Source organism: Novosphingobium sp. FSW06-99 (assembly GCF_001519065.1).
GTDB lineage: Bacteria > Pseudomonadota > Alphaproteobacteria > Sphingomonadales > Sphingomonadaceae > Novosphingobium.
The window spans coordinates 1-55,786 of the sequence record NZ_KQ954256.1; the positions used below are offsets into that span (position 1 = coordinate 1).

At 65.2% G+C, this 55,786-nt stretch carries 53 protein-coding genes, 1 tRNA gene and 2 pseudogenes (1 of these 56 cut by a window edge); 23 read left to right on the forward strand and 33 right to left on the reverse strand.

The window, feature by feature from the left end:
• Positions 1–107: 107 nt before the first annotated feature.
• The 6 genes from rplA to AQZ49_RS10810 all read right to left on the reverse strand — a co-directional run bounded on the left by rplA (position 108) and on the right by AQZ49_RS10810 (position 4,561).
• Positions 108–809, reverse strand: a complete 702-nt coding sequence (gene rplA, locus AQZ49_RS10785; protein WP_067615462.1) for a 50S ribosomal protein L1 — start codon at positions 807–809, stop codon at positions 108–110.
• Positions 810–813: 4 nt separating this feature from the next.
• Entirely contained in the window at positions 814–1,245 is a 432-nt protein-coding gene (gene rplK / locus AQZ49_RS10790) for a 50S ribosomal protein L11 (RefSeq protein ID WP_067615465.1), read from the reverse strand.
• A 287-nt stretch (positions 1,246–1,532) separates the two neighbouring features.
• Entirely contained in the window at positions 1,533–2,069 is a 537-nt protein-coding gene (gene nusG / locus AQZ49_RS10795; RefSeq protein ID WP_067615468.1) for a transcription termination/antitermination protein NusG, read from the reverse strand.
• Positions 2,070–2,122: 53 nt separating this feature from the next.
• Positions 2,123–2,311: a preprotein translocase subunit SecE gene (gene secE, locus AQZ49_RS10800; RefSeq protein WP_067615470.1), complete on the reverse strand. Its 189-nt coding sequence runs from the start codon at positions 2,309–2,311 to the stop codon at positions 2,123–2,125.
• A gap of 161 nt (positions 2,312–2,472) precedes the next feature.
• Positions 2,473–4,275: a sensor domain-containing diguanylate cyclase gene (locus AQZ49_RS10805; RefSeq protein WP_067616034.1), complete on the reverse strand. Its 1,803-nt coding sequence runs from the start codon at positions 4,273–4,275 to the stop codon at positions 2,473–2,475.
• 210 nt (positions 4,276–4,485) lie between these two features.
• Positions 4,486–4,561: transfer RNA gene (locus AQZ49_RS10810), tRNA-Trp, on the reverse strand.
• Positions 4,562–4,653: 92 nt separating this feature from the next.
• Between AQZ49_RS10810 and aat the strand changes: the two genes are divergently transcribed.
• Complete coding sequence (gene aat / locus AQZ49_RS10815; RefSeq protein ID WP_197411013.1) at positions 4,654–5,448, forward strand: leucyl/phenylalanyl-tRNA--protein transferase; 795 nt, start codon at positions 4,654–4,656, stop codon at positions 5,446–5,448.
• Positions 5,449–5,483: 35 nt separating this feature from the next.
• Here the strand turns inward: aat and AQZ49_RS21835 are convergent.
• The 4 genes and pseudogenes from AQZ49_RS21835 to AQZ49_RS10830 form a co-directional block, all read right to left on the reverse strand.
• Positions 5,484–5,906: pseudogene (locus tag AQZ49_RS21835) on the reverse strand (DUF2155 domain-containing protein); the annotation flags it as partial.
• 26 nt (positions 5,907–5,932) lie between these two features.
• A complete protein-coding gene (locus tag AQZ49_RS10820; RefSeq protein ID WP_067615472.1) occupies positions 5,933–6,349 on the reverse strand; it encodes an NADH:ubiquinone oxidoreductase subunit NDUFA12 in 417 nt (138 codons plus the stop codon).
• A gap of 42 nt (positions 6,350–6,391) precedes the next feature.
• Entirely contained in the window at positions 6,392–6,904 is a 513-nt protein-coding gene (locus AQZ49_RS10825) for a DUF192 domain-containing protein (protein WP_067616038.1), read from the reverse strand.
• Positions 6,897–7,493 carry a regulatory protein RecX gene (locus tag AQZ49_RS10830; RefSeq protein ID WP_067615475.1) on the reverse strand — a complete coding sequence of 199 codons (597 nt, stop codon included), beginning with the start codon at positions 7,491–7,493 and terminating at the stop codon, positions 6,897–6,899. The genes AQZ49_RS10825 and AQZ49_RS10830 overlap by 8 nt, the downstream gene beginning before the upstream one ends.
• A 144-nt stretch (positions 7,494–7,637) precedes the next feature.
• On the opposite strand from AQZ49_RS10830, the gene AQZ49_RS10835 reads away from it, so the two are divergent.
• Positions 7,638–9,395, forward strand: a complete 1,758-nt coding sequence (locus tag AQZ49_RS10835; RefSeq protein ID WP_067615477.1) for a fatty acyl-AMP ligase — start codon at positions 7,638–7,640, stop codon at positions 9,393–9,395.
• On the opposite strand, the gene AQZ49_RS10840 is transcribed toward AQZ49_RS10835, so the two are convergent.
• Both AQZ49_RS10840 and bla read right to left on the reverse strand, forming a co-directional pair.
• Positions 9,392–10,099 (reverse strand): SDR family NAD(P)-dependent oxidoreductase, encoded by a 708-nt coding sequence (locus AQZ49_RS10840; RefSeq protein WP_067616040.1) that lies wholly within the window; start codon positions 10,097–10,099, stop codon positions 9,392–9,394. The genes AQZ49_RS10835 and AQZ49_RS10840 overlap by 4 nt on opposite strands.
• Entirely contained in the window at positions 10,099–11,016 is a 918-nt protein-coding gene (bla, locus tag AQZ49_RS10845) for a class A beta-lactamase (RefSeq protein WP_082701714.1), read from the reverse strand. The genes AQZ49_RS10840 and bla overlap by 1 nt, the downstream gene beginning before the upstream one ends.
• Before the next feature lie 275 nt (positions 11,017–11,291).
• Here bla and AQZ49_RS10850 point away from each other — a divergent pair, with 275 nt between their 5' ends.
• Genes AQZ49_RS10850 through AQZ49_RS10865 form a run of 4 tightly spaced genes read left to right on the forward strand, consistent with a single transcriptional unit; the run spans position 11,292 to position 14,220 of the window.
• A complete protein-coding gene (locus AQZ49_RS10850) occupies positions 11,292–12,497 on the forward strand; it encodes a toxic anion resistance protein (protein ID WP_067615481.1) in 1,206 nt (401 codons plus the stop codon).
• Between the two features lie 2 nt (positions 12,498–12,499).
• The gene (locus tag AQZ49_RS10855) at positions 12,500–13,255 is read left to right on the forward strand and encodes a hypothetical protein (RefSeq protein WP_067615483.1); all 756 of its coding nucleotides are present in this window, start codon (positions 12,500–12,502) and stop codon (positions 13,253–13,255) included.
• Positions 13,255–13,560 (forward strand): polyhydroxyalkanoic acid system family protein, encoded by a 306-nt coding sequence (locus AQZ49_RS10860; RefSeq protein ID WP_067615485.1) that lies wholly within the window; start codon positions 13,255–13,257, stop codon positions 13,558–13,560. Before AQZ49_RS10855 ends, AQZ49_RS10860 begins: the two co-directional genes overlap by 1 nt.
• A 51-nt stretch (positions 13,561–13,611) precedes the next feature.
• Entirely contained in the window at positions 13,612–14,220 is a 609-nt protein-coding gene (locus AQZ49_RS10865) for a hypothetical protein (RefSeq protein ID WP_156428256.1), read from the forward strand.
• Positions 14,221–14,319: 99 nt separating this feature from the next.
• On the opposite strand, the gene AQZ49_RS10870 is transcribed toward AQZ49_RS10865, so the two are convergent.
• The 11 genes from AQZ49_RS10870 to AQZ49_RS10920 all read right to left on the reverse strand — a co-directional run bounded on the left by AQZ49_RS10870 (position 14,320) and on the right by AQZ49_RS10920 (position 25,280).
• A complete protein-coding gene (locus AQZ49_RS10870) occupies positions 14,320–15,438 on the reverse strand; it encodes a DUF2827 family protein (protein WP_067615489.1) in 1,119 nt (372 codons plus the stop codon).
• Positions 15,435–16,529, reverse strand: a complete 1,095-nt coding sequence (locus tag AQZ49_RS10875; RefSeq protein ID WP_067615491.1) for a DUF2827 family protein — start codon at positions 16,527–16,529, stop codon at positions 15,435–15,437. The genes AQZ49_RS10870 and AQZ49_RS10875 overlap by 4 nt, the downstream gene beginning before the upstream one ends.
• A gap of 86 nt (positions 16,530–16,615) precedes the next feature.
• Complete coding sequence (locus tag AQZ49_RS10880) at positions 16,616–17,059, reverse strand: DUF2721 domain-containing protein (protein WP_067615493.1); 444 nt, start codon at positions 17,057–17,059, stop codon at positions 16,616–16,618.
• Positions 17,060–17,085: 26 nt separating this feature from the next.
• Positions 17,086–17,832, reverse strand: a complete 747-nt coding sequence (locus AQZ49_RS10885) for an energy transducer TonB (RefSeq protein WP_082701715.1) — start codon at positions 17,830–17,832, stop codon at positions 17,086–17,088.
• 13 nt (positions 17,833–17,845) lie between these two features.
• Positions 17,846–18,631, reverse strand: a complete 786-nt coding sequence (gene fdhD, locus AQZ49_RS10890; RefSeq protein WP_231739195.1) for a formate dehydrogenase accessory sulfurtransferase FdhD — start codon at positions 18,629–18,631, stop codon at positions 17,846–17,848.
• Positions 18,621–18,902 (reverse strand): formate dehydrogenase subunit delta, encoded by a 282-nt coding sequence (locus tag AQZ49_RS10895; protein WP_067615497.1) that lies wholly within the window; start codon positions 18,900–18,902, stop codon positions 18,621–18,623. The genes fdhD and AQZ49_RS10895 overlap by 11 nt, the downstream gene beginning before the upstream one ends.
• On the reverse strand, positions 18,899–21,742 hold the full coding sequence (fdhF, locus tag AQZ49_RS10900; protein ID WP_067615499.1) for a formate dehydrogenase subunit alpha: 2,844 nt from the start codon (positions 21,740–21,742) through the stop codon (positions 18,899–18,901). The genes AQZ49_RS10895 and fdhF overlap by 4 nt, the downstream gene beginning before the upstream one ends.
• On the reverse strand, positions 21,732–22,268 hold the full coding sequence (locus AQZ49_RS10905) for a molybdenum cofactor guanylyltransferase (RefSeq protein ID WP_067616046.1): 537 nt from the start codon (positions 22,266–22,268) through the stop codon (positions 21,732–21,734). Before AQZ49_RS10905 ends, fdhF begins: the two co-directional genes overlap by 11 nt.
• Positions 22,268–23,812 carry an NADH-ubiquinone oxidoreductase-F iron-sulfur binding region domain-containing protein gene (locus tag AQZ49_RS10910; protein WP_067615501.1) on the reverse strand — a complete coding sequence of 515 codons (1,545 nt, stop codon included), beginning with the start codon at positions 23,810–23,812 and terminating at the stop codon, positions 22,268–22,270. The genes AQZ49_RS10905 and AQZ49_RS10910 overlap by 1 nt, the downstream gene beginning before the upstream one ends.
• On the reverse strand, positions 23,809–24,246 hold the full coding sequence (locus tag AQZ49_RS10915) for an NAD(P)H-dependent oxidoreductase subunit E (RefSeq protein WP_067616044.1): 438 nt from the start codon (positions 24,244–24,246) through the stop codon (positions 23,809–23,811). Before AQZ49_RS10915 ends, AQZ49_RS10910 begins: the two co-directional genes overlap by 4 nt.
• A gap of 50 nt (positions 24,247–24,296) precedes the next feature.
• Positions 24,297–25,280 (reverse strand): LysR family transcriptional regulator, encoded by a 984-nt coding sequence (locus AQZ49_RS10920; RefSeq protein WP_369819113.1) that lies wholly within the window; start codon positions 25,278–25,280, stop codon positions 24,297–24,299.
• 172 nt (positions 25,281–25,452) lie between these two features.
• Here AQZ49_RS10920 and AQZ49_RS10925 point away from each other — a divergent pair, with 172 nt between their 5' ends.
• The 5 genes and pseudogenes from AQZ49_RS10925 to AQZ49_RS21840 all read left to right on the forward strand — a co-directional run.
• Complete coding sequence (locus tag AQZ49_RS10925; RefSeq protein WP_231739196.1) at positions 25,453–26,553, forward strand: KpsF/GutQ family sugar-phosphate isomerase; 1,101 nt, start codon at positions 25,453–25,455, stop codon at positions 26,551–26,553.
• Complete coding sequence (locus tag AQZ49_RS10930) at positions 26,550–27,368, forward strand: 3-deoxy-manno-octulosonate cytidylyltransferase (RefSeq protein WP_067615503.1); 819 nt, start codon at positions 26,550–26,552, stop codon at positions 27,366–27,368. Before AQZ49_RS10925 ends, AQZ49_RS10930 begins: the two co-directional genes overlap by 4 nt.
• The gene (kdsA, locus tag AQZ49_RS10935) at positions 27,368–28,195 is read left to right on the forward strand and encodes a 3-deoxy-8-phosphooctulonate synthase (RefSeq protein ID WP_067615505.1); all 828 of its coding nucleotides are present in this window, start codon (positions 27,368–27,370) and stop codon (positions 28,193–28,195) included. Before AQZ49_RS10930 ends, kdsA begins: the two co-directional genes overlap by 1 nt.
• Before the next feature lie 101 nt (positions 28,196–28,296).
• Positions 28,297–29,166 (forward strand): glycosyltransferase, encoded by an 870-nt coding sequence (locus tag AQZ49_RS10940; RefSeq protein ID WP_156428257.1) that lies wholly within the window; start codon positions 28,297–28,299, stop codon positions 29,164–29,166.
• A 275-nt stretch (positions 29,167–29,441) separates the two neighbouring features.
• Positions 29,442–29,663, forward strand: a pseudogene (locus AQZ49_RS21840) (transposase); the annotation flags it as partial.
• Between the two features lie 203 nt (positions 29,664–29,866).
• On the opposite strand, the gene AQZ49_RS22300 reads toward AQZ49_RS21840, so the two are convergent.
• Complete coding sequence (locus tag AQZ49_RS22300; protein WP_156428258.1) at positions 29,867–30,346, reverse strand: hypothetical protein; 480 nt, start codon at positions 30,344–30,346, stop codon at positions 29,867–29,869.
• A 273-nt stretch (positions 30,347–30,619) separates the two neighbouring features.
• Complete coding sequence (locus AQZ49_RS10945; protein ID WP_067615509.1) at positions 30,620–31,324, reverse strand: helix-turn-helix transcriptional regulator; 705 nt, start codon at positions 31,322–31,324, stop codon at positions 30,620–30,622.
• An 87-nt stretch (positions 31,325–31,411) separates the two neighbouring features.
• Between AQZ49_RS10945 and AQZ49_RS10950 the strand changes: the two genes are divergently transcribed.
• A complete protein-coding gene (locus AQZ49_RS10950; RefSeq protein ID WP_067615511.1) occupies positions 31,412–32,023 on the forward strand; it encodes a glutathione S-transferase family protein in 612 nt (203 codons plus the stop codon).
• A gap of 442 nt (positions 32,024–32,465) precedes the next feature.
• On the opposite strand, the gene AQZ49_RS10955 is transcribed toward AQZ49_RS10950, so the two are convergent.
• A complete protein-coding gene (locus AQZ49_RS10955; protein ID WP_067615513.1) occupies positions 32,466–33,632 on the reverse strand; it encodes a polysaccharide biosynthesis/export family protein in 1,167 nt (388 codons plus the stop codon).
• A gap of 324 nt (positions 33,633–33,956) precedes the next feature.
• Here AQZ49_RS10955 and AQZ49_RS10965 point away from each other — a divergent pair, with 324 nt between their 5' ends.
• The 8 genes from AQZ49_RS10965 (at position 33,957) to AQZ49_RS11000 (ending at position 42,524) form a co-directional block, all read left to right on the forward strand.
• Positions 33,957–35,084: a KpsE/RkpR family capsule polysaccharide export protein gene (locus AQZ49_RS10965; RefSeq protein WP_082701716.1), complete on the forward strand. Its 1,128-nt coding sequence runs from the start codon at positions 33,957–33,959 to the stop codon at positions 35,082–35,084.
• On the forward strand, positions 35,081–35,893 hold the full coding sequence (locus AQZ49_RS10970) for an ABC transporter permease (protein ID WP_067615516.1): 813 nt from the start codon (positions 35,081–35,083) through the stop codon (positions 35,891–35,893). The genes AQZ49_RS10965 and AQZ49_RS10970 overlap by 4 nt, the downstream gene beginning before the upstream one ends.
• Positions 35,894–35,899: 6 nt before the next feature.
• Positions 35,900–36,613 (forward strand): ABC transporter ATP-binding protein, encoded by a 714-nt coding sequence (locus tag AQZ49_RS10975; RefSeq protein WP_067615519.1) that lies wholly within the window; start codon positions 35,900–35,902, stop codon positions 36,611–36,613.
• Between the two features lie 113 nt (positions 36,614–36,726).
• Positions 36,727–38,397, forward strand: coding sequence for a tetratricopeptide repeat protein (locus AQZ49_RS10980; protein WP_197411014.1), 1,671 nt, complete (start codon positions 36,727–36,729; stop codon positions 38,395–38,397).
• Between the two features lie 118 nt (positions 38,398–38,515).
• Complete coding sequence (locus AQZ49_RS10985; RefSeq protein ID WP_197411015.1) at positions 38,516–39,829, forward strand: glycosyltransferase family 4 protein; 1,314 nt, start codon at positions 38,516–38,518, stop codon at positions 39,827–39,829.
• 11 nt (positions 39,830–39,840) lie between these two features.
• Positions 39,841–40,653 carry a sulfotransferase gene (locus AQZ49_RS10990; RefSeq protein ID WP_067615523.1) on the forward strand — a complete coding sequence of 271 codons (813 nt, stop codon included), beginning with the start codon at positions 39,841–39,843 and terminating at the stop codon, positions 40,651–40,653.
• 42 nt (positions 40,654–40,695) lie between these two features.
• Complete coding sequence (locus AQZ49_RS10995) at positions 40,696–41,805, forward strand: glycoside hydrolase family 5 protein (protein ID WP_067615526.1); 1,110 nt, start codon at positions 40,696–40,698, stop codon at positions 41,803–41,805.
• 8 nt (positions 41,806–41,813) lie between these two features.
• On the forward strand, positions 41,814–42,524 hold the full coding sequence (locus AQZ49_RS11000) for a Stf0 family sulfotransferase (protein WP_156428260.1): 711 nt from the start codon (positions 41,814–41,816) through the stop codon (positions 42,522–42,524).
• On the opposite strand, the gene AQZ49_RS11005 is transcribed toward AQZ49_RS11000, so the two are convergent.
• The 3 genes from AQZ49_RS11005 to AQZ49_RS11015 are packed head-to-tail and all read right to left on the reverse strand — an operon-like array spanning position 42,506 to position 45,916.
• A complete protein-coding gene (locus tag AQZ49_RS11005; protein ID WP_067615530.1) occupies positions 42,506–43,021 on the reverse strand; it encodes a hypothetical protein in 516 nt (171 codons plus the stop codon). The two genes, AQZ49_RS11000 and AQZ49_RS11005, sit on opposite strands and share 19 nt — an antisense overlap.
• Positions 43,018–45,258 carry a glycosyltransferase gene (locus AQZ49_RS11010; protein WP_067615532.1) on the reverse strand — a complete coding sequence of 747 codons (2,241 nt, stop codon included), beginning with the start codon at positions 45,256–45,258 and terminating at the stop codon, positions 43,018–43,020. The genes AQZ49_RS11005 and AQZ49_RS11010 overlap by 4 nt, the downstream gene beginning before the upstream one ends.
• A 1-nt stretch (position 45,259) precedes the next feature.
• On the reverse strand, positions 45,260–45,916 hold the full coding sequence (locus AQZ49_RS11015; protein WP_156428261.1) for a tetratricopeptide repeat protein: 657 nt from the start codon (positions 45,914–45,916) through the stop codon (positions 45,260–45,262).
• 232 nt (positions 45,917–46,148) lie between these two features.
• Between AQZ49_RS11015 and AQZ49_RS11020 the strand changes: the two genes are divergently transcribed.
• The 3 genes from AQZ49_RS11020 (at position 46,149) to AQZ49_RS11030 (ending at position 49,853) form a co-directional block, all read left to right on the forward strand.
• On the forward strand, positions 46,149–47,330 hold the full coding sequence (locus AQZ49_RS11020) for a glycosyltransferase (RefSeq protein ID WP_067616053.1): 1,182 nt from the start codon (positions 46,149–46,151) through the stop codon (positions 47,328–47,330).
• Positions 47,309–48,433 carry a capsular polysaccharide export protein, LipB/KpsS family gene (locus AQZ49_RS11025; protein ID WP_197411016.1) on the forward strand — a complete coding sequence of 375 codons (1,125 nt, stop codon included), beginning with the start codon at positions 47,309–47,311 and terminating at the stop codon, positions 48,431–48,433. The genes AQZ49_RS11020 and AQZ49_RS11025 overlap by 22 nt, the downstream gene beginning before the upstream one ends.
• A gap of 139 nt (positions 48,434–48,572) precedes the next feature.
• Complete coding sequence (locus tag AQZ49_RS11030; RefSeq protein WP_231739197.1) at positions 48,573–49,853, forward strand: capsule biosynthesis protein; 1,281 nt, start codon at positions 48,573–48,575, stop codon at positions 49,851–49,853.
• Here the strand turns inward: AQZ49_RS11030 and AQZ49_RS11035 are convergent.
• The 4 genes from AQZ49_RS11035 to AQZ49_RS11050 all read right to left on the reverse strand — a co-directional run.
• Entirely contained in the window at positions 49,795–51,078 is a 1,284-nt protein-coding gene (locus tag AQZ49_RS11035) for a nucleotide sugar dehydrogenase (RefSeq protein ID WP_067615536.1), read from the reverse strand. The genes AQZ49_RS11030 and AQZ49_RS11035 overlap by 59 nt on opposite strands.
• 110 nt (positions 51,079–51,188) lie before the next feature.
• Positions 51,189–52,097 (reverse strand): SPFH domain-containing protein, encoded by a 909-nt coding sequence (locus AQZ49_RS11040; protein WP_067616059.1) that lies wholly within the window; start codon positions 52,095–52,097, stop codon positions 51,189–51,191.
• Positions 52,098–52,197: 100 nt separating this feature from the next.
• Positions 52,198–53,934, reverse strand: coding sequence for a tannase/feruloyl esterase family alpha/beta hydrolase (locus tag AQZ49_RS11045; protein ID WP_067615539.1), 1,737 nt, complete (start codon positions 53,932–53,934; stop codon positions 52,198–52,200).
• A gap of 1 nt (position 53,935) precedes the next feature.
• Positions 53,936–55,786, reverse strand: partial view of a TonB-dependent receptor gene (locus AQZ49_RS11050; RefSeq protein ID WP_067615541.1) — the 3' portion only. 360 nt of this gene lie beyond the right edge of the window; only the last 1,851 of its 2,211 coding nucleotides appear in the window; the start codon falls outside the window, past its right edge — the gene reads right to left on this strand; it ends in the stop codon at positions 53,936–53,938.

Sequence of the window (55,786 nt, forward strand, 5' to 3'; positions counted from 1 at the left end):
CTGCGGAATTTGTCCACGCCACCTAGAGCCTGGCCGTGCGGCGTCGTCTGACACGAAAAAGCGGCCGGGATCGCTCCCGGCCGCTTTTTCGTGCAATCAGTCGGCGATCAGTGACCGTAGACTTGCGCCACGTCGACCTTCAGGCCGGGGCCCATCGAGCTCGACAGGCCGACCTTGCGGACATACTTGCCCTTGGCGCCGGCAGGCTTGGCCTTGACGATCGCATCAACAAACGCGTCAAAGTTGGCGCGCAGCGCTTCGTCCGAGAACGACAGCTTGCCGATGCCGCCATGGATGATCCCGGCCTTTTCGACGCGGAATTCGATCTGGCCAGCCTTGGCGGCCTTGACCGCGTCGGCCACGTTCGGCGTGACAGTGCCCAGCTTCGGGTTCGGCATCAGGCCCTTGGGGCCCAGGATCTTGCCCAGACGACCGACCAGACCCATCAGGTCCGGAGTGGCGATGATGCGGCCATAATCGACGTTGCCGGCCTGGATATCTTCCAGCAGGTCTTCGGCACCGACGCGGTCGGCACCGGCGGCGAGCGCGGCTTCGGCCTTGTCGCCACGTGCGAACACGGCAACCTTGACATCCTTGCCGGTGCCCGACGGCAGCGTGACCATGCCACGCACCATCTGGTCGGCGTGGCGCGGATCGACGCCGAGGTTCAGCGCGACTTCGAGCGATTCGTCGAACTTGGCGCTCTTGAGTTCCTTCAGCAGCGCAATGGCTTCATCGATGCCATAGAGCTTCTGGTTGTCGCCCAGCTTGGCGGCCAGCGCCTTGGTCTTCTTGGTCTGCTTTGCCATCGGATCAGCCCTCCACAACCTGGATGCCCATCGAACGGGCAGAACCTTCGATGATCTTCGACGCCTGTTCGATCGAATTGGCGTTGAGATCCTTCATCTTGGCGTTGGCGATTTCGTCCAGTTGCGAACGCTTGATCGTTCCGGCCGAAGTCTTGCCCGGCAGCTTCGAACCCGATTTCAGGTTCAGCGCCTGCTTGATGAAGAACGTCGCGGGCGGCGTCTTGGTGATGAACGAAAACGAGCGGTCCGAATAGACGGTGATCACCGTCGGCAGCGGCGTGCCCTTTTCCACTTCCTGGGTGGCGGCATTGAATTCCTTGCAGAAACCCATGATGTTGACGCCGCGCTGACCCAGCGCGGGCCCGATCGGCGGCGAAGGCTTGGCTTCGCCAGCCTTGATCTGCAACTTGATATAGCAGTCGATCTTCTTGGCCATGATGGCCTCCTTGTCGTCCTGTCGGGGTTGCCCCCTCAGATTTAGCGGTCAGACAGCGCCCATCAGGCGCCTCCCGCGGCGGAAATCACCCCGGCATGGCCGTGGCGAAGGCGCGCGCTTAGCAGCACACGCCGAAAATGCAAGGTCTGTGTGCCGTTGTCGGGCGCGGCACCGGCCCTCTCCCCCACCCGACCGCCCGACGACAGTACCCTGTGGGTGGTCGGGTGGGGGAGAGGGCCGGTGCCGCGCCCGGCCTTCGCCGATGGCGAAGGACCAGGGAAACCCTGTTACTTGACCAGTTCGACTTCTTCGAAGGCCAGTTCCACCGGGGTGGCGCGACCAAAGATCGACACCGACACCTTGACGCGATGCTTTTCGAAATCGAGTTCCTCGACCACACCGTTGAACGAGGCGAACGGCCCCGCGTTGACCTTGACCGAATCGCCGATTTCGTAATCGACCAGCACTTGCTTGCTGGGTTCGGCGGCGGCCGCCTCGCGCGCGCCGAAATAGCGTTGCGCTTCCTTTTCGGAAATCGGCTGCGGCTTGTTGTTGGTGCCCAGGAACCCGGTCACTTTGGCCGTGTTCTTGACCAGGTGATAGATATCGTCGTTGAGCGTCAGCTTGGCCAGCACATAGCCCGGCATGAACTTGCGTTCGACCTGGACTTTCTTGCCGCGTTTGACTTCGGTGATCGTTTCGGTCGGCACTTCGACCGCTTCGACGAGCTGGGCCAGGCCCTTGCGCTCGGCTTCGGAAATGATCGCCTCACGCACCTTGTTTTCAAAGCCGGAATAGGCGTGAATGATGTACCAACGGGCCATAAGTGTTCCTGAAATTCAAGTGCAGCCGCGCCCCGGGCGTCGGCCACGGCCATTCACGCAAGCGACAGCAGCATCCGCACCGCCGCGCCGAACAGACTGTCGATGCCCAGAAAGAACACCGACAGGATCAGCATCATCAACGCGACGAAGATCGCGGTGGTGGTGGTTTCCTGACGGGTCGGCCAGACAACCTTGCGGGCTTCGGCTTTGACCTGGTTGAAAAACTCGTTCGGGCTGGCCATGGCGCTTGTCTTGCCTTTGACGAAAGAAATGTACGTGCCTTCCGCCTAGGGGCCATCGCCGCCCCGGACAGGTCCGGGAGGGGCAGGTCGGCTCCATGATGCGGGAGAGATTCGTATCTAGGCCGCGTCACGCAAAAACGCAAGAGCAGCGCTGATACACGTCACGCCACCGCGCGCACGCCGTTGCGGCCCGATCGTTTCGCCTCGTACAGCGCGAAATCGGCGCTGTCGAACAGCGCCTCGCGGCTCATCCCCGGACGCAATTCAGCGATGCCGCACGACACCGACGACAGCACCACCACCGAGCCGACCACCACGATCGGGTCGGCCGAAATGGTGCGCACGATCCGTTCGCAGATCGCGCGCGCAGTGCCCATCCCGCACCGCAGCAGGATGGCAAATTCATCGCCGCTCAACCGTCCGACCACGTCTTCTTCGCGGGTGCCCGCCAGCAGTCGGCGGGCGATTTCCACCAGCGCGGCATCGCCCGCCGGATGGCCGTGGGTGTCGTTGATTGCCTTGAAATGATCGACATCGAACAGCGCCAGCGTCAGTGGACGCCCCGGATTGTCGGTGGCGAATTCGATCGCGCGCGCCAGGCGGCGGCGAAACCCGGCGCGGTTGAGCACGCCGGTCAGGTCGTCGGTTTCGATACGCCGCGAAATCGCCAGTTCACGCGCCTTGCGCACGGTAATGTCACGCAGCGTGATGACCGAGCCAACCGTCTGCCCCGGCACCGACGGGGCCATCCGCAACGAAGCTTCGAGTGTCAGATGCCCGCGCCCGACAGGGCGCAGTTCGACCGTGCGCAAGCCGCCTTCATCGCGCGCGCTGTCGCGCAGCAACTGCCCCAGATCGAGCCCGGCGAGCGCCACGATGGCATCGATCGGCAGCCCCACCAGGGCATCGGGCACTTGCCCGGTGTAATCGAGCAAGGGGCCATCGGCCCAGCGGCAGATGCCATCCCCATCCAGCCCGATGATCGCATCGGGCGAATGCGCCATGATCAGGCGCAACAGTTCCTCGCGCGCGCCCAGCAGATTGCGCGCTTCGGCCCGGCTGGCGACGATTGTCGCCACGGGCAGCGCGGTGCACATCAGCACCGCCAGGAACACCTGGAAACACAGCGCCTCGAACGCAGCGAGATCGGGCAGCACAGAGAACGGCCCGCCGTGCTGGATCAGCGCCATCGGCCCGGTGTGGTGCAACGCTGCCAGCGCGCCGATCACCGCGACCAGCATGACCCCGGCCTGCGTTGCCAGCCGCCCCAGCCCGAACGACAGCAACAGCAGCGTGGGGAACAACAGGAACAGCAGCGGCACTTTTGTCTGGCCGAACACCAGCAGCGTCACGCCGACGTGCAGCGCAAACAGTGCCGTCCCGCGCAGCATCCCGGCGCGGCTTTGCCCTTCGAGCGCGCGGGCATAGCTGCCATCGAACAGACTTTTGAAAAACGGCGTAAAAATCACGAAGCCCAGCGCATTGCTGGCATACCAGCGGATAAACGCCGCGCCGGGCGCCTGGCCATAAGTCAGGGCCGAAACCAGCGTCCCCACACCCGCGCCGATGGCCGGCATCAACAGCCCGCAGACCAGCAGAAACCGCGTGATCGTACGTCCGTTGGCCAGCACGCCCTGGCCTGACCGGGCCTTGCGCAGGCCCCAGGACGACCGCAGGATCTGCGCCGCGATCAGCGTCTGGCCCAGGTTGATCGCGCCAAACAGCACGATCCCCGGCACCCAGCCGCGTGTGATGCCGTTGGCCAGCAGATTGCCCAGCCATCCGGCCAGCACCAGCGCGGGCCAGTCGCGCCGCGCGCGCGACAACAGCAGCGCCAGAATCACCGCATCCGATGGCCACACCGTCGCCGGGTTGCGTCCGTCGCTGGTCAACGCGATCGTCGCGGTCGTCATGAAGAAATAGGTCGTCGCCGCGATCAGCGCCCATAGCGCACTATCGCGCATCGCCGTGGCGCTGCCCGTGCGGTTACTGTGCTCCGTTTGCGACCCCACCATACCGACACATTTGAGTAAGAAAGATCAACCAACCGTTTGCGTGAGTGGTTAACCGGCAGACTTTCACCCCGAAGCCCGGCGCGAGACGCCGGCGCCACTTACCGGCATTTGGGCGGCAAGTCACCAAAACGCACCGTGGTCCGACAAAAAGGGGGGAAATGGCAGGAGTGGAGGGATTCGAACCCCCGGCCCTCGGTTTTGGAGACCGATGCTCTACCAGCTGAGCTACACTCCTGCATCCGATGGCATTGCCTGCGGAAGAGCGTCGCCCATAGTGGGTTGACGAAGGTGATGCAACCGGGGAGATCGTGATATTTGACGTAGACCATGGCGCGCGAGGACCCACAGATCATTCCGCCCGAGCTTTTGCTGAGGGCCTATCGTGCCGGGATCTTTCCCATGGCCGACAGCCGCGACGATCCCGAAATCTATTGGGTAGAGCCGCGCATGCGGGCGATCCTGCCGCTCGACGGGTTTCATCTGTCGCGATCGCTGGCGCGCACTTTGCGCCGGGGACGCTTTCGCGTGACCTGCAACCAGGCGTTTGATGCGGTGATCGACCATTGCGCGGCGCCGCGCCCCGAAGCGGAAGAAAGCTGGATCAGCGGGCGCATCCGCGAAAGCTATCGCGAATTGCACCGGCTGGGCGCGGCGCATTCGATCGAAACCTGGATGACCGGCGCCGATGGCATCGAACGGCTGGTTGGCGGGCTGTACGGGGTGGGCTTTGCGCGGGTGTTCTGCGGCGAAAGCATGTTTGCGCGCGTGCCCGATGCCTCGAAAGTGGCGCTGGCCTGGCTGGTCGCGGCACTGCGCCGGGGCGGCGGCGAATTGCTCGATTGCCAGTTCACCACCGCGCATCTCGAATCGCTGGGCAGCCGCGAACTGCCCCAGGCCGACTATCTGGCACTGCTGGCGCATGCCGCGCGCCCGTGGGAACCGGGCGAGCGATCGCTCTATTGCGGCGGCGCGTCCTCGACCGGGGCGTCATCGTCGGCGGTGTCCGGGGCCGGTTCGCTGCTGGCCTTGGGCTTTGGTGCCCTGGCCCAGGATGCGGCGGCGGCGGGATCGTCCTCTTCGCCGGGGAACTTCATCGCGCAATCCTTGACCCAGACATCGTAGACCGGGTGTTCGACCACGTTGAGCGACGGCGCATTCTTGAACAGCCAGCCAGAAAACACTTTGTGCCAGGCCAGCTTGTCGCGGATGTTGGCGCGCTCTTCAACGAACACCTGGACAAACGCGCCGGTTTCCTGCGGATCTTCCCATGGCGCGGTGCGCTCGCACGTGGCCAGCTTGATGATCACATTGCCGATACGGCGTGATTCGCCAGGTTTGAGCACCACGTCCTGGGTGATGTTGTTGCGCTTGTTGATCAGGCCGATCGTCGCCACGCGGTCCTTGACCGGGGTACCGTGATCGCTTTCCACCACACCACTGGCGAGCGCCGAGGGCCCGGCCGCCTCGGTCGCTTCGGCAGGCGGCGGCGCGTCGGACTGGCGATTGCACGATGCCAGCAGCAGCGACAGCAGACATAGCCCACCGATCTGGCGGGATACCTGCAGGGCCGGGCGAATCATCGGTTCAGATCGCGGACTGGGTGCCGTCAGCCCTGATCGGGCGACCAGGCTTCATAATCGCCCGTCGCGGCGGCGCGATGGCCACCACGTTCCAACGCGCCTTGCGGGCGATAGGCGGCAGAGGTGCCGGTGGCATTGGGGGTGAAATCCACTTCCCACACGCGCGGCGGGGGCAGATTGCTTTCGGGCACGCCGTCGAAATTGCCGTGCAGCCAGCCGTGCCATTCGGCCGGCACGCGGCTGGCATCGTTGGCGCCGTTGTAGATCACCCAGCGCCGTTCGCGCCCGGCAAACGGATGCCCCTTAGGATAAGGTTGCTTCGCGCGGAAATAGACATTGCCCTGCGCATCCTCGCCCACGCGCACGCCGTGACGTGCGCTGTCAAGCATGGTGCCGAAGGTGGCGCCGTTCCACCAGGTGAAGATTTTGCCGAGGATGCTCATGGCCGTTGCGCTTAGCCCTTTCCGGGGGAGTGAAGCAAGATATTACCAGCGGACCGTATCGCCAGCTTTCAGTCCGATCTGCGCCGCGCGGCCCGCGTTGAGTTCCAGCACGCCCGCTGCTTCGCCAAACGAGGGCAACGGCGTTTCGTCATAGGGCACCGCGTTGGCGGCGATGTTCAGCACTTTGTGATCGGCGCCGATGAAGATGATGTCGAGCCCGATCACCGTGTTCTTCATCCAGAACGCCGCCGGGCGCGGCGGGTTCATCGGAAAGATCATGCCTTCATCGGCGCCCATCGCGTTGCGGAACATCAGCCCGCGTTCCTGTTCGCGCGGGGTGGCGGCGACTTCGACCTGGAACACGTGCGATCCCTTGGCGGTGTCCACGGTCAGCGGAATGACCGCCAGCCCCGATACGGGGTGGATACGCTGTTCGACCGCCGCCGTGCTGGCGCCTGCCTGCGCGCTGGCGGCAACCGGCGAACAGGCGCCCACACCCGCCAGCAGGCCGCACGCCGCCACCAGCACCGAAAGGTTCGTCAAAGTCTTACGCATCATCGGCTTCATCCACCCATTCCTGTGCCGCGCCTTCGTCGGCCGCATCGATCAATGCGCTGGCCGTGGCAAACGGATGCCCGGCGCGCACCATGGCCGCCACCTGCCGCGCGCGCAGCGCGGGATCAAGCCTGCCGTTGCGCGAATCAGCGGATTGCCCTGAACCGGAACCGAACGGACCCAGTCGCCGCCGCCGCGCAAATTGCAGCGCGGCCACGCGCCCCTCGTGCACCGTACCGCTGGCCTGCGCCACCAGCGGCGCATCGATCCCGTCGCGCGTCAGCGTCTGTGCGATCCGCCGCGCGCCATAACCGCGCCGCATCAGCCCGGCCCCGCGCGCCAGGGCAAACCCGGCGTCATCGACATAACCGCGCCCGACCATCGCCTCGACCAGCGCAGGGACATCGGGCGCGGCCACATCGTCCCACCCGCATTCCCTGATCTTGCGCGTCAGATAGGCGTTCAAACGCCCCGCGCTGGTGGCAAACCGCGCCACATAGGCCAGTGCCAGCTCGTTCAGTCGCGCCGAATCGAGCGGTTTTGTCGCCTTTTGTCGCCGACGTCCGCCGCGATCATCACCATTGTCCATCGTTGCGCCTTATTCGTGCCACAGTCCGGGATATACGAGAACTCTGGCCTGTTGTGCGAATTTGTGGCACCGGGCGCGCCAAATTTACGTAGCCGATCTTACGTTGATGCCGTTCAAACACGCGAAACAAACCCGGGGTAGCAGATGACCGTTTCCGAAGCCGTCCGCAATGCGGCGGCACTGGTTCCGACACCCAACGACGACGCGCATCCGCGCCGTTATGCCGATTTCGCCACATTCTGCGATGCGCTCGATTTTGCCGCAACAGGGGATCTCGGTTTCAACTTTCACGATGCGCGCGGCACGCTGACGCAGGTCTATCCTTATGCACAACTCCGCGCCGATGCGCTGATCGCGGCGCGACGGCTGATCGCGCTGGGCATTGCGCCGGGCGACCGGGTGGCCCTGATCGCCGAAACCGGCCCCGATTTTGCCGCGCTGTTCTGCGGTGCGATCTATGCCGGGGCCTGGCCGGTGCCCCTGCCCTTGCCGACCAGTTTCGGCGGCAAGGACAACTATATCGATCAGATCGCGGTGCAGCTTGCCAGTTCCGATCCCGCCGTGCTGCTCTATCCCGACGAGATCGGCGCGATGTGCGCCGCCGCCGCCGAGCGCCAGGGCTGCACCGGGCTGAGCTGGACCGCAGTGGCCGCCACCGAACCTGCCGCGACCGCACTGCCGCCCGCCGATCCCGATGCCATCTGCTATCTGCAATATTCCAGCGGATCGACGCGGTTTCCGCATGGCGTGGCGGTGACGCATCGCGCGCTGCTGGCCAACCTGGCCGGGCACGCGCATGGCATGCGTCTGCAACCGGGCGACCGCTGCATAAGCTGGCTGCCGTGGTATCACGACATGGGACTGGTCGGCTGTTTCCTGTCGCCGATCGCCAACCAGGTGTCGGTCGATTTCCTGCGCACCGAAGACTTTGCGCGCCGTCCGCTGGCTTGGCTCGACATGATCAGCCGCAACCCCGGCACCAGCGTGTCCTATTCGCCGACCTTCGGCTATGACATCTGCGCGCGCCGCATTTCCAGCCAGACCCACGTGTCCGAACGGTTCGATCTGTCGCGCTGGCGCGTGGCGGGCAATGGCGCCGACATGATTCGCCCCGATGTCATGCAGGGCTTTGTCGATGCCTTTGCCCCCGCTGGTTTCCGTGCCGGGGCGTTCCTGCCCAGCTATGGCCTGGCCGAAGCGACGCTGGCGGTCACGCTGATGCCGCCGGGCGAGGGCATCCGTGTCGAACTGGTCGAGGAAGAACGCCTGTCGGGTTCACCGCGCGACCTGTCACGCCCGGCGCGCTATCGTGCGATCGTCAATTGCGGGCTGCCAGTGCGCGGGATGGAAGTGGTCATCCGGGGCGAACATGGCGAGCCGGTGGCGCACCACCATATCGGCAAAGTGTGGTGCCGTGGATCATCGGTGATGCACTCGTATTTCCGCGATCCCGAATCGACCGAGGCGGCGATGGCCGATGGCTGGCTCGACACCGGCGACATGGGCTATCTCAATGCCGATGGCTATCTGTTCATTGTCGGCCGCGCCAAGGACATGATCATCATCAACGGCAAGAACCACTGGCCGCAGGATATCGAATGGGCGGTCGAACAATTGCCCGGATTTCACCAGGGCGACATTGCCGCCTTTTCGATCGAGACCGAAAACGGCGAGGAAGCGCCCGCCGTGCTGGTGCATTGCCGCGTGTCCGATCCCGCCGAACGCCAGCGCCTGCGCGACCAGATCCGCGACAAAGTGCGCGCGATCACCGGCATGAACTGTGTGGTCGAACTGGTACCGCCGCGCACCCTGCCGCGCACGAGTTCGGGCAAATTGAGCCGGGCAAAGGCGAAAAAGCTGTATCTGACCGGCGAAATCGAACCCTATCGCATCGCCGCCTAATAGGGGATCGGCGCCCCGTCCCATGCGAAAAACCCGCCGCTGTCGGCGGGTTGCAACCGATCGATCACATCGAGCAGCGCCGCCGCGCTGACATCGGGGGTGAACAACCGGTCGGGCGCCACCCCGCGCTGAAACGGTGCGGACAGGCCGGTGTCGACGGTGCCGGGATGCAGCGCGGCGACCACCGCCTGCGGGTGCGAGCGGGCCCATTCGATCGCGATCGTGCGGCACAGCATGTTGAGCGCGGCCTTTGACGCGCGATAGGCGTGCCAGCCGCCCAGCCGGTTGTCGCCGATCGACCCGACCCGCGCCGACAGCACCGCAAACACCGCGCGCCGATCGCGCGGCAACAGCTGCTGCACCGCGCGCGCGATCAGCGCGGGAACGATCGCATTGTCGGCAAACAATTCGTGCAAGCCCGCCGCGCTGACCTGACGCAGCGCCTTTTCCGGCCCGCTGCCATCGGCGCGCGTCAGCCGCCCGGTGGCGACCAGCACCAGATCGAGCGGTGTGCCAAGCGCTGCAACCGTATCGGCCAGACTGTCATCCATCGCTGCAAACCGGAACGGCGTGATCTTGGCGCCCGTCGGCACCGCACCGCGCCGCGATCCGGCAAAGACCACCGCGACATCGTCCCGCGCGGCCAATCGGCGCACCAGCGCGGCACCAATCCCGCCCGAGGCCCCGAACACCGCGCATCGCATCATCGTCGCTTCGCTTTCCATGCCACGGGATCGGTGGCGATCCGCATGACCGCCGCCAGCACCGCTTCGTCGGCCGGCCTCACGCTGTCGGGCGTCCCGGTCGGCTCGTAATAGGCGGTCACTGCCAGCGGCGCGTGAAATCGGCCATCGCCCACTGGGGCAAGCACCAGCGCCAGATCGACGACTTTGGCAATCGAGGCGCCGTCATTCCACGTCCCGGTCTTGTCGCCCGCCTGCCACCCCTCGGGCAATCCGGCGCGCAAACGGCCAAGCCCGGTGCTGCATGCCTTCATCCAGCCCCACAGCGTGGCCCGTGATCCGCCCGACAGCACCGGCCCGGTCAGCAATCGCCCGAGGGTCTGCGCCATCGCGGTGGGCGTGGTGGTGTCGTGCACCGCACCCGGTGCCACGCGGTTGAGATCGGGCTCGTGGTGATCGAGCCTGCTGACATCATCGCCCAGTGTGCGCCAGAACGCGGTGAGCGCCGCCGGGCCGCCAAAACGCGCCAGCAACAGGTTGGCGGCCAGATTGTCGCTGCGTTCCACCGCCGCCTCGGCCAGGGTCAGGATCGGCAGGCCTTCCTTGCCCGCCGCCGCCTCGGTAACCGGTGATGCGGGCAGGATGTCGAGCACCGAATAGGCCAGCACTTCATCGCCGCGGGCTTGGCCCGCATCGATCTGCGCCAGCACCATCGCCGCCAGCGACAGCTTGAACGAGGAACAATGCGCAAACCGTTCGTCCTGCCGCCAGCCAAAGCCGCGTCCGCTGGCGGTGTCGCGCACCGCGACCCCCAGACGCCCGCCCGCGCGGCGTTCGAGCGCGGCAAGCATGGTCCCGCCGGCAAGCGCAGGCTGGGCCAAGGCAGGAAGGGGGGCGAAAGTGGCGCCTAGCGCGCCAAGCAATGTGCGACGATCCATGCATGCCACGCTATCGCGAATTCCGACCAACCGCCATCACCCATCGACAACACGCCCTTGCCGCGCAGCCCGCATCGGGCCATCTTGGTATCAGAGTTTGAATCGAACCGCGCGAAAGGGCGCGTTTCGAAGTCGGCACCGGCCCGCTCCCGCACCCGGCCACCCACAGGGTACTGTCACAGGGTGGCCGGGTGGGGGAGCGGGCCGATGCCGACTTCCCGACACGACAGTGTCGGGACAGGCTCTCAGCACCGTGCCTCCAGCCGAGTAGAACCATGGCCACGAACGCCGACACCACCCCCGCCCTGACTTTGACCCCGCCCGATCCCGTGCCGGTCGTCGCGCCCCAACAGGCGGCCGGGCTCGTCCCGCTGGCTGACGAAGCCAAGTCGAAACTCGAACAGCGCGCCGACGCCTTTGTTGCCGACCTGATCGCGCAAGACGCCGCCAGCCCCGAATTCGGCAAGCGGGTCGATCAGTTGACCGCGATGGGGGGCAAGGAAATCGCCGCCGCCGCCGGGATGTCCAACCGCTTTCTCGATCGCCCGGTGCGCGCGATGGACAAGGACAGCGGCGTCGGGTCCGACCTGGCCGCGCTGCGCCGCACGGTCGAGGATCTCGATCCGGGCAAGAAAGGCGTGACCACCGGCGGGCGCAAGTTTCTGGGCGTGATCCCGTTCGGCAACAGCGTGAAGAAGTATTTCGACAGCTATGTCTCGGCGCAGGGCCATATCAAGGCGATCCTCGACCGGCTGGCGTCGGGCAAGGATGAATTGCTGAAGGACAATGCCGCGATCGATGTCGAACGCGCCAAGCTGTGGGAAGCGATGGGCAAGCTGGAGCAGATGATCCACATCGCCCGCACGCTCGATCAAAAGCTGGAAGATGCCGCCAACGATCTCGACCACACCGACCCTGCAAAGGCCAAGGCGGTGCGCGAAAGCGCGCTGTTCTATACCCGCCAGCGCACGCAGGATCTGCTGACCCAGATGGCGGTGACGGTGCAGGGCTATCTGGCGCTCGATCTGGTCAAGAAGAACAACGTCGAACTGGTCAAGGGCGTCGATCGCGCGGGCACCACCACGGTCGCCGCGCTGCGCACCGCCGTCACCGTGGCGATGGCGATGACCAACCAGCGGCTTGTGCTGCAACAGATCACCGCGCTCAACACCACCACCGCCAACATCATCGATGCCACCGGGCAGATGCTGAAAGACAACACCGCGCGCATCCACGAAATGGCGGCATCGAGCACGATCCCGCTCGAAACGCTGCAAAAGGCGTTCCAGAACATCTATGACACGATGGATTCGATCGACACGTTCAAGCTCAAGGCGCTCGATTCGATGAAGCAGACGATCGGCACGCTGACGAACGAAGTCGACAAGTCGCAGGCCTATATCGCCCGCGCCCAGGGCGTGGCGCCGACCGGTGTGCTGCCCGCGCAGCATCCCGCGCTGTCGCTCGACGGCGATATCTGACGATGGCAGGCGAAGCAGCCGATCACGCCGCGATCATGCGCGCGGCCAGCGCGACGCTGGCGTTTCAGCAACAGGGCGGGCGACGCACCGGCGGCTCGATCGGCAAGCGCTCGGCCGAACTGAAGCGCCAGCACGCCTTGCGCAAGCTGATCCGCGCCAGCCTGGCGGTGGGGGTGATCCTGCTGGCAGCGACGGTGACCGGGATCGTGATCGGCGGGATCGGCCTGGGCGGGTTCATGCTGACGTTGCTGGCGCTGGCGGCGGCGGTGGTGTTTCTGGGCGCGTTCCCCCGGCTCAAGGTGCCCGAACTTGGCGCACTCAACCGGGGCGATGTGCGCGCCACCGTGGGCCGCACGCAATTGTGGCTGGAATCGCAGCGGCCCGCGCTGCCACCGCCTGCCTCGCGCCTGCTCGACGGGATCGGGCTGCGGCTCGATGCGCTGGGCACGCAACTGGCGGGGATCGATCCGGGCGAACCGGCAGTGGGCGATGTGCGCCGCCTGATCGGCGAACATCTGCCCGGCATGGTGGCCAGCTATACGCGCATTCCGGCGCATCTGCGCGGCGAACAGCGCGGCGGCAAGACCGCCGACCAGCAATTGACCGAAGGCCTGTCGCGGATCACCGACGAGATCGACGCGCTGTCGCGCAAACTGGCCGAAGGCGACATCGATGCGCTGGCAACGGAAGCCCGCTATCTTGACTATCGCTACGGCAACGCGCTTGAGGAACCGGGTAAACTGACCGGACCTGTCTGATGCGCCTCGAAATACCCCACACGCTTGGCAAGGATGAAGTGCGCCGCCGCATCGCCGCACGGATCGACGGCGCCGAGGAAAAGGCCAGCGTGCTGGTTGGCGGCCCGCTCAGCCTGCACCTGACCTGGATCGACCGCGATCGTCTGTCGGTCGAGGCCTCGGCAATGGGCTATACGGTGCCCTCGACGCTTGAAATCGCCGAAACCGCGCTGCTGTTCGATGTAACCATCCCCGGCGGGTTGGGCTTTGCGCGCGGCATGATCGAAAACCTGATCCGCGAACGTGGCGAAAAACTGCTGGCCTGACCGGCGCGCGCTGCGATACCCCGCCATCGCCCCCCGCAGGAGACTTTTTGCATGCCCGTACCTGCCTTGCGCCTTTTGCCGATCGCGCTGATGCTTGCGGGCGCCAGCCCGGTGCGGGCGGCAACCGACTTTGACCCACCGGCCTATGCCGCCGCGGTGGCCCGCGCCGAAGCGGGAGATCAGGGCGTAGACTACACCTGGTTGCGCATCCAGACGGCGGCCCGGCTGCACTTTGCCGAAAAGCCCTGGGCAGATCTCGACCGCGCCAGCGGCCTGGTCGATGCCGATCCCGACCAGGCGCTGCAACTTGCCCGCACACGCATCGCCGAAGACTGGACCGATTTTACCGCGCATATCGTCGCGCAACTGGCGCTGAAACGGCTGCACCGCGATGCCGACGCCACGCGCGAGGGCGCGATTGCCGGTGCGATCACGCGGTCGATCGCCGGCGGGCACAAAGGCACGGTGATCGACGATGCGTTCAACGCGGTCAGCATCGCCGAAGAAGCCCGCGTGCTGTTCCTGCTGCATTTCCGCAGCGACCATCAGGCGCTGGTGATGCAGGGCGGCGAACGTTTTGACGTGTTCGACGTGTTCGACACCCGCACCGATGAACCGCGCAAAGTGTGGTTCAACATCGACGCGTTCTACGGCAAGTGAGCAAGAGCATCGTGCAAAAAAGTGCGTCCCGGTTTTTGCAAAAAAACGATGCAAAAACAAAAACCTATAGCGCGCGACCTGTGTTAAATTTAACGCCGCCTAGGCCGTAAAACACGCGGCGATGGCCGCGCTGTAGCAGGCGATATTGGCTTCGCCGCAGGGGTCGAGCGTCTGCAGAAAGGCGCGCGCGCTGGCGCGATAGGCATCCAGTTCCGCATCGTGGCGGGCGATCGCCGCAATCAGCGCCTGCGCCCCGCCCTCGCAATCGAAATCTGCATAGCGATAGCCGCAATCGCCCAGCATGTCGGAATTGTGGATCAGCGGATAGCCTCCGTGGATCGCCTCGTAATGGAGGTAGTTCTGCGCGTTGTCGACATGGTGCGAAACGATGCAATCGGCATCGTCATGCAGGATGCGGGTAACCTTGATGCGCGGGCGAAACCGCACCAGAGCGCGCCGCACGCAATCGAGACCGGCCGCAAACTGGCCGAAATTCTGCCCTTTGCGAAAATGGTCGGTGTTGAACACGTGGATCGCCGCCAGCGCATCGGGATGGCTGCGCACCACCTGTTCGCAGATCAGCAGCGGCACATGCGCGGTCTTTACCGAACAGCGGTTGGGCTCCATCACCGCGATGCGCCAGGCCGCGCGGCCGGGTCGGTATCCCCAGGTCAGGCCCCGCGCCGCCGCATCGCGTTCGATCAGCAGCGGGCTCCACAAATGCGGCATGGCGCGCACCGGCGCGCGCAACAGCGCCGCATAATAGGCCGCATTGGTGCGCACAAAGGCAGGCAGCGTCCAGATCTGGTCATACGTGATGCCATGCGCCACTTGCGCAGGCGGCAGCGCGTGGACCATGCTTTCGGTGTCGATCACATAGTCGTTGGCCACGCGCATGCCGATGATCCGCCCGCCGCGCGCGCGAAATTGCGCGGCCCAGGCGGGCGGCACATGCGCGCCCAGTTCGATCACCAGATCAAGGTCGCGCAGCGCCTCGTCCATGGTGATCACCGGGCACAGCAATTCGGTTTCGAACGCATCATCCCGCTGCCCGGCGGGCGATGCGCCGTTGACCACAAAGCAGCGCGCCACCACGGGCGAGCGCGTCAGCAGCATGGTCAAAAAATTGCAGTTCTGGCCAAGCCCGTTTTCCCACAGCGATTGCCCGCCGCCCCGGATGAACAGCGTCACCCCGACCTTCAGCCCGGTCACGGTCATGCCCCCACCGCCAGATGCACCGCCCGGCGATAAGCATCGACATTGGCGCGGTTCGCCACGTCAAAACGGGCCAGCCGGGCGCGCTGATCGGCCAGTCGGGCCGCGAACTGTGCCGGGTTGGCGCGCAACACCGTGCAAAGCCCCCGCACCGCCTGATCCAGATCGCAATCCGGATAAAAGTGCCCGCTATCGTACAGCGCGGGCAGATTGTGGACCAGGGGATAGCCGCCGAACAGCGTGTCGAGCAATTCATGGCGCAGCGTACCGTCAAGGCTGTGCGTCACCACCACATCCGCCTTGACCGGCAGAAAGGCATACAGATCCTGATCGGCCCAGATCGTCAACAACCCCTGGCGATGCACATCGAGCCCGCCGGCCAGATGTTCGAATGCCACATGCCCGACCAACGCGCGCCCGTGGCGAAATTCCACCCGCGCAACCGCGCCGCGCCGTTCGCGGTGGAACCGCTCGATCGCCAGCAGCGGCAAGACCCCCATCGCACGCGGCGAGGTGTTGGGCGCATCGATCACGCAGCGCAACATGCCCCCCGCACGCGGCGCATAGGGCAATGCAAACGCCGTGCCATGCACCCGGTCGTGCCAGCCGATCACCGAGGCGGACCAGACCGGCGGCACCAGCGCGACCGGGCAGCGATAGAGCGTGTGGAGCAGGCGGGCCTGATCGCCGAAGGTGTCACACGTCCACACCGCATCATGGCACTGCACCGGGCCAAACGGTGTTGCAGGCGCAAACAGCGCCTCGTCGACCCACCGCGCATAAGGATTTTCGGGCAGGAACAGCACATAGCGTCCGCCCCGCGCGCGCAAGGCGGCAATCGCCGCCAGCGGCATGTCGGTTTCCACCGCAATCACCAGATCGCACATCCGCGCGGCCATGGCGGGCAGCACCACGTCAAACCCAGCAATCTGCCCGGCACCGGCATCGGCATCGGCATGGGTGTCGACAAGCACCAGCCGCGCGTCCGCGATGCCATGACCAAGCACTTCGAGCAGATGCCACGCCGCACGGTTGGCGCGGGCCACGGTCAGGCCATCTGCCCCGCCCCATGCAAACGCCACTCCCACTTGCATGCCCCTGCGCGGCCCTTTTCCCGATCGATCGGGCCAAGGATAGGCCGGCGCCCCGCGCACGACATCAGGAGAAAGACCTATTCCGGTTACAAATCCTTGCGATGCAATTCGAGCAGTTCGGGCGGCAACCGCAAGGTCGATGCGACCAGCCGGGTTTCGAGCAGCAGATAGACCAGCGCGACCATCAAAAGGCTGATCGCCGCAAAAAAACTGACCTGGGTCGCGGTGCGCAGTTCCACGCCCAGCAATTCGCCCAGAAACAGCATGCCCACGGTAATCCCGATGCCGATCCCGCTGAGCACCAGCACCAGCAAGGCATTGCCGATCAGCGCGATGCGCCGGTCGACATAGCGCATCTCGATCACCACCACGTCGTGTTCGAGCCCCTTGGTCTTGGCATGGAGCACTTGCAGGCTGCGCGAACGATCGACAATCCGGCCAAGCCGGGTGGTCAGGATGTTCATGATATTGCCGATCGCGACCAGCACGAAAACCGGCGCGAGCGATAGCTGGATGGTCTGTGCGATCATGCGGCTGTCATGACAGACGCCACGCGCTACTTCCAGAAAAACGATTGCCGCCAACCATAGCTGGCCTCGATCGGATCGCCGTTCTGATCGAGCGCGGGGTGAAAGCGGAAGCGGGCGCGGGCCAGCGTGCAGGTTACCGCATCGGCATCGGGATCGCCGCTGGGCTGGTGCACGCGGCAGGCGGAAACATGGCCATCGGTGCCCACGGTCAGCACGACGATCACCGCCGTGCCAAGCCGTTTGGCGCGGCCCGCCACGGCATAGTCGCTCTCGGCCAGATCGCCCGCGATCTTGACCGGTTTGGTCGCCACATAGCGCCCGCCGCCGCCGTTGCCCGTGCCGCCACTGCCCGTGCCCGCGCCGCTGCTGGCGCCGCCGGTGCCTTCGCCGCCGGTGCTCGCGCCCGAACGCACATCGCTGCCGACCCCCGCGACCGGCGCGGCGGGCGGTTCCGCCATCGGCAGGCGCGCGGGCGGCGCCACGATCTGATCGGCCTGCGCGCGCAGCCCCGCTGTGCCGCTGGCGCCCTCGCGCTGATGGCTGTGGGTGGCCGGGGCGGGCGGTGGTGGCGGCGTCTTTTCGGGGGTCACCGTGGCCGTCAGCACCGGGAGCCGTTGCGCGTCGCCAACCAGCGCCTGCACCCCGCCAAAGGCCCGCACCAACGCGATGCCAAGCACCACATGCGCCAGCACGATCAGCACCAGCAGCGCCCCGCGCACCCGCCCTGGCAAGGCGGGCGCATCGGCAAACCGGGTGGGCAACGAACGGGCCATGGCCGCAGTACTATCAGGTTTCGAGCAGGCTGTCCTCGCGCGCCAGGCTCAACAGCGTCAGGCCGTGGGCGCGCGCCTGATCAACCGCCATCGTCGAAGCCGCCGAAATCGTCGCCAGCACCGGCACATTGGCGATCACCGCCTTTTGCACCAGTTCGAAACTGCAGCGCGCGGTCAGCACGACAAACCCGGTGGCCGGGTCAATCCCGGCACGGGCCAACGCCCCGATCAGCTTGTCGAACGCATTGTGTCGCCCGACATCTTCGCGCACCATGCGGATGGTGCCATCGGGATCGCAGAACGCCGCCGCATGCGCAGCGCGGGTGATGCGCCCCAGCGTCTGATGATCGCCCAGCGCCGCCACCGCGCGGAACACCGCCGCCTTGGCCACATCCAGCCGCGCCGACACCGGGACCAGCGGGCGCAGCACTTGTTCCAGGCTTTCGATCCCGCACAGACCGCAACTACCCTCGGCCAGCCGCAGGCGCGCGCGCTCGATCAGTGGCCCGGCAGCAGGCGCGTCGAGCGTAACCCGCAGCATCCAGCCGCCGTCGGGCACCGCAAAGGCATCGGCGGCAACAAATTCGCCGGCCCGCCCGATCAGTTGTTCGGACAGGCAGAACCCCAGCGCATAGTCGGTCAGATCGGCGGGGGTCGCCATCATCACGGCATAGCCGATGCCGTTTATCTCGATCGCCACCGGCGCTTCCTCGACCAGCGCGCGGGTCAGCGCGCGCGGATCGGCGCCATTGGCAAAATATTCGGTGACCGGGCTTTCGCGTGCGCCGTCAACCGGCATCGCAACCATTGTCCAGCACATCCGCAGCGCGGTTGCGATTGGGCGAAGATGCCCCCAGCGCCAGCCGTTCGAGCGCGGCGATCGCCACCGCATCGAGCCCGTCGGGCCCATGCGCCAGCAACTGTTCCTGCATGCGCATCGACCAGAACGCGTGGACATGGTCGGCCACCGCGGCGACCTGGTCCTTGTCATGAACCAGGTTGCGCGCGATCTGGTTGATCATCGTCACCAGCTTGGCGGTGGTGTCGACATGGTGGGCCACGCCGGTCATTCCGCCGCCTCGACAGCGATGCGCCGCGACAGACCGGCCTGCGCTTCATAGTCAAGCTGCCACTGGCTCGGCCCGTTCGAGGGGGTGATCTGCACCGCCGTCACTTTGTATTCGGGGCAATTGGTGGCCCAGTCGGAATTGTCGGTGGTGATCACGTTGGCCTGGGTGGTGGGGTGGTGGAACGTGGTATAGACCACGCCCGGCGCCACCCGGTCGGTCACCGTCGCGCGCAAGGTGGTCTCGCCCGCGCGGCTGGCCAGCCGCACCCAGTCGCCGCTGCGGATGCCCCGGTTGTCGGCATCCGACGGGTGGATTTCGAGCAAGTCTTCGGGATGCCATGCGGTGTTTTCGGTGCGCCGGGTCTGCGCGCCGACGTTGTATTGCGACAGGATGCGCCCGGTCGTCAGCAGCAGCGGGTATCGCGGCCCGGTGCGTTCGTCGGTCGGGATATATTCGGTCACCACGAATTTGCCCTTGCCGCGCACAAAGCCATCGACATGCATGATCGGCGCGCCATCGGGGAACGCGGCGTTGACCGGCCATTGCAGCGAGCCTTCCCGGTCCAGTCGGTCAAAACTGACGCCTGCAAACGTCGGCGTAAGCCGGGCGATTTCATCCATGATCTGCGACGGATGGGCATAGTTCCAGTCCAGCCCCAGCGCCCGCGCCAGCAACTGGGTGACTTCCCAGTCTTCGTATCCGTTCAGCGGTTCCATCACCTTGCGCACCGGCTGGATGCGGCGTTCGGCGTTGGTGAAGGTGCCGTTCTTTTCCAGGAACGTCGATCCGGGCAGGAAGATATGCGCATAGTTGGCGGTTTCGTTCAGGAAGATATCCTGCACGATCACGCATTCCATCGCTTCCAGCCCGGCCACGACATGTTTGGTGTCGGGGTCGGACTGCACGATGTCCTCGCCCTGGATATAGAGCCCCTTGAACAGGCCATCGACCGCCGCATCGAGCATGTTGGGAATGCGCAGACCCGGTTCGGGATCGATCCGCACGCCCCATTCGGCCTCGAACAGCGCGCGCGCGTCTGGGTCGGAGACGTGGCGATAGCCCGACAATTCATGCGGGAACGAGCCCATGTCGCAGGCGCCCTGCACATTGTTCTGCCCGCGCAGCGGGTTCACGCCCACGCCGCGCCGCCCGATATTGCCCGTCGCCATCGCCAGGTTGGCAATCGCCATCACTGTCGACGAACCCTGGCTGTGTTCGGTCACGCCCAGCCCGTAATAGATCGCGCCATTGCCGCCGGTGGCAAACAACCGCGCCGCGCCGCGCACCAGTTCGGCCTCCACGCCGATCACCGGCGCCAGGAATTCGGGGCTGTGTCGCGGGTCGGACACGAATTCCACCCAGTCGCCGAATTCATCCATGTCGCACCGTTCGCGCACGAACGCTTCATCGACCAGCCCTTCGGTCACGATCACATGCGCCATCGCGGTCAACACCGCGACATTGGTGCCGGGGCGCAACGGCAAGTGATAGTCGGCCTCGATATGCGGCGAACGCACGATATCGGTGCGGCGCGGATCGATCACGATCAGCTTTGCCCCCTGCCGCAGCCGCTTTTTCATGCGGCTGGCAAACACCGGGTGCCCGTCGGTGGGGTTGGCGCCGATCACCAGCATCACGTCGCTGTCTTCGACACTGTCGAAATCCTGCGTGCCGGCAGAGGTGCCAAAGGTGTTCTTCAGCCCATACCCGGTGGGCGAATGGCACACCCGCGCGCAGGTATCGACATTGTTGGTGCCAAACCCTGCGCGCACCAGTTTCTGCACGAGGAAACCTTCCTCGTTGGTGCAGCGGCTCGACACGATGCCGCCCAGCGCGTTGTTGCCGTATTTGGCGGCGATCCGCTTGAATTCGCTGGCCGCGTGGCCCAGCGCCTCTTCCCAGCTCACTTCGCGCCAGGGGTCGGTCACATGCGCGCGGATCATCGGTTTGGTCATGCGGTCCTGATGGCGCGCATAGCCCCAGGCGAACCGGCCCTTGACGCAACTGTGCCCGCGATTGGCCTTGCCGTCCTTCCACGGCACCATGCGCACCACCTGTTCGCCGCGCATTTCGGCGCGGAAGGTGCAGCCAACGCCGCAATAGGCGCACGTGGTCACCACCGACCGTTCGGGCTTGCCGATCTCCTTGACCGCCTTTTCGTTCAGCGTCGCGGTCGGGCAGGCCTGCACACAGGCGCCGCACGATACGCATTCGGAACTCATGAAATTGTCGCTGGCCACGCCCGCGCTGACTTTCGAGCCAAACCCGCGCCCCTCGATGGTCAGCGCAAAAGTCCCCTGCACTTCCTCGCAGGCGCGCACACAGCGCGAACAGGCAATGCATTTGGACGGGTCGAAATCGAAATAGGGGTTCGAGGTATCCGCCACCTCGCCCAGATGGTTGGCGCCGTCATAGCCATAGCGCACGTCGCGCAGGCCGACATTGGCGGCCATGTCCTGCAATTCGCAATCGTTGTTGGCGCTGCAGGTCAGGCAATCGAGCGGGTGGTCGGAAATATACAGTTCCATCACCCCCCGGCGCAGCTTTTGCAGCCGGGCGGTTTCGGTGTGCACCACCATGCCCTCATTCACCAGCGTGGTGCACGATGCGGGCGTGCCGCGCATGCCGTCGATCTCGACCAGACACAGGCGGCATGAACCGAACTGTTTGAGATTGTCGCTGGCGCACAATTTGGGGATCGCCCCGCCCGACAGCGCCGCCGCGCGCATGACGGTGGTGCCGGCCGGAACGCTGACCGCGCGCCCGTCGATCGACAAGCTGACGGTGGTATCGCTGTGAACTGCGGGGGTGCCGAAATCGGCCTGGGGTTCATAGCCCATGGGCATTGTCCTTCAGGGCGGCAAAATCCGCCGGAGTGTTGATATTGGCTGGCATGCGCGACAAAGTAACCGCGCGCGCGCCGATCTGTGCGGCAAAGGCGCGCACGGCATGAACCTCGTCCTGTGCCAGAAACGCATCGAGTGCATCGCGCACGGCGACAGGCCACAGCCCGATTACCGGCGCATCACCCGCAATGGCAGGCGCGGGCGACAGTTCGCCGATCAGGTCGGGCGGCAAGGCAAAGCCATCGACCGGGATCGACAGCACCGCGTCAAACCCGTGCGCGGCGGCATGGTGAAGCGCGCCGTTGAGCCCGCCGAGCGGGCCCAAAGCGGCCTGCGGACGATCCGCCACCACCGACGCCGGTGCCTCCGCGCGCCCTGCCACCACCACCGCCTCGCACTGGGCCGCCAATGTGGCCACCGCGCGATCGAGCAACGTGTGCCCGCCCAGTTCGGCCAGCGCCTTGTCGCTGCCGAACCGACGCGAGCGGCCACCGGCCAGCACAACGCCCAGCACGCGCATCACTCCGCCGCCTCTTGCGCAGGCGCGGGCAGGCCGAAATCCTCGGGAAAATTGCGCAAGGCCGACAGCACCGGATAAGGTGTGAACCCGCCCAGCGCGCACAGCGAGCCGAACTTCATCGTTTCGCACAAGTCTTCGAGCAGGCCGATGTCATCGGTCAGCGAGCGCGCCGCCTTGCGCGCATTGTGCATCTGCGGCAGCGTTTCGACCGCGTCGACCTGCCGCCCGCTGCGCGCGCGAATGCGGTCGAGCACTTCGACCCCACGCGTCGAACCGATCCGGCACGGGGTGCATTTGCCACAGCTTTCCGCCGCGCAGAACGACATCGCGAAACGCGCCAGCGCGCTCATGTCGGCGGTGTCGTCAAACACGCTCAGCCCGGCATGGCCGATCAACCCGTCGGCGGCGGCGAACGTTTCATAATCGAACGCCAGATGGAATTCTTCGGGCGTGTGATAGGCGCCCAGCGGCCCGCCCACCTGCACCGCGCGGACCGGGCGCCCGCTGGCGGTGCCGCCGCCGATATCCATCACCAGCTCGCCCAGGGTAATGCCAAAGCCCACCTCGAACAGCCCGCCATGGCGCACATTGCCCGCAATCTGGATCGGCATCGTGCCGCGCGACCGGCCAAACCCGACCGCGGCATAGCGCGATGCGCCATGCGCCAGAATCCACGGCACCGCCGCCAGCGTCAGCACATTGTTGACCACCGTCGGCTTGCCGAACAGCCCTTCGAGCGCGGGCAGCGGCGGTTTGGCGCGCACTTCGCCGCGCTTGCCCTCCAGGCTGTTGAGCAACGAGGTTTCCTCGCCGCAGACATAGGCCCCCGCACCCACGCGCACTTCAACGCTGAACGGTGCAATGATCGCCGCCGCCAGCCGCGCCGCCGCCTGCATCTTGGCGATCGCATGGGGATATTCGCTGCGGATATAGACATAACCCTGCTGCGCGCCGACTGCGAGCCCGGCGATCGCCATGCCTTCGATCAGCATGAAGGGATCGCCCTCCATCACCATGCGGTCGGCAAACGTCGCGCTGTCGCCTTCATCGGCATTGCACACGATATATTTGCGCGGGTCGGCGGCCTTGGCCACGGTGGTCCACTTGATCCCGGCGGGAAAGCCTGCCCCGCCGCGCCCGCGCAGGCCCGACTGGGTCACTTCGGCAATCGTCGCCTCGCCGCCCAGATCGCGCGCGCGGGCCAGCCCGGCCCAGCCGCCGGTCGCGGCATAGTCGTCGAGGCTGAGCGGACGGGTCTTGCCGGCACGCACAAAGGTAAACCGCTGTTGGCGCGCGATGAACGGATGCGCCTCGATCCGTCCGATGCCCAGCGCGCTGGTGCCGGCGAGCACCGCCGCCACGTCCGCCGGGGTCAGCGGGCCAAACCCCTGCCCGTCGATTTCGGCCAGCGGTTCGAGCCAGTGCATGCCCCAGCTCGACACCCGTTCGACGGTGCACCCGGCCTGCGCAAAGGCGGCGGCGACGGCGTCTGCACCACAGGCCAGTGCCAGCGCGTCGTCGCTGATCCGTACCGTCACGCTCATGCCACTTGCTCCACCAGCGCCGACAGTTTGGCCGTATCGAGCCGCGCGTGCAGCGTTTCGCCGATCATCGCATTGGGCCCGACACTGCACAGCCCCAGGCAATAGACCGTTTCTATGCTCACGCGTGTCTCGTCCACCAGCCCCGCCGCCAGCGCCTCGACCCCGCGGGCCTGGCAGCTTTCGGCGCGGCACAGCTTGATCACCGGGCGGGTGGCCGGGGCCGTGTGGAAATCGTGGTAGAAACTGATCACCCCGTGCACTTCGGCGCGGCTGATATTCAGCGCCTCGGCAATTGCCGGGATGGCCCCTTCGGGCACGTAGCCCAGTGCAGCCTGAATATCGTGCAGAATCGGCAGCAAGGGGCCTTCGCGGCCCGCATGCGCGGCCAGAATGCGGTCGATCTCGGCATCGATTGCGGCGGAGGTCGTGGTCATGGTGCGGTTTATAGCCATGGTTTGCAACATCGACGATCTACCCACTCGGGTCAAATCGAAAGGGGCAAAGGTTGATAGATACCATCTATCATAAAAGCGCGCGCAGCAGCCAGCGCCGCGCGCGCACGCGGCAGTGCCGGATCGCGATCGAGCACCAGCAGCCCGACCCGCCGCACCGCCTCGGGCGGATCGAGCGGCAGGAACCGCGCCCATTCCAGCCCCGCCAGCAGATGCGCATAACTGTCGGGCACAATGGCACAAAACGCACCCGAAGCGACCAGCGCAAACAGCGCGACATGGCTGTCTGCCGTGGCGCGTGGCCGCACCACATGGCCGCGCGCGGCCAGCGTGCGATCGAGCATGCGGCGATAGAGCATCGTCTCGTCGAGCAGGCACAGATCCTGCGCCACCGCATCGTCCCAGGTGATCGCGTTCAGATCGTCGAACCGGCTGCCGCGCCGGGTTAGAAACAGGTAGTCTTCGGTGGCCAGCGGCACCCCCTTCATGCCGGCGGGCGGCTCGGGATCAAGATAAGTGATCGCCGCATCGATTTCGAGCGCCGACAGCGCCTGCTCGATCGCGCGCGAAGTGCTTGATCGCACCGACAGCACCAGATCGGGATTGGCCGCCAGCAAGGCCGCGCCAAACCGCCCGACCAGCGGCAGCGCGGCGGGAATTGCGGCCAGCGTAAACGGCCCTTCGAGCGGGGTTTCCGCCACCGCCGCCGTCATTGCCCCCATCGCGCCCAGAATCTGCTGCGCCCAGGGCAGCATCGCCTCGCCATGCGGGGTCAGGCCGACAAAGCGGCGGTCGCGATCGATCAGGCGGCGGCCGAATTCCTGTTCCAGCGCGACCAGCCCCGATGACAGCGTGGGCTGCGACACCCCGCAGGCCTCTGCCGCGCGCGCGAAATGGCGCATGCGGGCCAAGGTCACAAAATATCGCAAGTGGCGCAATTGCACGGCGGCAGGCTCTCCCCTGGCATCGCCCGAACCGCAAGCGATCGGCGCGCCACGGCCCAGGCCATAGCGCAAGCACGGCGGGCCGACAAACCACGGCGCCCCATACCAATCGGAAATGGGGCCTGTTTCGGATGATGCGCGACCCGCCGCTGATAAAGTGCCGGGGCAAACGCAATCCTGCCGCCCACTCGGTAGGATTACGGGGGGACTTGCACGGCGCGCGCGCTCCGTCTGGAACAGGAAAATGGCTTTGATGCTCCACACCACCGGCCAGCCGCGCCAGGGCGTCACGACCGATTTTGTGACGAGCGATTTTGGGACGCGCGATTTTGTGACGCGCGATTTCGTAACGCGCGGCCAACAGGTGATCCGCACCGAGGCCGACGCGCTGCAACGGCTGGCCGATGCGATTGATGACAGATTTGCCGATGCGGTGCGCCTGATCCTGGCGGCACGGGGCCGGGTGGTGGCCACCGGCATGGGCAAATCGGGCCATGTCGCGCGCAAGATCGCCGCTACCCTGGCGGCCACCGGCACGCCCGCGTTGTTTCTCCACCCGGCAGAGGCGGCGCATGGCGATCTGGGCATGGTGGTGCCGGGCGATGTGCTGCTGGTGCTGTCGAATTCGGGATCGACCCCCGAAGTGCGCCCGATCATGCGCCATGCCCGCGCGCTCGGCTGCCGCATCATCGGCATGTCGGGTCGCGCGCAGGCGCCAGTGGCGAAAGGGGCCGATGTCGCGCTGGTGCTGCCCGATGCGCGCGAGGCCTGCCCGGTCAATATCGCGCCGACCACTTCGACCACGATGATGATCGCGCTGGGCGATGCGCTGGCGGTAACGGTGATGGGCCAGCGCGGCATTTCGCGCGAAGGCATCCGCATGCTGCACCCCGGCGGCGCGATCGGCGCGCGGCTGACGCCGGTTGAAGAAGTGATGCATGGTGGCACACGGCTGCCGCTGGTGCCGCTGGCCATGCCGATGCGCGACGTGCTGGGGGTGATGACCGAAAAGAGCCTGGGAATCGCAGGCGTGGTCGATCACGCCGGCCGGCTGGCCGGGGTGATCACCGATGGCGATCTGCGCCGCCATATCGACCGGTTGGGCCAGGCCTGCGCGCAAGACGTGATGACCCGCGATCCGCGCACCGTGCCGGTCGGCACGCTGAGCGGCGATGCGCGCCTTCTGCTGGCCGAGGCACGAATCACCGCGCTGTTCGTGGTGGCCCGCGATGATCGGCACCGCCCGGTGGGCGTGCTGCATATCCACGATCTGGCGCGGTGCGACACGCCCGCCGATGCCGACGAACCGCCCTGCGCCACCGCCCTGTCGCAGGCCCGCCGATGACCGGCGACATATATCCGCAACGGATCATCGTGATCCCCGCGCGCCACGGCTCGACCCGCTTTCCCGGCAAGCCACTGGCGCCGTTGCGCGGCGCGGGCGGCGATGCGCGGCCGCTGATCGAACGCACCTGGCGCACCGCGCGCAGCGTGCCGGGGATTGCCCGCGTGCTGGTGGCGACCGACGATGAAGCGATTGCCGATGCTGCGCGCGGGTTTGGCGCCGACGTGGTGATGACGCCCGGCGCCTGCCGCAACGGCACCGAACGCTGCGCCGCCGTGCTCGACAGTCTGGACCAGGACCCCGATCTGGTGATCAACCTGCAAGGCGATGCCCCGCTGACCCCCCGGCACGTGATCACCCGCCTGATCGAACGGATCGATCAGGATGACGCGCTGCCCGTGGCCACCCCCGCCACCCCCTGCACGCCCGGCGTGATGGCCGCGCTGGTCCGCGATCAGCAGGCGGGCCGCGTCGGCGGCACCACCGTGGTGTTCGATGCGCAGGGCCGCGCGCTGTATTTTTCCAAACGCATCATCCCCCATATCGCGCCGGCGCGGTTGATGGCGCAGGCGCACCACGTTCATCTGCACATGGGGGTCTATGCCTATCGCCCGCAGGCCTTGCGCGCCTATCGCGCGGCGGCCCCGGCCCTGCTGGAAGACCTGGAAGGGCTCGAACAGTTGCGGTTCGGCGCGATCGGCCTGCCGATCGGCGTCGCGCTGTGCCCCGCCCCGGCGTGGGATGCAATCGAATGCAACAACCCCGCCGACGTGCCGCTGATCGAGCGCGTGCTGGCCGAACTCGGGATCGATTGATGGATTTTGTCGGCCACACTGTGGGCACCATGGCGCGCCCGTTCCTGATCGCCGGGCCTTGCGTGATCGAAAGCGAAGACTTGTGCCTGACGGTGGCCGACCATCTGGCCCACCTGTCGCGCAGACTGGCCATCCCCGTGGTGTTCAAGGCCAGTTTCGACAAGGCCAACCGCAGCGCGCACACCAGCTTTCGCGGGATCGGACTGCACGAAGGGCTGGCCGTGCTGGCCAAAGTGCGCGACCGCACCGGCCTTCCCGTGCTGACCGATATTCACGATGTCGCGCATGTCGCCACCGTGGCCGAAGTGGTCGATGTGTTGCAGACCCCGGCGTTCCTGGCCCGCCAGACCGATCTGATCGCCGCCGCCGCCGCCAGCGGGCGCCCGGTCAACATCAAGAAGGCGCAGTTCATGGCGCCTGGCGACATGACCCAGGTGATCGCCAAGGCGCGCGCCGCCGCGCGCGCGGCAGGGCTTGGCGAAGATCGCTTTCTGGTGTGCGAGCGCGGCACCAGCTTTGGCTATCACAATCTGGTGGTCGACATGCGTTCGCTGGTCGACATGCGCGCGACCGGGTGCCCGGTGGTGTTCGATGCCACCCATTCGGTGCAATTGCCCGGCAGCATGGGCGGATCTTCGGGCGGGCAGCGCGAATATGTCGCCCCGCTGGCGCGCGCGGCGGTCGCGGTGGGTGTGGGCGGCCTGTTCATGGAAACCCACCCCGACCCTGCCAACGCGCTGTCCGATGGCCCCAACGCGGTGCCGCTGGATGAAATCGACGCGCTGGTCGAACGTCTGTTGCGTCTGGCCCACACCGCACACGGATAGGTTTCGCACCCGGTTTCGGGTTGCCATGGCGGGGCCGATCTTGATACTGCCAGACACCGCGTTGGCCCGGCACGGGGCGACTGACAAAGGTGCGAGTGTCGATGCCCAGCCTTGTTCAGGTGGTGATTACCCGGTTCAGCCTGATCACGTTTGGCCGCGAATATGCCTATCGCATGGCGCCCGGCTGGCTGGAGGGGCGGTTCGACTTGTTCGAACGCTATTGCCTGCCGACGATCGCGGCGCAGACGCAGCAGGATTTCATCTGGCTGGTGCTGTTTGACGAAGGCACGCCCGGCTGGGCGCGCGAACGCATCGCCCAATGCCAACAGGTGCGCCCGTTCACGCCGCTGTATCTGGGCCAGTTCGATGCGGCCGGCTGGGCCCGCATGGTGCGCGACGCCATCGGCGCACCGGTGCCCGACCGGTTGATCCTGACATCGAACATCGACAACGACGACGGCGTCGCGGCAGACTATATCGCGCGGGTGCAGGATGCCGCCTTGCGCGAATGGCGCGGCGAAACCTTTGCGGTGAACGCACCCTGGGGCCTGGTGCGCACCGGGCGGCGGCTGTTCCTGCATTACCACCCCAGTTGCGCCTTCACCAACATGGTAGAAGCCGACACCCCGCTGTTTCGCACCACCATGACCACCCGCCACAACGATCTGCCCCTGCAAATGCGGCTGGTTCAACTGGCAGGCGGCCCCGGCTGGCTGCAAGTGGTGCACGGCAACAACGTGTCAAACCGGGTACGCGGCAAAGTGATCGACAAACCCGGCGAAGCCGCCTTTCCCGCCCAGGTGCTGACCGGCGTCGACAACCCCGGCTGGCTGGAAAAAATCTGGGACAACACCATCCTCGCCCCCGCCCGCGCCCTGCGCGACCGCGCCTTCATCCTGATCCGCCGCATAATCCCCGCCGACCGCGCCGCCCTGCGCCAAAACCTGCCGGGCGCATCACAGGGGGCGTGAGCAAAGTGCGCTGTGATTGAGCGGCTGGTTTGAGGGAATGAGCGGTTAGTCTCCTATCAGGAACGCCAATCGGGATCGCCGACCTTCCGGGCAGCGTACCGGCATATCAGCTATGCGCCCTAATTCCGGCCGCTTGCCGGCATGTGGGTGCAGCCCAACAGCGGACACAAGCATCTATTCCGTATACTGGCCCCGGAATTATTCTCTGGCCCCGGAATTATTCTCTGGCCCCGGAATTATTCTCTGGCCCCGGAATTATTCTGGCCCCGGAATTATTGCGGGGTAACGGCGACTGGACCCTCGAAACCATCAAGCGATCCGACAAGGCGCAAGGTTTCGAAGTGCTCCCAAGGCGATGGGTCGTGGAACGCACATTCGCATGGCTCGGTCGATGCCGTCGGCTCGCAAAGGACTGGGAGCAGTCCATCGAAAGCTCAGCGGCTTGGGCCACCATAGCTTCAATCCGAATGCTAACTCGTCGAATTTCAAAAGGTTAACATACTTGAACGGACTTGCGAGTCAGACACTTACGCAGGCGCGTCAGTGCCAAATAATTGATTCTGTGGACTTTGTCGCGCCAGGCTCGTCCTATTTTGATGCGAACTTCACTTAATTGCTGTGACCCCGGGCAATTATACGTATAAACTCAAAGTTTTTCGCCGGAATTTCGATAACCAGTGATCATCAACCGCAGACGTGATCATAATTTAGACGAGCTAAGCCCTCGACAAGATGCCAAATTTTGTTTCACGACTTGTCCATTATTTAAATTAAATAAAAGCACTCCTATACCGGCAAAATTGACTTTTAAATTAATAGATTCGATAGAACTTCTTTGAATATAATTTCCGAATACATCTACAATTGAATCAGATATTAATATTTTATCGGACTTTTTAAAACAGATCGCGGCTGCTGGATAAAGATATAAATGAGTAAATGCCAAAATTGCGATAACACCAAATAATATTCGATAAAGTCGAACAAAATTTAGCAAACTATCTTCAGATTCAAGCTTCACATGATATCCATAGATCAATGATAATGCAATGCTGAAAATTAATATTACAGATATAGTGTTCGCAAAAAGCACTCCAGGCCAGAATATGCGCGCGATAAATCCCTGATTGCCCTCCTGTATGAGCTCTAACTTTTCAAAGGTAATGGCAATATTTTTCATGAATCACCTCGGTCCGTGTCCATCAACTCTCCACACAGCAGCCACCGCAGCTTTTGCGGCCAAATCGAACCATGCGTTTTGAATTCCGGGGCCAGGAATTTCGGGGCCAGTATACCCATTAGTCGCGCTTCGGGAAGGGCGGTTAGCTCTACAAGGCTGACCGAAACCAGCCATTCCGCAACCGGCCCGTTTGCCGCCATCGGCAGGCGATGAATCTACGACCGCTTTCGACGATACGGTATGGGGCCGGGAATGACGGCTAACAAGGCGACATCAGTCAACCGGCTGCGGCCTCCCTTGGCGCGGCTGACTGCGCCTCCAGCGCAGCTTCAGCTCACCCACTCTCTGACCGTGGCGCTCGTCGAGAAATCGGGCCTCCACGATGCGGTCGGTGCGGAAATGGCGGAAGTCCTGGCGTGTTTCGCACCAGGCGGCCAACATCTGCGCCGTCTCGAAATAACCGATCAGCACCGGCCAGATGACCCGATCGCTGACCTTGCCGCCCTCGTCCCGATAGGTGATCGCCAGCTTGCGCCCTTCATGGATCCACGTCCGGGTGCGGGCCAGATCGATCCCGTCGGGTGCCGGAACTCGCCCGGGCGGCGTGCCCGTGGCGGAATGGACGATGAAGGGCCGCAGCCTTTCGGGCACCACCGAGGTGATCTTGGCAATCAGATCGCGCGCGGCGGCAGCCAGCGCCGGGTCGCCGCGCCCGGCCACCCATTGCGCGCCCAGCACGGCCGCCTCGATCTCCTCGGGTGTCAGCATCAGCGGCGGCATGTCGAAACTGTCGTCGAGGATATAGCCGAACCCGGCCTCGCCGCGCAGGGGAACGCGCTGGCCGATGAGGTCGGCAATGTCGCGATAGACGGTGCGCGGTGAGACCTCCAACTCGCGGGCCATGTCCTGCGCGGTGACGGGCCGGGTCGAACGGCGCAGGATCTGGATGATCTGGAACAATCTGTCGGCGCGGCGCATGGGCGGTCTCCCTGCTGACACCATGCTGTCAGCAGGGGTCTCGTACAAGGCTCGTGTCACCCCCAACCACCGGACAGGATTGCCTTCATGATTACGCTTTACCACGCTCCAAATTCCCGCTCGTCGCGTATCGTCTGGTTGCTGGAGGAACTGGGCGCGACCTATACGATTCAGCCTGTCTCGATTTTCCGCCCGATGACCGGGCAGGGCCATCCCGACCCCACCAATCCGCACCCCGATCGGCGCGTACCTGCTATCGAGCATAAGGATGCGCTGATCACCGAATCCTTGGGCATTGCGCTTTATTTGGGCGATGCGCTGCCGGCCGCCGGTCTCGCCCCCGCGCTCGATGATGCCCGGCGCGGCGACTATTGCACCTGGCTGGCGTGGTATGGGTGCGAGATGGAACCGGCGATGTTTGCTGCCTTGTCCGGCGCGCTGGCGGGCTCGCCTGCCAAACAGCGCGATCATGCTGCTGTGTTGCGGCGGCTGGAAGAGCGGCTGGCGCAATGCCCCTATGTGCTGGGAGACAGGTTTTCCACCACCGACGTGTTGATCGCCAGCGCGCTGGGCTTTGGCCGCGCTGCCTTTCCTGACAGCGCCGTGCTTGATGCCTATGTCGAGCGATGCAAGGCCCGATCGGCGGCCATCCGCGCCCTTGCGCGGGACGGAGCGTCGGGGCTTCAGAAGGCCGCTTAACTTGCGGTCACCGTGACTGCGGGGCGAGGGACGAGGCGGCCACCGGTAGCACTGAAAAGTTGCCCAAAACCATCCATTCGTTCGCGTAGCACAGGCCAATGAACCACCGGCAGGTTTCAGGGAGCCGCTTGGATGGCTGCTACGGCAGCTCTGAGGGCGCTTCCAGCAGCCGTGGGCCCGTGGCCGCTCGACTGTCGTGTGCCTCGTACCGGTCCTTTCGCTGCACGGCATCGGTACGGATTCCCACCGACGGAGTGCCCTGCTGGATCTCCACCAACGCGATTGGCGCGTTCGTTGCCAAGGGGGGCGGCATCGGCGCGCCGCGCCGAAATTGCTGTACCGGTGACATTTGACGACGGCGCCTGTTCCGGCTTGCCGGGCGCTGCGCGCGGCATCCGGATCGCGCTGGTCCGGCCGCGCGGCGAGGGCCGATGCGCCCGCGCTATTTCGCCTGATTGATGATGCCGATCCCGGCATAGGCCAGGTTCGCCACGGTCTGGGCAAATTTCTGCAGATCGGCGCCCGGGGCGTTCGACACATAGATCACGTCGTGGTCGCGGATGCGAAAGCCCTGCGCCACAAAGAACGCCGCCGGATCGCTCAGGTCGAGCCGATAGATCACCGGTACGCGCCCATCGGCAAGCGCCCTGGCGCCCGCCGCCACCGCGGGATCGAGCGCCGCCGGGCGTTCCAGCCGGAACAGGAATATCCCGCGCATGTCGGCGCGGGCATCGGCCAGCCCGCCGGCCCGGCCCAGCGCCTGCGCCAGCGTCAGGCCGGTCGCTTCGAACGGCACTTCGGCATTGTTGCCCGTCGCCCCCAGCACGGTGAACGTCCATGGCTGAAACAGCGCGGTCACCACATCGTCGGACGCCAGCCGGATATTCTGCGCCGGATCGCGGATCACCGCATCGAGCGGCATCGTCGCCACTTTGGTGCCGCGCGTGATCTGCAAAACCGTCTTGGTCACCGGCTGTTTGGTGCCCCCGGCATAGGCCAGCGCATCAAGCACGCGTTCGCCGTGCGGGGTGATATTGAACCGCCCGGCGCCGCTGACATCGCCCAGCACCGACACGTTCTTCAGGGCATTGTGTGTCATCCGCACGATCACCTGGGGATGGTTGGCCTTGCCGTGCAACCGCTCGGTCACTTCGCGTTCGACATCGCGCGGAGTGCGCCCGGCCACCACCAGGCTGCCGACAAACGGCACGAACACGCGCCCGGTCTCGTCGACCATCTGTTCGGGCAGGCCTGCACTGCGTGCCGCCTGCACGCCGGAATTGACCGAGCCAAGCGGGCTGATCGTGCCAAACAGCGCGGCGGGCGGCGCCTCCCAGATCGCAATGTCGATGCTGTCGCCATTGCCGATCACCGTGCCGACCGGGGCGATATCGCCAAATGCTTCGGCAAAGCTCTGCGTGCGGTCCACCTCGAACACGTGGCGGGCCGCCGTGCTGGTCAGTTCGACCACGGTGATCGGGCTGCCCTGCAGTGGCGCGCCCGCCGCGCGGGTGACCGCTTTCTGGTATGGCCCCGACCGGCCGAATTCGCCACAACCCGCCAGCATGATCGACACTGCCAGCGCCGCCACGGCGCCGATGCGGATCATGCCCGCGCAAGGCCTGTCTGCGGTGTTCATATGTCTGCCCAACCTGCCGATGGATATCCTGGCGCCGATCCACGCCGGGGTCCGCCATAGCGGTTTGTCGGCGACCACCGGCAAACCTATCGATCCGTTACGGCTGCGTTACGCACGATCGGCAGCGGCATGGCCACGGCGGATCGCCGTGCGCGGCGCTGTCAAAAAACCCATTCTGGCGACGAATGGACAGATGCCGCCGAAACGGCGCGGGTCCAGATGCAACACGTGTTTGGCCTGAGGGCGAGCACGGGTATGTCGCCACGCAGACCGGCCACACAGACGGATTTTGCCATGAATGCACCCCCTGCCGATTTGCCCGCCCATGCCCGCGCGTGGTGGCTGCGGCCGCTGTTCCTGATCTGCGTGGTGCTGCCCACACTGGTGGCGATCGTCTATTTCGGCGTGCTGGCGTCCGATATCTACATCTCGGAATCGCGCTTCATCGTGCGCAGCCAGGATAAATCGACACCGACCGCGCTCGGCCTGTTGCTCAACAACGCCGCGCTCAACCACGGCACGCCCGAAAGCGCGGCGGCGCAAAGCTATCTGCTGTCGCGCGATGCACTGGCCGCGCTCAACCGCGACCGGGCCTATGCCCGCGCCTATGACCGCCCGGGCATTGCATGGCTCGACCGGTTCGATCCGCTGGGCCTGACCGGCAGTTTCGAGGATCTCTACAAGTATTACCTGTCGCACGTGCAAGTCGAAACCGACAGCACGGCGGGGATCTCAGAGCTGACCGTGCGGGCCTATACCGCCGCCGATGCCCGGGCAATCAACGAACATCTGCTGCGCCTGGCCGAAACGACGGTCAACGCCATGAGCGAACGCGCACGCCGCGACCTGATCGCCAGTTCGGCACACGAAGCGTTCGATGCCAAGGCCGCCGCGCGCGCCGCCGGCAGCGCGCTGGCGCGCTATCGCAACACTGCCGGTGTGGTCGATCCCGAAAAGCAGGCGCCGATCCAGTATGAACTCGTCTCGAAATTGCAGGACGAACTGATCGAGGCACGCAGCGACCGGCGCCAGTTGGCCGCAGTTGCCCCGCAAAGCGACCAGATCCCCGCGCTCGATGCGCGCATTCATGAAATCGAGACGCGTATCGCCGAACAATCGGGCCTGGCCGCGGGCAACAAGCGCAAATCGCTGGCGGCGGCAGGCGAGGAATACGAACGCCTGTCGCTCGAAGCCGATTTCGCCACCAAACGCCTTGGTGCCGCGCTGGCCTCGCTGGAAACCGCCGAAAACGAGGCGCAGCACCAGTCGAGCTATGTCGAACGCGTGGTCGAACCCAACTTGCCCGACAAAGCGACCGAGCCGCGCCGCCTGCGCGGCATCCTGACCACATTGGTGTTCAGTCTGGTGGTCTGGGGGGTGGCGACGATGCTGCTGGCCGGGGTCAGGGAACACCGGTCATGACCGGCCTGCCGCACCCGCGCCGGGTGAACCCCTCGCTGGCGGATGGCTTTGCCGTGCAACGCCGGGTCATCGGCGCACTGCTGATGCGCGAGATCCTCACCCGCTATGGCCGCCACAACATCGGTTTTCTGTGGCTGTTTGTCGAACCGATGCTGTTCACGCTGGGGGTAACCGCATTGTGGTCGCTGACCCGCGAATCGCACAGCAATGCGATCCCGATCACCGCCTTTGCGCTGACCGGCTATTCGACCGTGCTGCTGTGGCGCAATATGCCGGGCCGGTGCATCTCGGCGATCGAGCCCAACCGGTCGCTGCTCTATCACCGCAATGTCCGCCTGCTGGATATCTATCTGAGCCGCCTTCTGCTCGAATTCGGCGGGGCGAGTATTTCGTTCATGATCCTGACGCTGCTGTTCATGAATTTGGGCATGATCGATCCACCCGAAGACCTGCTGAAGGTCATCTTCGGCTGGGTGACGCTGGGCCTGTTCGGGACGGCGCTGGCGCTGACGATGGGCACCCTGGCGATCAACAACGAGATCGTCGAGAAACTGTGGCACCCGATTTCCTATCTGACATTTCCGCTGTCGGGCGCGGCCTACATGGTCGATGCCCTGCCCAAGAGCGTGCAGCCGCTGGCGCTGTACCTGCCGATGGTCAATTGCGTCGAGATCATCCGCGACGGCTATTTCGGAAAGCACGCCAATCCGCATTACGACATCGGCTATGTTGCAGCGGTAACGGTGGTGATGATGTTGTTTGCCCTGATCACTCTGTCGATCAAGGGCCGCCTGGTCGCGGTCGACTGAACGGCCATGGCGCAACCTGTCCGCGCGATCCGGGCCATCCGCCTGTGCAAATCCTATCCCACCCGGACCGGCCCGCGCCAGATCCTGTGCGATGTCGATTTCGAACTGCAGTTCGGCCAGAAACTCGGCATCCTTGGCCGCAACGGGGCAGGAAAATCATCGCTGATCCGGCTGATCAGCGAAGCCGAAGAACCCACTTCGGGCAGAATCGATCGCACGATGTCTGTATCCTGGCCGCTGGCATTCGGCGGTGCGTTCCAGTCATCGCTGACCGGGCGCGACAATGTCCGCTTTATCAGCCGGATCTACAATTCGGATTACAGAAAAAACGTCGAAGCGGTCGAGGATTTTGCCGAGCTGGGCACTTATCTCGATGAACCGGTCAAAGTCTATTCGTCGGGTATGCGGGCCAGACTGGCGTTCGCGCTGTCGATGATCATCGAATTTGACTGCTTTTTGATCGACGAGGCCGCGTCGGTCGGCGATTCCCGCTTTACCCGAAAGTGCGAATATGAACTTTTCCAGAAACGCCACGACCGATCGATGATCATCGTCTCGCACGACGTCGGCTATGTGCGCGATCACTGCACCGTCTTCGGGGTTCTCGACAGCGGTCGTTTCACGCTGTTTTCGACATTTGCCGAGGCGCAGGACAGCTTTGAAAACACGATGACCTGGACCCCGCCCGAAACCGCCGCAGATCCTGCTGCCGGGGTGTGACATTCGCCTCTGATATGGATTTACCCTTGGTTGTGCTGGCGCAAGGCCCGCGTCAGACCAATTCAGGTCGCGAAGGCGCGACGGGCCGAGGCGCCCCTGGGATGGAGCTGACGATGCGAGTTTTGACCCCCATTCTGATCAAGATGGCCGACGCCGCGAGGGACAAACGCGATTGGGTTCAGGCCGAAGCCTTGTATCGCCGCATCTTGCGCCAGTCGCCCGAACGCAGTGGCGTGTGGGTGCAACTGGGCCATACGCTGAAGGAACAGGGCGACCTGAACGGCGCGCTGGCAGCCTATGACCAGGCGTTGGCGCTGGCGCCCGACAAGGCCGATACCCACCACCAGATCGGCCGGGTGCTGTCTGCGCTGGGTCGGCTGGACGAAGCCACCGTGGCCTATCAGCGCGCGGTCGAACTGGCGCCAGCGCTGGGCGATGCCGCGCAGGAACTGGCCGGTCTGTGGCTGGCCAAGCTGAACCTGGCCGACAATGCCCGCGATCGCCGTCAATGGGCGCGCGCGGCAGACCTCTATCGCGAAGTGCTCGATCATGATCCGGGCTTGAGCGCGATCTGGGTGCAGATGGGCCATTGCCACAAGGAACTGGGCAATATCACCCTCGCTCTGGAGGCCTATCGCCAGTCCGAGGCGATCGCCCCCGACATTGCCGACACGCTGCATCAGGTGGCGCGCGCGCTCTGGCTGACTGGCCAGGTCGACGAGGCGATCGCCAAATACGAACAGGCCCTGGCGCGCGAGCCCGGCTTGAGCGATGCCGCGCGCGAACTCGAAGCGCTGCGCAACGCCGCAAACGATGCCCGGTCCCCGGTGGCGGCAGAGGTGATCGCCAATGTACCGGCCGATCGGCCCGCCGGCCTTCCGACGCATCTGCGTTATGTCATCCTTGGCACGACCGGGCTGTGCAACGCATCGTGCATCCATTGCCCCACCGGCAAGACCGAAACCAGCCATGTTCCGCGCGTGCCGATGACGATGGAGCTGTTCCGCAGGATTGTCGATCAGATCGCCGATCTGCGCCTGCCGATCACCGATCAGGTCTCGTTCGGATTGTTTGGCGACGCGCTGATTGATCCATTTGTGGTGGAACGCGCGCGCTACATGATGGATCGGCTGCCTTATGCCAAGATTTCGATCAACACCAACGGCGCCGCGTTCAATGCCGCCAAGCATGGCGAACTCGAACGCTATGCGGCGACGATCGCGTTGCATTGCGAATCGCTGACGCCCGAAACCTATAATTATCTGATGCAGCCGCTCCGGGCCGAGCGGGTCCACCCAAAATACGAACCGATCCTGAAGGCCTTCCCCGGCAAAGTCGTCGTCAGCGTTCCGGTCAGTCGCCGCAATGTCGAGGAATTGTCGGCGATGCGTAACTGGTTTCTGGAACGCGGTGCGCGCGATGTGGTGTTCGACCCACTTAGTAGCCGCTGCGTCGAAGATCGCACGCTGTTCAATTCGCTGGCGCTCAAGCCCAAGCCGATCCGCTGCTCGGCGGAAATGGTCGAAGACCTGATTGTCGATTGCGACGGGCAGATCCTGATCTGCTGTCAGGATTTCAAGCGGGTGGAAGGCATCGGCAGCCTGCGCGACGAAAGCCTGGCCGATGCGCTGACCGGGGTGCACCGCGCGCGCATTCGCAAAGTGCTGGAAGAAGGGCGGCACGAAACGGTCACCACGTGCAGCCGCTGTTTCGGCGACCACCGCGTCGATCTCGACAAAGTGATCGCCGAAGTGGTCAACGGCAAGGCCAAAGTGCCCGCCTAGCGCCTCGCCAGGGGCGCAACCACACGCGATCCCCGGGGCAAAGTCCCGCATTCAGGCGCGCGCCGACGGCGCGGCCCAAAGAGGTATTGTTCATGGTCGTGCACGTGGCGGGTCTGACATGACCCGCGTCCTGATCGACGGGCGCAATCTCGGGCTGGAAAAGGGCACCGGGGTAGCCACTTATGCCCGCAACCTGTCGCACGAATTGCATGCGATGGGGCATGGGGTGGAAGTGCTCTATGGCTATGGCGCGCCGCGTTCGCGCAACAAGCTGATGCGCGAAATCGCCTTTTTTGACAGCAACCACGGCGATCGCGATCGCATCGCCGCGATGATCGAGGCCGTGCGCGGCCGATTGCTGGGCCCCTTGGGCAAATATGCCTATGATGTGCCGATCAGCGGGCGCGTGGTGTCACGCACGTTCAGCGCGCGGCTGCCCTATTACGACCGCATCGTCAATTCGCCCAATGTGTTCACCCGCAGCCAGGCGACATTCGGCGCGTGGAAGATGTTTTCGCGGCTGACCATGGATAATCCGCCCGATATCGCACACTGGACCTATCCGCTGCCGATCCGGCTGAAGGGCAAGGCCAATGTCTATACCATGCACGACATGGTGCCGCTCAAGCTGCCCTATACCACACTCGACAACAAACGGTTCTATCTGCGGCTCATGAAGCGCATCGCGCGCGTGGCCGATCATATTGTCACCGTGTCGGAATGTTCGAAACGCGACATTGTCGAATTGATCGGCGTCGCCCCCGAACGGATCACCAACACGTATCAATCGGTCGATATCCCGGAAAAATTCCTCAGCAAACCCGATGACGAAGTCGCACGCGAAGTCGAAGGCGCGGTGGGCGTCGATTACAAGGGCTATTACCTGTTCTGGGGCTCGATCGAGCCCAAGAAGAACATCGGCCGGATGATCGAGGGCTATCTTGCCAGCAAAGTCGATGCCCCGCTGGTGATCGTGGGCGCGATGGCGTGGAAATCCGACGAGGAACTGCGCCTGCTCAACGAGGAAAATATCGTCTTCCGCCGCACCATCGAAAACGACGAATTCACCCGCAAACGCGTGATGATCCTGCCCTATGCGCCGTTTTCGCTGCTGGTCAGCCTGATCCGGGGGGCGCGTGCGACCCTGTTCCCGTCGATCTATGAAGGGTTTGGCCTGCCCGTGCTCGAGGCGATGCTGCTGGGCACGCCGGTGATCTGTTCCGACACCGCCAGCTTGCCCGAAGTGGCCGCCCAGGCCGCGCTGATGGTCGATCCCTATGACACCAGCGCGATCGCCCGTGCGGTGCGAAAGATGGATGCCGATGCCGATCTGCGCGCAGAGCTTGCCGCGCGCGGACGGGTGCAGGCGGCGAAGTTCAGCCGCGAGGCCTATCGCGACAAGCTCGCGTCGGTCTACGGCCGGCTGGTCTAGGGGCGATCGTCATGACCGACATCCTGGACCGGTGCCTGTTCGTGATCGGGCGGCAAAGATCGGGCACGACCGTGCTGCGGGCGGCACTGGCCTCGCATCCGCGCGTTCACGATCTTGGCGAACTGCTGCACGAACAGAAGCCGGGCGGATTTTACGCCGAACTGGGGGCGCGTCTGGCCGAAACGGCCTCGGCCGGATTGCACGAACGCTGGTTCGATATCCTGGTGGCAACGATCCAACGCCTTGCCCCGCCAGAGGATGACAAAGTCCTGCTGGTCGACATCAAGTACAATGGCGCGCTCAATTTCGGTTCGCTGTTTGTCGGGCCGACCATGGTCAACACGCTGATCCACAAGCTTTCCCTGCACCGTGCCACGGTGATCCATGTCCTGCGCCGCAACAAGCTGTCGTTGCTGACATCGGTGGAAATGGCGCGCAAGACCGGCCAGTGGCGTTTGCAGCACGGTCAGGAGCGACACATCGCAACGATCGGGCTCGATCTGCGCAAGCTGCCCGCGCGCATCGCCGCCGAAGAGGCGCTGGACGCCTATTTCACCGCCCAACTGGCCGGGATCGGCGCGCGCATTCCGGTGGTCTACGAGGATATGTTCATGCCCGACGGCAGCTTTGCCAAAGGCTGTTTCATGCAAGTCGCGCAACGCTTCGCGATCGAACCCGCGTTCGACTTCGGCCCCCGCCTGGCCAAACAGAGCGCGCCACTGTCCACCGCAATTGCCAATTTCGCCGAGGTTTCCGCGCAGATCGACAGTCTGATCAAGGCCGGGTCGCTGTCGCCCGACTATCGGACCTACCTGCGGGCCTGACCCGCCCGCCCCGCCATTGCACTCGCCAGCCGGAGACATGCCATGATCGCGTTCACGTTTGCCCGCAGAAGTCTTGCGCTGATTGGTGCTGTTGCCGCGTTGATGGCTGTCCCGGCCCATGCCGATCAGGGCCAGATCACCCTGATCAAGGGGGCGTTGTTGCGCGATGGGCGTCCGTGGATTGTCAAAGGGGTCAAACTGACCAGTCGGCTGGTCCCGCCCAAAGTGATCGACCGCCCGCTGATCAATCCGCACCTGCGCGAATCGCAGGCTCTGTGGTCATCCGCGCTGCCGCTGCGCATCCGCGCCTATGGCGCCGATACGGCCGTGATTTCGGTATCGCAGCCCGGTCTGGACCCGCAGCACCCGATCCATGACCCGCAATACCGCGACGAAGTGGTCTCGGCCATCAACGCATTGCGTCAGGCCGGGCTGACGGTGGTGATTTCGATGCAGTGGGAAAATGGTGCCGGTGCGCCCAAACAACCCGACTTGCCCGGCGACAGCACGCTGTCGGCCTGGCGCGCGCTGCTGCAGGCCCTGCCCGCCGACGACGCGGGGCTGGTGTTCGAAGTGTTGAACGAACCGATGCCGATCAAGACGTTCACACCTCAGATCCCGGCGGACTTATGGGCAAACTGGAAATCTGCGCACGAGACGGTGATCGCCGCGATCCGTGCCGCCGGGTTCCACCGGCAGGTGGTGGTGGTCGGAGGGCTCGACGGGGCGCACCGGCTCGATCAGGCGCCCGACGTGACCGATCCTGACCACAGGCTGGCCTATGGCATTCATCCCTATCTCAATGCGGGCAATCTGGAGTTTGACACGGCGGCGGGGTGGGACCGCTATTTCGGCGATTTCTGCCAGCACCATGCCTGCATGATCACCGAATTCGGGCTGGCGCGCCGCCCCGGCGATGCCGGCACCGCGTGCAAGGGCGATGCCCCGCAAGTGTTCGCGCGCTTGCTTGCCTATGCCTGGACCCGGCGCATCGGCATGGTCGGCTGGGCCTATGACTATCCCTGGACGCTCAACCAGGGGCCCGATTACACGACACCGACCAATTTCAAGACCTGGGCCGGGACGTGCGAGGCATCGACGATGCCCTATGGCATTGGCCAGATGCTGACCGACTGGTATCACAGCCATTGACCGGCGAAGTGCCTCCACACGCGGCAAGCCGCCTGCGCGCCGCCTTTGCCCGGCATGGCGTGACGCAGTGCGCCTTGCTGACCAGCACGTTCCGTTCGGGCAGCACGTTTGTGGCCGCGCTGCTGGGGCACAACGGGGTGCCGGGGCTGCTGGAAGAACGCTTCAACGATGTCTGGCAGGCCACATCGATCGATGACCATCTCGACCGCGTGATCGCCCCGTTTGCCGGAGGCCAGTTTCCCACCAAGATCATGTGGCCACAGCGCAACAATCTGGCCCGCATGATCGATGCCCCGCGCACGGCTTCGGCGCAATTTGCCGCCGCCTTCCCCGGCGCGCGGTGGCTGCATGTCCGGCGACGCGACACGTTCCGCCAGGCAATCAGTTTCTGGCGCGCCCAGCAAAGCGACCGCTGGCAAGTCTATGAACCGGGCAACGAACCGGAAATCCCCTATTCGTTCGAACAGATCGATGCCTGCGCGCGCGAACTGGCATTTCATGACCGGCTGTGGAGCGATTTTTTCGAACGGGCCGCGATCACGCCCTATAGCGTGGTGTATGAGGATGTGCTGGCCCATCCCGACATTCTTGATGGCTATCTGGCCCGGTTTGGCGCACGCATCGCCGACACGCAGGTCAAGCTGCGCCGCCAGGCCGATGACCTGACGGACCGCTATCTCGATCGGTATCTGGGCGATCTCTACGCGCGAGGGGATTGATCGGGGCTGGCTGCAGGTATGGTCCCGGCGGCGGGTTCGGCCGCGGATGCGTCGTCGTCCTCCGGCACGATGGCGGCAAGCGGGCCTCGTTCGACAATCCGGCGGCGAAAATCATAGTCTGGCCGCCCCGGCAACGTTCGGTTGTGCGCGTGCAACAGCGCGCCGAGGCCATCGGCGCGATCGGCAGAGGCAACATTCTCGGCAATCATCGCGCCCAGCGCGGCCTCGACATCGCGTTTCAGCGCATAGGCCGCGGGTGACTGCACCGGCCCATCCGGGCGATGGCGCGACGGCCGATTGCCCGCAGCCGCCAATGCCCGCAGCCGGTCAAGGATCTCGGGATCGTCGTCAAACGCATGCTGGCGCAGCACCAGCCAGGGCAGCACTTCCTCCTGCCGGGCCAACACGCGCGCGAGTTCGCCCAGCAGCGCGGTGTCGGGATCGCGCCCCAGCACCAGCGCGATTGCCGATCCCAAGGCGGCAGGTTCGATGGTCATTGCACAGTCTCCCGCGTGGCCAGAACCTGTTCGTAAAAGGCCTCGATGCCTTCGGCCATGGCCTCTGCGCTGTAATGCGCGGCCCAGGCGGCGCGGGCCAGATCGGCGCGCCGGTCCAATTCTTCGCGGTCGGTCGACAGCCACACCAGTTCGGCGGCGATGCGTGTCGCCACATCGGGCGTGTCGGCAAAGGCGCGCGCGCCATGCGCCTCGCGCGCGATCTCGCCCAGTCCGCCGCTGTCGAGCGCCAGCACCGGCCGCCCCGCAGCCATCGCCTCGATCGCGACCAGCCCGAACGATTCGAACCGGCTGGGCATCAGCACCACATCGGCGGCGACATAGGCATCATCGAGCGCGGCGCGATCCAGCACCCCGCCGAACGCGATGCGCGGGTGCCACAAGATCGCCTCTGCCCCCGCCTGCGCGATCGCCTCACGCGAAGCCGCATCGAGAGCGCCGCCGATCAGCGTCATTTCGACATTGGGCATGTCGATCACCGCGCGCGCCACTTGCACGGCGATGTCAAAGCCCTTGCGCGGTTCGAAGCGCCCGGCAAACAGCACCCGCAGCGGCGCATGGTCGCGCCGCGCCTGTGCCCGTGCCGCCGCCGCTTCGGCGCGCGTGATCAGCGGATCGGGCGTGCCATGCGCCACCACCACCGCACGATCACCCGGATCGACCCCGTGACATTCGGCAATCGCGGCGATGATCGCGCGGCTGTTGGCCAGCAGATGCGGCGCGCGCTGCAGCAGCGCGGTTTCCGCCGCGATGATCGGCGCGACATGGCGCGCCGCCAGCAGGGGACGTTCCTGCCATTCGGGCTTGAACGGCAATGCCATCGCATAAGTCGTGTGCAGGCTGACCACGGTCACGAAATCGGGATCGTCGACCAGCGGCAGCCCTTCCAGATCCCATATCGGAAACGACACCAGATCGAGCCCGAACGATTTGAGGAAGTGCGCCTCGCGCCACACCCGCTCGGCCCAGGCCGCCTTGCCGTGGGGCAGGCCATAGCGTTCGGCCACGGCGCCCACACTTGCAGCATCGGGATCGACCTGCAGGCGGTGGACCCACAGGCCGTCATTGAACGTGACGGTTTCCTCAGCCCCGGAGGCAGCCAATGTCAGCACGTGGACATTGTGCCCGCGCGCGCGCAATCCTTGGGCCACGAGATGGGTCCAGCGGGCGATGCCGTTGTCGTTGGCGGGTGGCCAGCCTTGCGAAACCAGCGCGATCCGGCGACCGGGATTGGCGGCAAATCGCGCGAACGCGGGCGGTTCGCCAAGTGCCACCAGATCGAGATCGCCGCCCGGCTTGTCACCACTGGCCATGGCCCGGCGCTGCCCTTCGCGCAGGCCCAGCATCAGATCCTGATCGAGCGAATGGCGGTGGTCGGCATCGATCGCCCGGTTGGCTTCGCACTGCGCGTTACCGGCCAGCACAGTCTCGCGATAGGTATTGAGCGCCTGCCCCGCCTGCACCAGGTCGTGTGTGCCGCCGTGGCGCGTGATGAAATAGCCCTTGGACACTGCCGAAGGATAGAGCGTGCGCGCGACCCGCCCGCCCGACCGGATATGGCTGGGGGCAAACTGGTGCCAGACCATGGCATGGGGTTCATAGCGCACATGCCAGCCCGCATCGACCAGCCGCAGGCACACGTCGGTTTCATCGAGCAGATAGGCAAACGTGTGGTCGAACCCGCCGATCGCGCGCAATGCCATGGCGCGAAACGACGAATTGGTGCCGAGCAGGCTGGGAAAAAACGGCGTGCCCGGCTGGTTCAACGGTCGTTCGTCAAAATAGTCGGTCACTTCGTGCGCATTGCCATAGCGATCACACAGCACTTTGCGCACTTGCCAGCCGGTGCCGGTGTTGTCGACGGTATAACCCCCGACCGCGCCAACCGCCGGGTCGGCATAGACCGCCGCCAGCCGCCGCAACCATTGCGGATGCGGCACGGCATCATCATCGATAAACGCAATGATCTCACCCGCCGCGGCGGCAATGCCGATATTGCGCGATACCGCCAGATTGGCCTGATCGCAGCGCAGCGCCTTGATCGCATCCCCCCAGCGCGCGATCACCGCCGCGCTGTCGTCGGTCGAAGGGCCATTGACCACGATCACCTCGAATTCGGGATAGTCGAGCCCGGCCAGCCCGCGCAGCGCGTCATCGAGCCATGCCCCCCGGTTGTAGGTGTTCACGACGACCGAGACGGCAGGACAGATCGCGCTCATGTCAGGCCCCCAGCACGGCAAAAAACGCCCGGTTGGCATGCAGGACGCCCGGCATATCGAGCATGCGCAGCAGCACCGCGCGATTGTTCGGGGCGGTACGCAACAGTTGCAGCACGACCTCGCACCCCGTCAGGCCCGGCAGGCGCAGCAATTTGCCCAGCACGCCAATGTCGTGAATTGTCGGTGGCGCCAGCATCGGCGCCACGTCGAGCCGGGGCAATCCCTCGCGTTCAAAGTCCGCTCCGTTCAACCGTGCCACGAACGCCAGATGCTGATCGACCATGTCCGCAGGCGCGCCCAGCGCCACCGCGCTGCGGTACCAGATCTCGGCCTGGTCGAACATCTCCTGTTCCTTGACCGTGTGCGCAAACTGGATGCAATAACCCCAGTGCAGCGGAAAGCGGCGCAGCGCCTGGCCATATTCCAGCTCTGCCATGGCCCAGTCGCCCCGGTCGCGCGCGGCATCGGCCAGGGCCACGCTGGCGCGGAACCCTTCGTGCACGACCGCGCCGTCGAGCGTTGCGGCAATCTGCTGCGCGCGAGTCAGCGCGGGCTGTTGGGCCATGTCGAACCGGTGGGGCGCCACCAGCGCCACCCCGACCGGCGCAGCCTGAACCGCACCGGGCAGGCTGATGATCTGGTCTGTTTCGGCTCTCATCGCCAGCAACTCCATTCGCCCCCCGCGGTCACCCCGTCGCCGCTGCCATGTTTCGGTTTACGCTCATGGCAAATGCCCTTAGGTCGCCAATAAAGCCTGCCCGACGCCGCTGCGCCTGACCGCTTGAACCCGGACAGGTTGCTAAGCCAAACCCCGTATAATGGTAGCATGCCATGCTCCGTTTTCGAACGATTGCGCCCGAGGCGGCGAACGCGTCGGAGGCCCGATCGGCATGACCATCGCCCCGCAGCTGCTGCTCGATGTCAGCCGCCTGGTCTGGCGCCGGTGGGCCGGGCGATTGCCCACCGGGATCGACCGGGTGTGTCTTGCCTGGCTCGACCGCCATGCCGACAACGCCCGCGCGGTGCTGCAATGGCGCGGGCGCGTGCGGGTGCTGTCTGCGGCCCGTTCGGCGCGGCTGTTTGGCTTGCTTGCCCAGCGAGGACCCGGCTTTCGCGCGCGGTTTTGCGCGATGGTGCCGGGCATCGTAGCCAGCGCGTCGGGTGGCGAGGATCTGGCCGGGCGGCTCTATTGCAATGTCGGGCACACCGGGCTCAACCATCCAGCGCTGGTGCAATGGGTGGCGGCCCATCGCCTGCGTGCGGTGTTTCTGGTGCACGACCTGATCCCGATCACCCACCCCGATTTGTGCCGTCCAGGCGAGGCCGCACGCCACCATCGGCGCATGCGCCATGCCTTGCTGGCGGCCAGCGCGATCATCGCCAATTCGGCCGCAACACGTAACGAACTGGCCCGGTTCGCCGCCGCCGAGCGTCTGCCGGTGCCGCGCCTGCACGCGGCCTGGCTGGGCAGTCCCGATCGGCCCGATCGAGTCACCCCGCCACCGCTCGATCGGCCCTGGTTCGTCACTGTGGGGACGATCGAGGCGCGCAAGAACCACCTGCTGCTGCTGACCCTGTGGCGGGACCTGGCACGGATCATGGGCGCGGCCACGCCGCTGCTGGTGGTGGTGGGCCAGCGCGGCTGGGAGGCCGGATCGGCCCTGGCGCTGCTCGATCATGATCCGGTGATCCGCGCGCATGTGCGCGAACTGGGCCGCGCCGACGATGCCACGCTGGCCGGTTTGATCGCCGGGGCGCGCGCGCTGCTGATGCCCTCGCTCGCCGAAGGGTTCGGCCTGCCGGTGATCGAGGCGCTGCAGGCGGGCACCCCGGTGATCGCCAGCGATCTGCCGGTGTTTGACGAGATCGGCAGGTCAATCCCGCTGCTGCTCGATCCGCACGACAGGCCGGCCTGGCTGGCGGCTGTGCAAGACTTTTGCAGCGATGGTCCCGAACGGACGCGCCAGCGCGCCGCCATGGCGGATTTTCGCGCGCCGCGTTGGCCCGATCATTTCACAAGCGTCGAAACCTGGTTGCAGCAGGAGGGCTTGTGGCCGCAACCGGGCGTCTGATCGCGATCGGATTTCGCCGCTGGCGCGCCTGGAATCTGGGCCCGCTGTTGCGTGCCGAGGCGGACGCGGTGCGGTTTGTGCGCGATGTCGCCGCGGCGCGCAGGCTGCGCCCCGGCCCGCGCGACCGCATCGCGGTGTGGGGCGCGACCTCGCCGGCCGGGCTGGAGCATCTGATTGCCGACACAGCGGCGCGGCTGGTGCGGATCGAGGACGGGTTCATCCGCTCGGTCGGGCTGGGCTCCGACCTGATCGTGCCGCAATCGCTGGTGTTCGACGCATGCGGGATCTATTTCGACGCGACCCGCGCATCGGGTCTGGAACATCTGTTGGCGACGGCACAATTCGATGCCGTGCTAACCGCCCGCGCGGCGGCGCTGCGCGCGCAGATCGTTGCGCGCGGGCTGACCAAGTACAACGTCGAAAGCGATGCCCCGGCGCAGTGGGACAGCGGCACGCGCCCGGTCGTGCTGGTGCCCGGCCAGGTCGAAAGCGATGCCTCGATCGCGTGCGGCGGAGGTGCCGTGCGCACCAACCAGGCCTTGCTGCGCGCGGTGCGCGCGGCCCGCCCCGATGCCTTTGTCGTCTACAAGCCGCACCCTGACGTGATGAGCGGCAACCGGCGCGGGCGGCTGGCCGAGGCGGCGGCCTTGCGCATGGCCGATCATGTCGAAACGCGCGCCTCGATCATCGCCTGCCTGGCGCGCAGCGACGAAGTGCACACGATCACCTCGCTGGCCGGGTTCGACGCCCTGCTGCGCGGGGTGCCGGTGGTAACCTGGGGTGTGCCGTTCTATGCCGGGTGGGGGCTGACCGACGATCGCGCGCACGACCATCCGGCCTGGGCCCGGCGCGGACGGCGGCTGACGCTCGACGCGCTGACCGCTGCCGCGTTGTTGCTCTACCCGCGCTATTGGGACCCGCTGGCGGGCGATTTCACCACGGCCGAAGCCGCCATCGCGGCAATTGCCTCCGAACGCGACCGATTGCGCGCCAGTGCCGCGCCAGACCGGCTGATGCGCGGATTTTGGCGGCGCCAGCTACGCAAGGTGCGCGTGCTGGTGCGCGCTGCCTGTGCCGACAAAGGCCGGTTGGGGCGCGATTGACACCGAACCGGGTTGGTCGCCGCTTTGGGCGCAAACGCCCGTTTGTTACCCGTCCCCCGTAACGAATTCCCGGCGGAACTTCGCTAGCAGGGGGCCATGGGTGATCGAGGGCGGGGTCGAGGCATTTGCGGGATCTCGCGTGCTGCTGCTGCAGGGCCCCGTCGGACCGTTCTTCGCGCGCTTTGCGAAAGATCTGAAACGCGCAGGCGCCCATGTTGAAGCCATCGCGTTCAACGGCGGCGACTGGTTGTTCCAGCCGCCGCGCAGCGTCTGCCCGACCACGCTCTATCGCGGCACGATGCAGGCCTGGCCCGACTGGCTGGCGCGCCTGATCGTGGCGCGATCGATCGACATGGTGTTCCTGTTTGGCGATTGCCGTCCAGTCCATCGCGCCGCACACCGCGTGGCAACCCGTCTGGGTGTCGAAGTCGGCGTGTTCGAAGAGGGCTATCTGCGGCCCGATTTCATCACGCTCGAACGCCACGGGGTGAATGCCAACAGCCCGTCGCGGCAGGGCCCCGCGCATTATCGCGCCTGCCCCTTGCGCCAGACTACGGTGCGGCCGATGCCACGGTCGTTCTGGCCGATGGTGTGGTGGGGGTTTGTCTATTTCCTGGCCGCCAGTCTGGCCCGGCCATGGTTTCGCGATTACCGCCATCACCGCCCGATCGGGTTTCTGCAGGCGCTGCCCTGGCTGCGATCGCCGCTGCGCAAGGCCTGGTATGCGCTGGCCGAGCGCGGGGTTCAGGCGCGGATGACCGGGGCCTGGTCGGGGCGGTTCTTTCTGGTTCCGTTGCAGGTCCACAACGATGCGCAGGTGCATTTTCACGCCAATGTGGGGGGCGTGGCCGGGTTCATTGCCGACACCATCGCCTCGTTCGGCCGCGCCGCGCCCGCCGATGCGCTGCTGGTGTTCAAGCATCACCCGCTGGACCGGGGCTATTGCGACTATGCCCGTACCATCGCGCGCGCCGCACGGGCCTCCGGATGCGCCGCGCGCGTGGTCTATTGCCATGATCAGCACATGCCGACGGTCCTGCCGCATTGCCGCGCGGTGGTGGTGATCAACAGCACCTCCGGGCTTGCCGCGATCGGCTGTGGCCGCCCGACCAAAGTGATGGGCGAGGCGATCTACGACATGCCCGGCCTGACGTTTCAGGGTTCGCTCGACCGGTTCTGGTCCGAGGTGGACAGCGCCGCGCCCGACCGCGACCTGTATGAACGGTTTCGCGGCGAGCTGATCGCAACCACGCAGATCAACGGCAATTTCTATCGCCGGCTCGATCGCGACGCCTGCGCCACCGGGCTGGTGTGGACCGGCGAGCGGGCCCGCGCCGCGGCCACCATGGTGGCATTCCCGCTCAGAGGCTCCAGTACCGCAACCCTGGCGGCAAGGACGCCGGCACGAGCGACGATTTGACATCGATGATCACGCCGCCGGGCACTGCCATTGCCGCAATCGCCGCCCCGCCCAGATCGGCATAGGCGCGATGGCCGACCGCATAGATCACCGCATCGAGATCGCGGAACGCATCGAGGGGACTGAGCACAATGTCGAATTCGTGCGCCGCCGCATGCGTGTCGGCCAGCGGGTCGTGAACCAGCGGCGCAATCCCGAATTCGCGCAATTCGCGCACGATGTCATGGACCTTGGAATTGCGGATATCGGGAACGTTTTCCTTGAACGTCAGGCCCAGAATACCGACCCGCGCATCACGCAGCGCCCGGCCGCCCCCGGCCAGCAGCTTGACGGTGCGCTGCGCGATATAGCTGCCCATGCCATCGTTGATCCGCCGCCCGGCCAGGATCACTTGCGGGTGATAGCCAAGCTGTTCGGCCTTGGCGGTCAGATAATAGGGATCGACCCCGATGCAGTGCCCGCCGACCAGCCCCGGATAGAACCGCAGGAAATTCCACTTGGTGCCCGCCGCCGCCAGCACTTCGCGGGTGGAAATGCCGACCAGATCGCAGATCTTGGAAATCTCGTTCATCAGCGCGATGTTGATGTCGCGCTGGGTGTTTTCGATCACTTTGGCTGCTTCGGCGACCTTGATCGACGAGGCGCGATGGACACCCGCCGTCACCACCGAGCCATAGAGCGCGGCCAGCGTGTCGAGCGTTGCAGCGTCTTGCCCGGCGACGACTTTGACGATCTTTTCGAACGGATGCTCCTTGTCGCCCGGATTGATCCGTTCGGGGCTGTAACCGAGCGTGAAATCGACCCCGCTGACCAGGCCCGACACGCGTTCGATCACCGGAGCGCAGATTTCTTCGGTGGCGCCGGGATAGACGGTCGATTCGAACACCACGATCGTACCGGGCCGGATCACCCCGCCAACCGTGATGCAGGCCGACTCCAATGCGCCGAAATCAGGCCGGTGCCCGTCATCGACCGGGGTCGGCACTGTCACGATGATCACCGGGCAATCGGCCAGCGCCGCCGGATCATCGGCAATTTCCAGCGCGGATGCGGCCAGATCGGCATCGCTGACTTCGCCGGTGAAATCGTGGCCCGCGCGCAAGCTTGCCACGCGGTGCGCGCCGATATCATAGCCGACCACGGCGTACTGGCGCGCAAAGGCAACCGCCAGCGGCAACCCGACATAGCCCAGCCCGACGACCCCGATCCGTTCGACAGATTTCATGATGTTCCGGGCGATCCCTTGGTGGTGTCAGGCATGGCGCGCGCAGCGGCGCCCGAGTCGGGTCATAATCGCCACCCCCTTACTCGTGGTAAACGCGGCGCAACGGCCGGTCAGCGTTTGGCGGCGTCGGCGCCGATCATGGATTGCATGATCTGTTCGGAAATCGACTGTACCGATCCTGGCGTGTGCGACAGGAACAGGGTGTTGGTCTTGTCGCTTTCGCCGATTGATTTCAGCGTGTCGAAATACTGCGTCACCAGCACCAGTTGCATCACGTCCTGCGCGGTGGCCTCGCCCAGCGCCTTTTGAAACCCTTCGATCGACCCCGACAGCCCTTCAATGATCGCGCGGCGCTGGTTGGCAATGCCCTGGCCCTGCAGGGCCTTGCTTTCGGCTTCGGCCTCGGCCTTTTTGACCACCAGGATCTTTTCCGCCTCACCCCGCGCGTTGGCGGCGACTTGTTCGCGCTGCGCGGCGTTGATGTCGTTCATCGCCGCCTTCACTTTGGGATCGGGGACGATGTCGGTGACCAGCACGTTGACGATTTCAAAGCCGAACGCGGCCATGTCGACATCGAGTTCCTGCTTGACCGCCGCGGCAATGCTCGACTGGCTGGCAAACACTTCGTCGAGCGTCATGCCCGGCACATGGCCCAGCACGACCTGTTCGACATAGGACTGGATCTGCGCCACCGGGTCCGACAGGCTGTAATAGGCTTCATAGATCTTTTCGGGCCGCACCCGTGTCTGCACCGAAATCGGGATGGTGACGAACACGTTGTCGTGCGTCTTGGTTTCCATGGTCAGCGCGATCTGGTTGACGCGCAAGCTGATGCGCCCTTCCAGCCGATCGATGAACGGCACTTTCCAGCCCAGCCCCGGCGCGGCACTGCGCCGAAACTGGCCGAATCGAGTGATGATCGCTGCTTCGGCCGTCTTGACCGTGTAGAAACTGCCCAGCGCCGCAATCAGGCCGAAGAACAGCGCAATCATCGCCAATGTCGTCAGCACGATATCCATCACACCCCCCAGGACGGCCACCCATGGCCGCGATCGCAACGCTGCGCCGGGCCATGGGATAGGATGGAACGCACCGGATTCCAACCGGATGCGTGTGCTGTCAGCGCGATGGTTTGACCACGCGGCAGGCAAACCCCGCCCCGGCAGGCCGCGCCTGCCCGGGATAGGCACACAACGGGCGTTCGCGGCCCGGCCAGGGCGTGGCGGGCCCGGCCTTTGCGGGGATGGCCTCGGGCGCATGGTGATCGATCACCCAGGATTCGAGCGCAGCCAGGCCATCGAACTGGTCAGTCGCAGGCCCGCCTGCACAATGGTTCATGCCCGGCACCGGAAAGACGCGCGCAAAGTCGGCGGCATGGCCGCCGGCCTTGCGATTGACCGCGTTCCACCAGGCGATCGTGTCGTTGGCCGAAAACACCGGATCGCTCATACCGTGGGGCACGATCAGCTTGCCCCCATGCGCGCGAAACGCCGACAGGTCGGTTGCGTGCATGCCCACATCGAACCACGCGGATTCGGTGAACGGCGGCGCCACGGCATAGATGCGCGGCGCATCGCGATCGAAATCAAACGCCAGTTGCCAGGCCAGCAGCTTTTCCGGATCGGCCCCGAGCACCGTCGGCGGGGTGGTGAACACCGCCGCCAGCGACCCTGCGCCGAGCACGACATTGAGCGAGGGCGGGCCGTTGTCGAGCCCCACCGTCCACAGCCGCCAACCTGGCAGGCCGACACCCGCATCCCACGGCCAGGCGGCATAGAGCGGCTTGCCCGCAGAATTGCGCGGCCCCGCCATCAGCCTCTCGATCGCGGCAAGCTGGTCGGGCGCGAGACACGCGCCGGTTGCCCCCGGTGCGCACAGGTGTTTGCGCAATTCGGGCAGCACACGCGCGGCGGTGCACTGGCCGATCGCGTTGATCATGCCGTCCGCCGCGCCATCCAGCGAGTCGCACGCGGCCAGCGTCGCCTGTGACACCAGCGCCGATTGCACCGGCGTCAGCGCGGTCTTGAGTCCCGCCACGGTCGGGTTTTCACCGCGCCCGCGCAAAATGCCCGCAAACTGCTGCGTGTCCCAGGCCTCGGCCAGCGCCGCGCGCGGCAGCGCGAAGCCCGGCGCCATGGCAAAAATGCCATCGAACGCATCGGGGTAGCGCTGGGCAAAGGCCATGCCTTCCTGCCCGCCCTTCGAACAGCCCCAGAACAAGTTGGTCTTGCTGTCGCGGCCATAGAACGCGCGGATCACATGGCGCCCGACATCATAGGACGGTTTCAGGCTGGCAAAGCCATAGTCGCGGCGCGCCTGCGGGTCGTGACCGAACACCAGATCGCCGCCATGGTCGGGCTGGTTGTTGCGCGTGTTGTCGTGGCCCGCGTCCTGCGCGATCACGGCATAGCCGCGCAGCAGGCCAGGGGTGGCGCCGCCGCCGACAAAGCCCAGGGCATCACCCACCACACCATCCGACCCGCCACCGCCGGTGAACAGATAGCGCCCGTTCCATGCCTGGGGCAGCCGCAGGCGGAACCCGATCCGATATGTGCCGCCAACCAGGCCTGGCCGTTCGCCGAAATAGCCTTCGACCAGACAATGCGCAGGCGCCGCCACTGGCCCTTCGCGCGTGGCCACCTGGGTTCCCGCCGCCTGCCATGTGGCGGCGGTAATGGTCAGCCCCTGCACCGGGGCGCCCTTGACCGCCGCAGTGGCAAGCCCTGCGCACGCCGCTTCGCGCGATGGCGCGGCGCCTGCCTGCGCCCGCGCCATCTGTGGCGCGATGAACAAGGCCGCACCCGCAAACAGGGCAGTGGCGGCACGCGTTGTTTGATGGATGCGACCCTTGATCATGTCAGAACCTCGCCTGGAAACGCACGCCGAATTCGCGCGGCGCGCCGAAGAACTCGTTGGCACCGGACACGCCCGTCTCGTAATATTCCTTGGTGAGATTGGTGCCATAGACTTCAAGCTTGTAGTCATGCCACGTCAACGCCACACTGGCCGACAGCAACCGGTGCGCATTGATCAGCGCCTGTGGCAGATAAGTCAGGTTGGCTTCCTGCGACCCGACGTAGTTGTAATTTATCCGCGGCTCCAGCTTTGTCTCGTCGCCAAGGTCGAAGGCATAGGCCAGGCTGGTGTTCCAGGTCCATTTCGGCGACAGCAGGTTGGGCCCGCCGCCCGGATTGGTGACCGTGTTGCCCAGATAATCGAAACACGACGGGAACGTGGCACCACCCGTGCATTGCGGCAGATTGGCGCCCACACCCAAGGCATAAGGGTTGACCGCCGGGAACGATGGCAGGTGCGAGGCCACGTATGACCCGCCAAAGTCGAAGGAAAAGCCGCTGAGGCGCGCCTGTGCCGAGGCTTCGAAACCCTTGATGCTCGATTTGCCGGGCACGTTGTACACCCCGGCCTGCCCGCTCGACAGCGTGCTGTCGATCTGGAAGTTCCGGTACGAGTTGTAGAAGGCGCCCAACTGGGTGCGGATATGATTGGCCATGAAGCTGGATTTCCAGCCGGCTTCATAATCCCACACTTCTTCGTGCAGGAACGTCTGGCCCGGAGGATTGATCCCGCCCGGTTTGTAACCGCGCGCAACGAAGACATAGATCATGTTGTTGGCGTCAGGCTTGTAGTTGAGCGCCACTTTGCCGGTGGCCAGACCGTCGGACTCAGTGCCGTTTTGCGGCGCCAGAACGATCGTGATCGGGTTTGGCGGAGGGCCGAACGTGCCGACCCCGACCCCGTAGACATTGCCCGTGCCATCGACGTGGAAGTGCGAATAGCGCACGCCCGTTTCGAGTTCGAGCTTGTCATTCAGCTTCAGATTGCCTTGCGCAAACACGCCGTAGACAAGCTTGTCGGTGATCGGATTGGGGATGATCTCGAACGGCGCCGTGCCGGTGATGTGCAACAGCACGTCGATCTTGTTGCGCTGGGCATAGCCACCCAGGATATAGTTGAACGCGCCTGTGGTGGGCGAAATGATGTTGATTTCCTGGCTGTATTCGCGCTCGCGCACCCACTGGTCCTGGTACTGGGGTTCGCCCGGACCGCCGTAATAGCTCAGGATCGACGTACCATCGAGGTCATAGGTGTTGTTGATACGCTTGTTCTGATAGCCGGTTTCCGACCGGATGATCAGGCCGCCCGGCGTCTGGTACTTGATTTCGAGCGCGGTGTTGGACGCGCGCTCGAACCCGGTCGTGGGCGAATCGTAATCGAGCACATAGGGAATGCCCGTCGCGCCCGCCGAAAACGGCGTGTGGGCAATCGGCTGATAGGCATAGCCGCCGTTCTGGTTCTGGGCCAGTTCGCCTTTCCAATAGACCGTCAGGCCGCCATTTTCGTACAGCGCCGACAGCCGTTCCTGATGCGTATCGAGCCGGTCGGGACGGTTGTCATAGACGCCAAGGTCTTTGTAATAGCTGTCGCGGCTATGCTGATCGGTGGCAAAGCGCAGCGCGAAATGATCACCGATCGGCACGTTGATCGCGCCTTCGCCCTTGAAATTGTTATAGCTGCCCGCTTCGAGATCGATGTCCCCGGTCAGTTTGCCCAGCACCGGGCGTTTGGAGTTGATGAACACCGCGCCGCCGGTCGAATTCGACCCAACCAGCGTGCCTTGCGGGCCGCGCAGCACTTCGATGCTTTTGACATCATACAATTCAAGGCTTTGTGTGATCGGCGGCTGGAA

Bases quoted from the DNA above. Each gene is read 5' to 3' on its own strand.
- rplA (WP_067615462.1), bottom strand. From the start codon at position 809: ATGGCAAAGCAGACCAAGAAGACCAAGGCGCTGGCCGCCAAGCTGGGC.
- rplK (WP_067615465.1), bottom strand. From the start codon at position 1,245: ATGGCCAAGAAGATCGACTGCTATATCAAGTTGCAGATCAAGGCTGGC.
- nusG (WP_067615468.1), bottom strand. From the start codon at position 2,069: ATGGCCCGTTGGTACATCATTCACGCCTATTCCGGCTTTGAAAACAAG.
- secE (WP_067615470.1), bottom strand. From the start codon at position 2,311: ATGGCCAGCCCGAACGAGTTTTTCAACCAGGTCAAAGCCGAAGCCCGC.
- AQZ49_RS10805 (WP_067616034.1), bottom strand. From the start codon at position 4,275: ATGCGCGATAGTGCGCTATGGGCGCTGATCGCGGCGACGACCTATTTC.
- aat (WP_197411013.1), top strand. From the start codon at position 4,654: ATGGCGCGCGAGGACCCACAGATCATTCCGCCCGAGCTTTTGCTGAGG.
- AQZ49_RS10820 (WP_067615472.1), bottom strand. From the start codon at position 6,349: ATGAGCATCCTCGGCAAAATCTTCACCTGGTGGAACGGCGCCACCTTC.
- AQZ49_RS10825 (WP_067616038.1), bottom strand. From the start codon at position 6,904: ATGCGTAAGACTTTGACGAACCTTTCGGTGCTGGTGGCGGCGTGCGGC.
- AQZ49_RS10830 (WP_067615475.1), bottom strand. From the start codon at position 7,493: ATGGACAATGGTGATGATCGCGGCGGACGTCGGCGACAAAAGGCGACA.
- AQZ49_RS10835 (WP_067615477.1), top strand. From the start codon at position 7,638: ATGACCGTTTCCGAAGCCGTCCGCAATGCGGCGGCACTGGTTCCGACA.
- AQZ49_RS10840 (WP_067616040.1), bottom strand. From the start codon at position 10,099: ATGCGATGCGCGGTGTTCGGGGCCTCGGGCGGGATTGGTGCCGCGCTG.
- bla (WP_082701714.1), bottom strand. From the start codon at position 11,016: ATGGATCGTCGCACATTGCTTGGCGCGCTAGGCGCCACTTTCGCCCCC.
- AQZ49_RS10850 (WP_067615481.1), top strand. From the start codon at position 11,292: ATGGCCACGAACGCCGACACCACCCCCGCCCTGACTTTGACCCCGCCC.
- AQZ49_RS10855 (WP_067615483.1), top strand. From the start codon at position 12,500: ATGGCAGGCGAAGCAGCCGATCACGCCGCGATCATGCGCGCGGCCAGC.
- AQZ49_RS10860 (WP_067615485.1), top strand. From the start codon at position 13,255: ATGCGCCTCGAAATACCCCACACGCTTGGCAAGGATGAAGTGCGCCGC.
- AQZ49_RS10865 (WP_156428256.1), top strand. From the start codon at position 13,612: ATGCCCGTACCTGCCTTGCGCCTTTTGCCGATCGCGCTGATGCTTGCG.
- AQZ49_RS10870 (WP_067615489.1), bottom strand. From the start codon at position 15,438: ATGACCGTGACCGGGCTGAAGGTCGGGGTGACGCTGTTCATCCGGGGC.
- AQZ49_RS10875 (WP_067615491.1), bottom strand. From the start codon at position 16,529: ATGCAAGTGGGAGTGGCGTTTGCATGGGGCGGGGCAGATGGCCTGACC.
- AQZ49_RS10880 (WP_067615493.1), bottom strand. From the start codon at position 17,059: ATGATCGCACAGACCATCCAGCTATCGCTCGCGCCGGTTTTCGTGCTG.
- AQZ49_RS10885 (WP_082701715.1), bottom strand. From the start codon at position 17,832: ATGGCCCGTTCGTTGCCCACCCGGTTTGCCGATGCGCCCGCCTTGCCA.
- fdhD (WP_231739195.1), bottom strand. From the start codon at position 18,631: ATGCCGGTTGACGGCGCACGCGAAAGCCCGGTCACCGAATATTTTGCC.
- AQZ49_RS10895 (WP_067615497.1), bottom strand. From the start codon at position 18,902: ATGACCGGCGTGGCCCACCATGTCGACACCACCGCCAAGCTGGTGACG.
- fdhF (WP_067615499.1), bottom strand. From the start codon at position 21,742: ATGGGCTATGAACCCCAGGCCGATTTCGGCACCCCCGCAGTTCACAGC.
- AQZ49_RS10905 (WP_067616046.1), bottom strand. From the start codon at position 22,268: ATGCGCGTGCTGGGCGTTGTGCTGGCCGGTGGCCGCTCGCGTCGGTTC.
- AQZ49_RS10910 (WP_067615501.1), bottom strand. From the start codon at position 23,812: ATGAGCGTGACGGTACGGATCAGCGACGACGCGCTGGCACTGGCCTGT.
- AQZ49_RS10915 (WP_067616044.1), bottom strand. From the start codon at position 24,246: ATGACCACGACCTCCGCCGCAATCGATGCCGAGATCGACCGCATTCTG.
- AQZ49_RS10925 (WP_231739196.1), top strand. From the start codon at position 25,453: ATGGCTTTGATGCTCCACACCACCGGCCAGCCGCGCCAGGGCGTCACG.
- AQZ49_RS10930 (WP_067615503.1), top strand. From the start codon at position 26,550: ATGACCGGCGACATATATCCGCAACGGATCATCGTGATCCCCGCGCGC.
- kdsA (WP_067615505.1), top strand. From the start codon at position 27,368: ATGGATTTTGTCGGCCACACTGTGGGCACCATGGCGCGCCCGTTCCTG.
- AQZ49_RS10940 (WP_156428257.1), top strand. From the start codon at position 28,297: ATGCCCAGCCTTGTTCAGGTGGTGATTACCCGGTTCAGCCTGATCACG.
- AQZ49_RS22300 (WP_156428258.1), bottom strand. From the start codon at position 30,346: ATGAAAAATATTGCCATTACCTTTGAAAAGTTAGAGCTCATACAGGAG.
- AQZ49_RS10945 (WP_067615509.1), bottom strand. From the start codon at position 31,324: ATGCGCCGCGCCGACAGATTGTTCCAGATCATCCAGATCCTGCGCCGT.
- AQZ49_RS10950 (WP_067615511.1), top strand. From the start codon at position 31,412: ATGATTACGCTTTACCACGCTCCAAATTCCCGCTCGTCGCGTATCGTC.
- AQZ49_RS10955 (WP_067615513.1), bottom strand. From the start codon at position 33,632: ATGATCCGCATCGGCGCCGTGGCGGCGCTGGCAGTGTCGATCATGCTG.
- AQZ49_RS10965 (WP_082701716.1), top strand. From the start codon at position 33,957: ATGAATGCACCCCCTGCCGATTTGCCCGCCCATGCCCGCGCGTGGTGG.
- AQZ49_RS10970 (WP_067615516.1), top strand. From the start codon at position 35,081: ATGACCGGCCTGCCGCACCCGCGCCGGGTGAACCCCTCGCTGGCGGAT.
- AQZ49_RS10975 (WP_067615519.1), top strand. From the start codon at position 35,900: ATGGCGCAACCTGTCCGCGCGATCCGGGCCATCCGCCTGTGCAAATCC.
- AQZ49_RS10980 (WP_197411014.1), top strand. From the start codon at position 36,727: ATGCGAGTTTTGACCCCCATTCTGATCAAGATGGCCGACGCCGCGAGG.
- AQZ49_RS10985 (WP_197411015.1), top strand. From the start codon at position 38,516: ATGACCCGCGTCCTGATCGACGGGCGCAATCTCGGGCTGGAAAAGGGC.
- AQZ49_RS10990 (WP_067615523.1), top strand. From the start codon at position 39,841: ATGACCGACATCCTGGACCGGTGCCTGTTCGTGATCGGGCGGCAAAGA.
- AQZ49_RS10995 (WP_067615526.1), top strand. From the start codon at position 40,696: ATGATCGCGTTCACGTTTGCCCGCAGAAGTCTTGCGCTGATTGGTGCT.
- AQZ49_RS11005 (WP_067615530.1), bottom strand. From the start codon at position 43,021: ATGACCATCGAACCTGCCGCCTTGGGATCGGCAATCGCGCTGGTGCTG.
- AQZ49_RS11010 (WP_067615532.1), bottom strand. From the start codon at position 45,258: ATGAGCGCGATCTGTCCTGCCGTCTCGGTCGTCGTGAACACCTACAAC.
- AQZ49_RS11015 (WP_156428261.1), bottom strand. From the start codon at position 45,916: ATGAGAGCCGAAACAGACCAGATCATCAGCCTGCCCGGTGCGGTTCAG.
- AQZ49_RS11020 (WP_067616053.1), top strand. From the start codon at position 46,149: ATGACCATCGCCCCGCAGCTGCTGCTCGATGTCAGCCGCCTGGTCTGG.
- AQZ49_RS11035 (WP_067615536.1), bottom strand. From the start codon at position 51,078: ATGAAATCTGTCGAACGGATCGGGGTCGTCGGGCTGGGCTATGTCGGG.
- AQZ49_RS11040 (WP_067616059.1), bottom strand. From the start codon at position 52,097: ATGGATATCGTGCTGACGACATTGGCGATGATTGCGCTGTTCTTCGGC.
- AQZ49_RS11045 (WP_067615539.1), bottom strand. From the start codon at position 53,934: ATGATCAAGGGTCGCATCCATCAAACAACGCGTGCCGCCACTGCCCTG.